At 73.9% G+C, this 53505-nt stretch carries 50 protein-coding genes, 2 tRNA genes and 1 pseudogene; 22 read left to right on the top strand and 31 right to left on the bottom strand.

Going from position 1 to position 53505, the window contains the following annotated elements; all coding sequences use genetic code 11:
• Window positions 1-48: 48 nt before the first annotated feature.
• The 5 genes from rsrA to V6U81_RS15980 all read right to left on the bottom strand — a co-directional run bounded on the left by rsrA (window position 49) and on the right by V6U81_RS15980 (window position 3557).
• Window positions 49-327 carry a mycothiol system anti-sigma-R factor gene (gene rsrA / locus V6U81_RS15960; protein ID WP_334490128.1) on the bottom strand — a complete coding sequence of 93 codons (279 nt, stop codon included), beginning with the start codon at window positions 325-327 and terminating at the stop codon, window positions 49-51.
• Between the two features lies 1 nt (window position 328).
• On the bottom strand, window positions 329-1147 hold the full coding sequence (locus V6U81_RS15965; RefSeq protein ID WP_334490130.1) for a sigma-70 family RNA polymerase sigma factor: 819 nt from the start codon (window positions 1145-1147) through the stop codon (window positions 329-331).
• Between the two features lie 328 nt (window positions 1148-1475).
• Entirely contained in the window at window positions 1476-2090 is a 615-nt protein-coding gene (locus V6U81_RS15970) for an alpha/beta hydrolase family protein (RefSeq protein ID WP_334490133.1), read from the bottom strand.
• Between the two features lie 176 nt (window positions 2091-2266).
• A complete protein-coding gene (locus V6U81_RS15975; protein WP_334490136.1) occupies window positions 2267-2659 on the bottom strand; it encodes a WhiB family transcriptional regulator in 393 nt (130 codons plus the stop codon).
• Between the two features lie 199 nt (window positions 2660-2858).
• Window positions 2859-3557: an SOS response-associated peptidase gene (locus V6U81_RS15980; RefSeq protein ID WP_334490139.1), complete on the bottom strand. Its 699-nt coding sequence runs from the start codon at window positions 3555-3557 to the stop codon at window positions 2859-2861.
• A 102-nt stretch (window positions 3558-3659) separates the two neighbouring features.
• Here V6U81_RS15980 and aroA point away from each other — a divergent pair, with 102 nt between their 5' ends.
• The 4 genes and pseudogenes from aroA (at window position 3660) to V6U81_RS16000 (ending at window position 7876) form a co-directional block, all read left to right on the top strand.
• Entirely contained in the window at window positions 3660-4961 is a 1302-nt protein-coding gene (aroA, locus tag V6U81_RS15985; protein ID WP_334490142.1) for a 3-phosphoshikimate 1-carboxyvinyltransferase, read from the top strand.
• A gap of 121 nt (window positions 4962-5082) precedes the next feature.
• A complete protein-coding gene (rsgA, locus tag V6U81_RS15990; RefSeq protein ID WP_334490145.1) occupies window positions 5083-6066 on the top strand; it encodes a ribosome small subunit-dependent GTPase A in 984 nt (327 codons plus the stop codon).
• Between the two features lie 26 nt (window positions 6067-6092).
• Window positions 6093-6911 (top strand): histidinol-phosphatase, encoded by an 819-nt coding sequence (hisN, locus tag V6U81_RS15995; RefSeq protein WP_334490148.1) that lies wholly within the window; start codon window positions 6093-6095, stop codon window positions 6909-6911.
• Between the two features lie 60 nt (window positions 6912-6971).
• Window positions 6972-7876: pseudogene (locus V6U81_RS16000) on the top strand (hypothetical protein).
• Here V6U81_RS16000 and V6U81_RS16005 read toward each other — a convergent pair.
• Window positions 7831-9033: a glycosyltransferase gene (locus V6U81_RS16005; protein ID WP_334490151.1), complete on the bottom strand. Its 1203-nt coding sequence runs from the start codon at window positions 9031-9033 to the stop codon at window positions 7831-7833. The pseudogene V6U81_RS16000 and the gene V6U81_RS16005 overlap by 46 nt on opposite strands.
• Window positions 9034-9264: 231 nt before the next feature.
• Here V6U81_RS16005 and V6U81_RS16010 point away from each other — a divergent pair, with 231 nt between their 5' ends.
• The 3 genes from V6U81_RS16010 (at window position 9265) to V6U81_RS16020 (ending at window position 11709) form a co-directional block, all read left to right on the top strand.
• Window positions 9265-10266 (top strand): SDR family oxidoreductase, encoded by a 1002-nt coding sequence (locus tag V6U81_RS16010; RefSeq protein WP_334490154.1) that lies wholly within the window; start codon window positions 9265-9267, stop codon window positions 10264-10266.
• 56 nt (window positions 10267-10322) lie between these two features.
• Entirely contained in the window at window positions 10323-11063 is a 741-nt protein-coding gene (locus tag V6U81_RS16015) for an ATP-binding protein (protein ID WP_334490157.1), read from the top strand.
• 73 nt (window positions 11064-11136) lie between these two features.
• Window positions 11137-11709: a DUF5709 domain-containing protein gene (locus V6U81_RS16020; RefSeq protein ID WP_334490159.1), complete on the top strand. Its 573-nt coding sequence runs from the start codon at window positions 11137-11139 to the stop codon at window positions 11707-11709.
• Window positions 11710-11722: 13 nt separating this feature from the next.
• On the opposite strand, the gene V6U81_RS16025 is transcribed toward V6U81_RS16020, so the two are convergent.
• Both V6U81_RS16025 and macS read right to left on the bottom strand, forming a co-directional pair.
• Complete coding sequence (locus V6U81_RS16025) at window positions 11723-12391, bottom strand: response regulator (protein ID WP_334490161.1); 669 nt, start codon at window positions 12389-12391, stop codon at window positions 11723-11725.
• Window positions 12388-13539, bottom strand: coding sequence for a MacS family sensor histidine kinase (gene macS, locus V6U81_RS16030; protein ID WP_334490164.1), 1152 nt, complete (start codon window positions 13537-13539; stop codon window positions 12388-12390). Before macS ends, V6U81_RS16025 begins: the two co-directional genes overlap by 4 nt.
• Before the next feature lie 121 nt (window positions 13540-13660).
• Between macS and V6U81_RS16035 the strand changes: the two genes are divergently transcribed.
• Window positions 13661-14095 (top strand): ATP-binding protein, encoded by a 435-nt coding sequence (locus tag V6U81_RS16035; RefSeq protein WP_334490167.1) that lies wholly within the window; start codon window positions 13661-13663, stop codon window positions 14093-14095.
• Window positions 14096-14104: 9 nt separating this feature from the next.
• Here V6U81_RS16035 and V6U81_RS16040 read toward each other — a convergent pair whose 3' ends face one another.
• Window positions 14105-15043 carry a ribose-phosphate diphosphokinase gene (locus V6U81_RS16040; RefSeq protein ID WP_334490171.1) on the bottom strand — a complete coding sequence of 313 codons (939 nt, stop codon included), beginning with the start codon at window positions 15041-15043 and terminating at the stop codon, window positions 14105-14107.
• 64 nt (window positions 15044-15107) lie between these two features.
• Here V6U81_RS16040 and glpK point away from each other — a divergent pair, with 64 nt between their 5' ends.
• Window positions 15108-16592: a glycerol kinase GlpK gene (glpK, locus tag V6U81_RS16045; RefSeq protein ID WP_334490174.1), complete on the top strand. Its 1485-nt coding sequence runs from the start codon at window positions 15108-15110 to the stop codon at window positions 16590-16592.
• On the opposite strand, the gene V6U81_RS16050 is transcribed toward glpK, so the two are convergent.
• Window positions 16593-17426 carry a phosphoribosylaminoimidazolesuccinocarboxamide synthase gene (locus V6U81_RS16050; protein ID WP_334490177.1) on the bottom strand — a complete coding sequence of 278 codons (834 nt, stop codon included), beginning with the start codon at window positions 17424-17426 and terminating at the stop codon, window positions 16593-16595.
• 125 nt (window positions 17427-17551) lie between these two features.
• Between V6U81_RS16050 and V6U81_RS16055 the strand changes: the two genes are divergently transcribed.
• Window positions 17552-18925, top strand: coding sequence for an ABC transporter substrate-binding protein (locus V6U81_RS16055; RefSeq protein WP_334490179.1), 1374 nt, complete (start codon window positions 17552-17554; stop codon window positions 18923-18925).
• 63 nt (window positions 18926-18988) lie between these two features.
• On the opposite strand, the gene V6U81_RS16060 is transcribed toward V6U81_RS16055, so the two are convergent.
• From V6U81_RS16060 to V6U81_RS16090, 7 genes are all read right to left on the bottom strand, one after another.
• Window positions 18989-19234 carry a hypothetical protein gene (locus V6U81_RS16060; RefSeq protein WP_334490182.1) on the bottom strand — a complete coding sequence of 82 codons (246 nt, stop codon included), beginning with the start codon at window positions 19232-19234 and terminating at the stop codon, window positions 18989-18991.
• A 127-nt stretch (window positions 19235-19361) separates the two neighbouring features.
• Window positions 19362-19435: transfer RNA gene (locus tag V6U81_RS16065), tRNA-Met, on the bottom strand.
• A 225-nt stretch (window positions 19436-19660) separates the two neighbouring features.
• Window positions 19661-19734, bottom strand: a tRNA-Met gene (locus tag V6U81_RS16070).
• A gap of 59 nt (window positions 19735-19793) precedes the next feature.
• Window positions 19794-20738: a hypothetical protein gene (locus V6U81_RS16075; protein ID WP_334490184.1), complete on the bottom strand. Its 945-nt coding sequence runs from the start codon at window positions 20736-20738 to the stop codon at window positions 19794-19796.
• Complete coding sequence (locus tag V6U81_RS16080; RefSeq protein WP_334490186.1) at window positions 20728-21237, bottom strand: SigE family RNA polymerase sigma factor; 510 nt, start codon at window positions 21235-21237, stop codon at window positions 20728-20730. The genes V6U81_RS16075 and V6U81_RS16080 overlap by 11 nt, the downstream gene beginning before the upstream one ends.
• Before the next feature lie 147 nt (window positions 21238-21384).
• Window positions 21385-24366, bottom strand: coding sequence for a UPF0182 family membrane protein (locus V6U81_RS16085; protein ID WP_334490188.1), 2982 nt, complete (start codon window positions 24364-24366; stop codon window positions 21385-21387).
• Window positions 24367-24490: 124 nt separating this feature from the next.
• The gene (locus V6U81_RS16090) at window positions 24491-25504 is read right to left on the bottom strand and encodes a YlbL family protein (protein ID WP_334490190.1); all 1014 of its coding nucleotides are present in this window, start codon (window positions 25502-25504) and stop codon (window positions 24491-24493) included.
• Window positions 25505-25617: 113 nt separating this feature from the next.
• On the opposite strand from V6U81_RS16090, the gene V6U81_RS16095 reads away from it, so the two are divergent.
• Complete coding sequence (locus V6U81_RS16095) at window positions 25618-26910, top strand: zinc-dependent metalloprotease (RefSeq protein ID WP_334490194.1); 1293 nt, start codon at window positions 25618-25620, stop codon at window positions 26908-26910.
• Window positions 26911-27239: 329 nt separating this feature from the next.
• Here the strand turns inward: V6U81_RS16095 and V6U81_RS16100 are convergent, their stop codons facing one another.
• Together V6U81_RS16100 and V6U81_RS16105 are read right to left on the bottom strand one after the other, a co-directional pair.
• Window positions 27240-27842: a hypothetical protein gene (locus V6U81_RS16100; RefSeq protein ID WP_334490196.1), complete on the bottom strand. Its 603-nt coding sequence runs from the start codon at window positions 27840-27842 to the stop codon at window positions 27240-27242.
• Between the two features lie 246 nt (window positions 27843-28088).
• Window positions 28089-28634, bottom strand: coding sequence for a M48 metallopeptidase family protein (locus V6U81_RS16105; protein WP_334490198.1), 546 nt, complete (start codon window positions 28632-28634; stop codon window positions 28089-28091).
• Window positions 28635-29144: 510 nt separating this feature from the next.
• On the opposite strand from V6U81_RS16105, the gene V6U81_RS16110 reads away from it, so the two are divergent.
• From V6U81_RS16110 to V6U81_RS16120, 3 genes are all read left to right on the top strand, one after another.
• On the top strand, window positions 29145-29315 hold the full coding sequence (locus tag V6U81_RS16110) for a DUF5679 domain-containing protein (protein ID WP_208869694.1): 171 nt from the start codon (window positions 29145-29147) through the stop codon (window positions 29313-29315).
• 206 nt (window positions 29316-29521) lie between these two features.
• Window positions 29522-30589, top strand: coding sequence for a hypothetical protein (locus V6U81_RS16115; protein WP_334490206.1), 1068 nt, complete (start codon window positions 29522-29524; stop codon window positions 30587-30589).
• A 69-nt stretch (window positions 30590-30658) separates the two neighbouring features.
• Entirely contained in the window at window positions 30659-31990 is a 1332-nt protein-coding gene (locus V6U81_RS16120; RefSeq protein WP_334490209.1) for an ABC1 kinase family protein, read from the top strand.
• Between the two features lie 304 nt (window positions 31991-32294).
• On the opposite strand, the gene V6U81_RS16125 is transcribed toward V6U81_RS16120, so the two are convergent.
• From V6U81_RS16125 to V6U81_RS16135, 3 genes are all read right to left on the bottom strand, one after another.
• Entirely contained in the window at window positions 32295-32660 is a 366-nt protein-coding gene (locus tag V6U81_RS16125) for a WhiB family transcriptional regulator (RefSeq protein ID WP_334490213.1), read from the bottom strand.
• Window positions 32661-32792: 132 nt separating this feature from the next.
• Entirely contained in the window at window positions 32793-33047 is a 255-nt protein-coding gene (locus V6U81_RS16130; protein WP_334490215.1) for a hypothetical protein, read from the bottom strand.
• 125 nt (window positions 33048-33172) lie between these two features.
• Window positions 33173-35338 (bottom strand): ATP-dependent DNA helicase UvrD2, encoded by a 2166-nt coding sequence (locus tag V6U81_RS16135; protein ID WP_334490220.1) that lies wholly within the window; start codon window positions 35336-35338, stop codon window positions 33173-33175.
• A 91-nt stretch (window positions 35339-35429) separates the two neighbouring features.
• Here V6U81_RS16135 and V6U81_RS16140 point away from each other — a divergent pair, with 91 nt between their 5' ends.
• Entirely contained in the window at window positions 35430-35672 is a 243-nt protein-coding gene (locus tag V6U81_RS16140; RefSeq protein ID WP_334490224.1) for a mycoredoxin, read from the top strand.
• Window positions 35673-35762: 90 nt separating this feature from the next.
• Here V6U81_RS16140 and V6U81_RS16145 read toward each other — a convergent pair whose 3' ends face one another.
• On the bottom strand, window positions 35763-37061 hold the full coding sequence (locus V6U81_RS16145; RefSeq protein ID WP_334490226.1) for an MFS transporter: 1299 nt from the start codon (window positions 37059-37061) through the stop codon (window positions 35763-35765).
• A 232-nt stretch (window positions 37062-37293) separates the two neighbouring features.
• Here V6U81_RS16145 and V6U81_RS16150 point away from each other — a divergent pair, with 232 nt between their 5' ends.
• From V6U81_RS16150 to V6U81_RS16160, 3 genes are all read left to right on the top strand, one after another.
• Window positions 37294-38271 carry a helix-turn-helix domain-containing protein gene (locus tag V6U81_RS16150; RefSeq protein ID WP_334490229.1) on the top strand — a complete coding sequence of 326 codons (978 nt, stop codon included), beginning with the start codon at window positions 37294-37296 and terminating at the stop codon, window positions 38269-38271.
• A gap of 79 nt (window positions 38272-38350) precedes the next feature.
• Window positions 38351-38584 (top strand): DUF397 domain-containing protein, encoded by a 234-nt coding sequence (locus V6U81_RS16155; RefSeq protein ID WP_334490231.1) that lies wholly within the window; start codon window positions 38351-38353, stop codon window positions 38582-38584.
• A 216-nt stretch (window positions 38585-38800) separates the two neighbouring features.
• Window positions 38801-39070 (top strand): hypothetical protein, encoded by a 270-nt coding sequence (locus V6U81_RS16160; protein ID WP_334490234.1) that lies wholly within the window; start codon window positions 38801-38803, stop codon window positions 39068-39070.
• 136 nt (window positions 39071-39206) lie between these two features.
• On the opposite strand, the gene nudC is transcribed toward V6U81_RS16160, so the two are convergent.
• Genes nudC through V6U81_RS16175 form a run of 3 tightly spaced genes read right to left on the bottom strand, consistent with a single transcriptional unit; the run spans window position 39207 to window position 42795 of the window.
• Window positions 39207-40154 (bottom strand): NAD(+) diphosphatase, encoded by a 948-nt coding sequence (gene nudC, locus V6U81_RS16165; RefSeq protein ID WP_334490236.1) that lies wholly within the window; start codon window positions 40152-40154, stop codon window positions 39207-39209.
• Window positions 40151-41488 carry a M16 family metallopeptidase gene (locus V6U81_RS16170; protein ID WP_334490240.1) on the bottom strand — a complete coding sequence of 446 codons (1338 nt, stop codon included), beginning with the start codon at window positions 41486-41488 and terminating at the stop codon, window positions 40151-40153. Before V6U81_RS16170 ends, nudC begins: the two co-directional genes overlap by 4 nt.
• Entirely contained in the window at window positions 41485-42795 is a 1311-nt protein-coding gene (locus V6U81_RS16175; RefSeq protein ID WP_334490242.1) for a M16 family metallopeptidase, read from the bottom strand. The genes V6U81_RS16170 and V6U81_RS16175 overlap by 4 nt, the downstream gene beginning before the upstream one ends.
• A gap of 423 nt (window positions 42796-43218) precedes the next feature.
• Here V6U81_RS16175 and V6U81_RS16180 point away from each other — a divergent pair, with 423 nt between their 5' ends.
• From V6U81_RS16180 to V6U81_RS16195, 4 genes are read left to right on the top strand one after another with little or no spacing between them, the layout of a single operon-like run.
• Window positions 43219-44277, top strand: coding sequence for an ABC transporter substrate-binding protein (locus V6U81_RS16180; RefSeq protein ID WP_334490245.1), 1059 nt, complete (start codon window positions 43219-43221; stop codon window positions 44275-44277).
• The gene (locus V6U81_RS16185; RefSeq protein ID WP_334490247.1) at window positions 44274-45053 is read left to right on the top strand and encodes an ABC transporter ATP-binding protein; all 780 of its coding nucleotides are present in this window, start codon (window positions 44274-44276) and stop codon (window positions 45051-45053) included. Before V6U81_RS16180 ends, V6U81_RS16185 begins: the two co-directional genes overlap by 4 nt.
• Entirely contained in the window at window positions 45043-45927 is an 885-nt protein-coding gene (locus V6U81_RS16190; RefSeq protein ID WP_334490250.1) for an ABC transporter permease, read from the top strand. Before V6U81_RS16185 ends, V6U81_RS16190 begins: the two co-directional genes overlap by 11 nt.
• A gap of 2 nt (window positions 45928-45929) precedes the next feature.
• Complete coding sequence (locus V6U81_RS16195) at window positions 45930-46382, top strand: RrF2 family transcriptional regulator (protein WP_334490253.1); 453 nt, start codon at window positions 45930-45932, stop codon at window positions 46380-46382.
• An 8-nt stretch (window positions 46383-46390) separates the two neighbouring features.
• Here the strand turns inward: V6U81_RS16195 and V6U81_RS16200 are convergent, their stop codons facing one another.
• The 5 genes from V6U81_RS16200 to V6U81_RS16220 form a co-directional block, all read right to left on the bottom strand.
• Complete coding sequence (locus tag V6U81_RS16200; protein ID WP_334490257.1) at window positions 46391-46582, bottom strand: hypothetical protein; 192 nt, start codon at window positions 46580-46582, stop codon at window positions 46391-46393.
• Window positions 46583-46857: 275 nt separating this feature from the next.
• Window positions 46858-48171, bottom strand: coding sequence for a DEAD/DEAH box helicase (locus tag V6U81_RS16205; RefSeq protein ID WP_334490260.1), 1314 nt, complete (start codon window positions 48169-48171; stop codon window positions 46858-46860).
• A gap of 221 nt (window positions 48172-48392) precedes the next feature.
• On the bottom strand, window positions 48393-48596 hold the full coding sequence (gene cspE / locus V6U81_RS16210; RefSeq protein WP_007464836.1) for a transcription antiterminator/RNA stability regulator CspE: 204 nt from the start codon (window positions 48594-48596) through the stop codon (window positions 48393-48395).
• 191 nt (window positions 48597-48787) lie between these two features.
• A complete protein-coding gene (locus V6U81_RS16215; RefSeq protein ID WP_334490263.1) occupies window positions 48788-52315 on the bottom strand; it encodes an ATP-dependent helicase in 3528 nt (1175 codons plus the stop codon).
• Between the two features lie 37 nt (window positions 52316-52352).
• Window positions 52353-53505, bottom strand: a 1153-nt coding sequence (locus tag V6U81_RS16220; protein ID WP_334490266.1) for a RecB family exonuclease, incomplete at its 5' end; no start/stop codon positions are given.

Raw genomic sequence — 53505 nt, forward strand, 5'->3', positions numbered from 1 at the left:
GGCGCCGCGGGCGCGATTGCCCGGCCGCCGCCGTCGTGTCGTCGAAGCTCAGTCGGCGAGTTCGCGCTCCTCGAAGACCACCAGCTCGGTGAGGCGTACCCGCAGCCGCTCGCGCAGCTGGTCGGGGGCGGTCTCGTTGCCGCAGCAGCGGGCGACGAGCGCCTTCACCTCCTGCTCGATGCCGTACTCGCGCAGGCAGGGCCCGCACTCGTCCAGGTGGTGGCGGATCAGGCTGCGCCGCTCCTCGGCGCACTCCAGATCCAGGAAGAGGTACATCTCCGCGAGAACCTCGCGGCAGTCCGTCTCGTGCGGCTCTCCACAGCTCATGTCACACCTCCCGGCCGGCAGCGGCGGTCGAGCCCTTCGAGGACTGGGCGGAACTGAAACCGCGTTCTGCGGCGTACCCCTCGAGAAGCTTGCGCAGGTTACGTCGGCCCCGGTGCAGTCGGGACATCACGGTGCCGATCGGCGTGCCCATGATGTCCGCGACCTCCTTGTACGCGAAGCCCTCGACGTCGGTCAGGTAGACCGCCAGGCGGAACTCCTCCGGCAACTGCTGGAGGGCCTCCTTGACGTCGCTGTCCGGCAGCCGGTCCAGCGCCTCGGTCTCCGCCGAGCGCAGGCCGCTGGAGGTGTGCGACTCGGCCTCGGCGAGCTGCCAGTCGGTGATCTCCTCGGTGGGCGCCTGGATGGGCTGGCGCTGCCGCTTCCGGTAGGAGTTGATGTACGTGTTGGTCAGGATCCGGTAGAGCCAGGCCTTCAGGTTCGTGCCCTGCTCGAACTGGTGGAAGGCGGAGTACGCCTTCAGGTACGTCTCCTGGACCAGGTCCTCGGCATCCGCCGGGTTACGCGTCATCCGCAGTCCGGCAGCGTAGAGCTGATCGACGAAGGGCATCGCGTCCCGCTCGAAGCGGGCCCTGCGCTCGTCCGTCTTCTCGGTGGTCAACCGCAGATCCCCTCGCGTCGGATGCTTTCCCGCCGAGGATACGCGGACCAACCGGTCCGCAGATTCACTTTCGCCGGGTGTGCTGGTGCTCACCACGGCCGGACCGTCCATGGTCGCGGGCCAGTCGGGGGCGTCCAGCAGCTGCTTGAGCTGCCGGGCTTCCCGTTCGTCCCGCTCCCGGCTCCGTGTCTCGGTCGGCACCGGTCACTCCCCTCGCCAGTTTTGTCGTCCGCGGGTAGTAACGCCCGGCCGTGGGCCGGACATTCCGCCGGTCGCCCCGTCCCTGGTCCCGGCCCCGGTCGGATACCGGAGCTGGGACCAGGAAGGGCCTGGGAGGACGGTTCCGCCCGCCCGAACCGGGCGGCCGACACCAACCGATGCAACGAGGGGCCATCAACACCGGAAACGGGCCGTACGGCCCGTCGCGCCGCCGCCCCGCGCGCCGCCCCGGGCCACGCCGCCAGGGCCGCGATCAGACCGGCCCGCGGGCATGATCGCGGATCCTGGACGGACGACCGGGCGGACACGGTCAGCGGGCGGCCCAGCCCCGTTCCCGGAGCCAGGCCAGCACGGCGTCGGCGACCCCGGCCGGGTCCCGGCGCAGGTCGTGCTTCTCGCCCGGCCGGACCACCACCCGCACGCCGTCGCCACCGACCGGCACTCCGAACGGATCCCGGTCGCCGTTGACCACCAGCGTGGGCAGCCCGGTGCGCAGTTCGTCCGCCCGGGAGCGTTCCGGCCGGCCCGGCGGGTGCAGCGGGAAGGCCAGCGCGACCACGCCCACGGCTCCCACCGCGCCCGCGGTACGGCAGGCCACCCGCGCGCCGCTGGACCGCCCGCCGACGAGCAACGGCAGCTCGGGGTGACGGGCCCGGAGCACGGCCAGCACCGCCGTCCACGCCTCGTCGAGGTGCCCCGCCGGAGCCGGCGCCCGGCGCCCGGCCACCCGGTACGGCTGGGTCACCCGGGCCACCACCACGCCGGCGCCGCACGCCGCGTCCCGGACCGCGACCAGGTCCGGGGCGTCGACGTCGCCGCCCGCCCCGTGCCCGAGCACGAGCAGGGACGCCGGCCGGCCGGAAGGCAGGTCGGTGGCGACCCGGGCCGGGCCGCGCGGAGTCTCGATCTCGTCGCCGTGCGTCACGGCGCCATTCTGCGCCGCGGCGCCGTCGTCACGTCGAGCGCACCACCGGCACCCAGCCCGCCCGGAGGCAGCACGAAGCACCGCCCGCAGGAGCACGAAGCACCGCTCGAGAAGGCGCGAAGCACCGCCCGCCCGCCTCCGCAGGACGCCGGAGGCGGGCGGTCAGGTCGGACGGATCAGCTCAGCGGTACCAGGGTGAGCAGCCGGTCCCGGACCGGCGGTCCGGCGTCGTCCGCCGCGTCCGGGTCGGGTTGCACCTCGCTGCGCCAGGCGACGAGCATGGCCCGCCGCTCGCGCGGCGTGGTGCCGCCCCAGACGCCGTGGCAGTCACCCACCTCCAGCGCCCAGGCCAGGCACGAGCCCTGGACGTCGCAGCTCCGGCAGAGCGCGACGGCCGCGTCGGCCGGTTCGTTGGGTGCCGGAAAGAAGGTCTCCGGATCAACACTCTGGCAGGTTCCTCTGGTCCGCCAGGCCTCGTCGTGTCGACGTTCGCGCAACGCCCGCAACAGTCGCGGATCTCGTTGTGCGGCGGCCACCTCGTGCGGACGGGGCATACGCGCCCGGGTCATCACACCCACCTCCCCCGTGGGACCGGCAAGATCGACGGGCATCGCTCACACCGCGTGAGGACGCTCCCAGTGCCGGCGCTGTGTTCTATCGCACTCGTGGAGGCGGGGACAAGAGGGTGCCAGAAAGATGACCAAAGGTCCGGGCGACGTTTCGCCCGGAACTCTGGCAATTCGTGCGCGACAATGTCGCGAATGGTGCTCAGAAGAGCGTCATTTCCTCCTCGACGCGCTCGCCGGCCACCGGCACCCGGGCGATCAGGCCGGGGCCGTCGTTGCGGACGTCGCCCACCGCCGGCCCGACCGGCCGCACCTCCAGCCCGGCCAGCCACTCCGCCGGTGGCGGGGCGAGCAGGGCCGACGGGTCGTCGGCCGGGGAGAGCCAGTCGCCCCAGCGTTCCCGGGGCAGCAGCAGCGGCATCCGGTCGTGCACCTCGGCCAGCTCCCCCACCGCCGCGGTGGTCAGCACGCTGAAGGTGAGCAGCGACTCCGCACGCGACCAGATGCCGGCGAACGCCAGCACCGAGCCGTCCCGCGGGGTCATGTAGTACGCCTGCTTGCCGCCGCCCTCCCGGCGCACCCACTCGTACCAGCCGTCGGCCGGGACGAGGCAGCGGCGGCGGGCGAACGGGTCGGCGTACGCCCGGCTGGTGGCCACCGTCTCGGCCCGCGCGTTGATCATGCGAGCGGCGCCGGCCGTCGACCGGGACCAGTGCGGCACCAGGCCCCAGCGCCCCACCGAGAGCGCGCGCCCACCTTCCGGGGCGACCCGGACCAGCGGCACCGGATCGGTGGGCGCGACGTTGTGGTCGGGCCCGAGTCGGCCGTCGGTGTCGTCGTACGACTCGAACAGCGCACTCAGGTCGCCGGCGCTCCGGGTCGTCGCGTACCTCCCGCACATGGCGCACACGCTAGCCCCCCGCGGGCTTCCCGGCTGTCCCGCCAACCGGGAGTACGGCCGACGGGCGGCGCCGAAGACCGGGGGAGTTGGCAGAATGTGACCGTGGGGAATCTGACCGCGACCCGGCCGCCGCAGCCGTGGACCGCACCGACCGCCAGCGACCCGGTGTCGGCGACGCTGCGCCTGCCCGGCTCCAAGTCGATGACCGCGCGGGCCCTGGTGCTGAGCGCCCTGGCCAGCGGCCCCTCGACCCTGCACGGGCCGCTGCGCGCCCGGGACACCGAGCTGATGGCCGGCGGGCTGCGCGCGATGGGCGCGCACGTCTCCGTCTCCGACGACGAGCGCTGGCTGGTCCGCCCGCACGAGCTGGTCGGTCCGGCGCACGTCGACGTCGGCCTGGCCGGCACGGTGATGCGATTCGTGCCGCCGGTCGCCGGCCTCGCCGCGGGGCGGGTCACCTTCGACGGCGACCCGCAGGCCCGGATCCGCCCGCTCGGTCCGCTGATCGGCGCGCTGCGCGCCCTCGGCGTCCGGATCGAGGCCCCGCCGACGGGCAGCCTGCCGCTGGTGGTGCAGGGCGCCGGCCGGGTGACCGGCGGCGAGGTGGTGATCGACGCCTCGGCCTCCAGCCAGCTCGTCTCCGGGCTGCTGCTGGCCGGCGCGCGCTTCGACCGGGGCGTGGTGGTCCGGCACGAGGGGCCGCCGGTACCGTCCGCCCCGCACCTGCGAATGACCGTGCAGATGCTGCGCGCCGCCGGCGCGGCGGTCGACGACAGCGTCCCGGACGTCTGGACGGTCGAGCCCGGCCCGCTGGCCGGCCGGGGCTGGGAGATCGAGCCGGACCTCTCCGGCGCGGTCCCGTTCTTCGCCGCCGCGCTGGTCACCGGCGGCGAGGTGACCCTCCAGGGCTGGCCGCGCAGCAGCGCCCAACCGGTCGAGCAGCTGCGCGCGCTGCTGCAGCGGATGGGCGGGGAGGTCACCCTGACCACCGCCGGGCTGACCGTCCGGGGCACCGGCGTGGTGCACGGCCTGGCCGCCGACCTCTCCGACGTCAGCGAGCTGACGCCCGCGCTGACCGCGCTGGCCATGCTCGCCGACTCGCCGTCCCGTTTCACCGGGATCGCGCACATCCGCGGCCACGAGACCGACCGGATCGCCGCCCTCGCCCGGGAGTTCGCCGGGCTCGGCGCCGACCTCACCGAGTCCGACGACGGCTTGGAGATCCGGCCCCGCCCGCTGCGCGGCGGGACCTTCCGGACGTACGCCGACCACCGGCTCGCGCACGCCGCCGCGGTGGCCGGCCTGGCCGTCCCGGGTATCGAGGTGGACGACGTGGCGTGCACCTCGAAGACCATGCCGGAGTTCCCGGCGCTATGGTCGGCAATGGTGACCGGCAAGAGCTGACGCGAACGAGGGGGCGGTCCTGGCGACCAGACGGCGGGAGTACGACGAGGAAGACGTACGGGTCCGGCCCGGGAAGTCCTCGCGCCCACGCACCCGTACCCGCCCCCGGCACGCCGACGCGGTGGACGGTTTCGTGATCGCCGTCGACCGGGGCCGCTACACCTGCGTCACGCCGGACTCCGGGCCCGAGGAGCCGACGATCACCGCGATGCGGGCCCGCGAGCTGGGGCGCAAGTCGGTGGTGGTCGGCGACCGGGTGGCGCTGGTGGGTGATACCTCCGGCGCCGAGGGGGCGCTGGCCCGGATCGTCCGGATCGCCGAGCGCAGCTCGGTGCTGCGGCGGACCGCCGAGGACGACGCGACCACCGCCGAGGGGCGGCTGGAACGGGTCGTGGTGGCCAACGCCGACCAGCTGGTGATCGTCAGCGCGCTGGCGGACCCGCCGCCGCGGACCGGCTTCATCGACCGCTGCCTGGTGGCCGCGTACGACGCGGGCATCGAGCCGCTGCTCTGCCTCACCAAGGCCGACCTGGCGGGCCCCGACCAGGTGCTCGGCTACTACACCGAGCTGGAACTGCCGTACGTGCTGATCCGCCCAGATTCCGACCTCGACGCGCTGCGCGCGCTGCTCGCCGGCCGGGTGTCGGTCATGGTGGGCCACTCCGGGGTGGGCAAGTCGACGCTGGTCAACCGCCTGGTGCCGGAGGCCGCGCGGGCGGTCGGCGTGGTCAGCGCGATCGGCCGGGGCCGGCACACCTCGACCAGCGCGGTGGCGCTGCGACTGCCGGCGACGCCGGCCGCCGACGGCGACCCCGGCTGGATCATCGACACCCCGGGCATCCGCAGCTTCGGGCTGGCGCACGTGTCGGCCGACAGCCTGCTGCACGGCTTCGCCGACCTGGTCGAGGGCACCGTCGACTGCCCGCCGAACTGCCCGCACACCGCCGACGAGGCGGACTGCGCGCTGGACGCGTGGGTGGCCGCCGGCAAGGCCGACCCGCGCCGGCTGGCGTCGTACCGCCGGTTGCTGTCCTCGCGGGCCGGCGAGGGTGACGGCCGGGCGGAGGTCGAGCGCAATCCGGGCGACCCGCTCGCCGGGTCGTGACGGCACCCTCGCTACCGTTTCCGCCCATGACCGGGTACGCCGACGACATCGCCCTCGCCCACCGGCTCGCCGACGCCGCCGACGCCATCTCGACGGCCCGGTTCCGCGCCCTCGACCTGCGGGTGGAGGCGAAGCCGGACCTGACCCCCGTTTCCGACGCGGACACCGCCGTCGAGCGGGAGATCCGCGCCCTGCTCGCCGAGGCGCGGCCGGACGACGGCCTGCTCGGCGAGGAGTACGGGGAGCAGCCGCCGGCCACGGCCGGGGGCCGGCGCTGGGTGGTGGACCCGATCGACGGGACCAAGAACTTCGTCCGCGGCGTGCCGGTCTGGGCGACCCTGATCGCCCTGCTGGAGGCCGACCGCCCGGTGGTCGGGCTGGTCTCCGCCCCCGCCCTCGGCCGGCGCTGGTGGGGCGCGACCGGCGAGGGGGCGTACGCCGGGCCGGACGCCGCCTCCGGCGAGCCGATCCGGGTGTCCGCGGTGAAGGACCTGGCCGACGCGAGCTTCTGCTACTCCTCGCTCACCGGGTGGGAGGAGGCCGGCCGGCTGGACGCGGTGCTCCAGATCATGCGGGACAGCTGGCGCAGCCGGGCGTACGGCGACTTCTACGGCTACATGCTGCTCGCCGAGGGGGCACTGGACGTGATGGTGGAGCCCGAGTTGTCACTCTGGGACATCGCCGCGCTGGTGCCGATCGTGACCGGCGCCGGGGGCACGTTCACCTCCCTGGACGGCACTCCGGCCCCTGGTGGGACGGCCTCCGGCGAGATCAGCGCGATCGCCACCAACGGCCCGCTGCACGCCGACATCCTGGCCCGGTTGGCTCGGCCGACCGCGCGCTGACCGCCCGGCACCCTCTATCCTCGCCAGGTGGTGTCCTCCGGTTGGTGCTTCCTCGCGGCGATGATCGTCGCGTACGGCTTCGCCAACATGCTGCAGTCGGTGGCCGCGGCGCGGACGACCCTGCACCACACCTTCGATCCGGGGCTGCTGCTGCGGCTGGCCAGCCAACGCACCTACCTGATCGGGCTGCTCTGCCAGGTCACCGGCTTCGTGCTGGCCTTCCTGGCCCGCCGGGACCTGCCGTTGTTCCTGGTCCAGGCCAGCGTGGCCGCCGGGCTGGGGGTGACCGCCGTACTCGGGGTGGTGGTGCTCAAGTGGCGGCTGCCCGCCGCCGAGGTGGGCCTGCTGGTGCTGCTCTTCGGGGGGATCACCGCGCTGGTGCTCTCCGCCCAGCCGGCGCCCTCCAAGGCCCTGGGCACCGCCGGGCTGGTCGCGCTGGGGGTGGCGCTGGTGGGCATCGCGGTGCTCGGCTTCTTCGCGGTACGCCTGCACGGTGCGCCCGGTTCGGTGGCGCTCGGCTCGCTGGCCGGGCTGGCCTTCTCCGCCGCCGCGGTCGCGGCCCGGCCGCTGGCCTCCGCGGCGTCGACCGAGGCGTTCGTCCGCGACCCGCTGCTCTACCTGCTGATCGCGCACTCGCTGGTCGGGCAGCTCCTGCTCGGCCTGGCGATGCAGCGCGGCTCCACCACCGCGGCGGTCGCGGCGATGGACGCGGCCGGGGCGGTGCCCGCCGCGATCGTCGGCCTGCTGCTGCTCAACGACAAGATCTGGCCGGGTCGGGAGTGGCTCGCCGCGACCGGCTTCCTGATCACCCTCGCGGCGGTGATCGGCCTGACCCGGTACGCCGAGCCACAGCACCACCACGCCCGGGCGCGGGCCCGGGAACGGGCGCTGGCCGCCGCCGGGTCGCGCAGGTGAGCGCTCAGGCCGCCTCGACCGGCTTGCGCCGGCGTACCACCCGCTCGTAGAGGCGCTCCAGGGCGCCGGCCGTCCGCTCCCAGGTGTAGCTGCACCGGACCCGGTCCACCGCGGCGTGCCCGTACGCGAACCGCCCGGCGTTGTCGGCGAGCAGCCGGCGCAGCGTCACGCCCAGCGTGCGGACGTCCCCCGGCGGCACCAGCCGACCGGTCACCTCGTCGACCACCGCGTCGGCGATGCCGCCCATCGCGTAGCCGACCACCGGCACGCCGCAGGCCATCGCCTCCAGCGAGACCCGGCCGGCCGAGGAGTAGTGCGGGGTGCAGGCCACCACGTCCGCCGAGCGGTACCAGGTGGCCATCTGGTCGTGCGGCACCGCGCCGACCAGCTTGACCTGGTCGGCGACGCCGGTGCGCTCGGCCAGCTCGCGCAGCCGGCGGGCCTCCGCGTGGGTGGCGAGCTGCTCGGGCGGCGGGCCGCCGGCGATCACCAGCTCGGCGTCGCCCACCAGCCGCATTGCCCGGATCAGGTCCTCCTGCCCGTGGCCGGCCGAGAGACCGCCCACGGAGAGGATCCGGGCCCGCTGGTCGCGCGGGGCCGCCTCGCCGTCGGGGTGGAACTGCTCGGTGTCCACGCCGGCCGGCACCATCGCCACCGAGGTGCGTTGCAGGCCCATCCGGGTCAGCTCGTCGACCTCGTCGTTGCACTGGGCGACGGCGATGTCGACCGCCCGGGTCAGCGCCCGCTCGAGCGGGATCCGCTCCCCCGGGCCGTCGTACTGGCGGCCGAGGTGGCGCAGCTGCTCGACGCCGAGCGAGTGGAAGGTCTGCACGACCGGGATGTCGGTTTCGCGGACCGCGTGCGCGGCGGCGAGCCCGCCGATCCAGTAGTGCCCGTGGACCACCTCGGGCGTCCAGTCCCCGGCCCAGCGGTCGGCCAGCCAGCGGCCGAATTCCGACACGTACGGGACCAGCTCGACGGTCGCGGTGGGCCGGGCCGGGCCGACGGGCACCCGTTCCACCCGGTAGCCGTCGACGTCGACGGTCTCCGGCAGGGTGGGGTCCTCGCGACGTTCGTAGACCCGCACGTCGTGGCCACGTCCGGCGAGTTCGGCGGCGACCCGGGCGATGTGCTCGTGGGTGCCGACGGCCCGGCCGTCGGTGTCCCTCGACGGGCCGGCGTGCGCGCAGACGAGGCCGACGCGCATGGTGCACCTCCATGCGATCTTCGAGGGATGGGTCCTCCGGTCAGAGCGTCCCATTAACCGCGCCCCGGGGAGCCGAAACCTGGCACTTCGGGAGCAGTCGCCGGAGCTGCCGGCACACCCGGCCCGGCAACCGGCGAATTGTGCCGGACGACACGGCCCCACCGGGCCCTCCCCGTCGATTCGCCGGCCCCCGCCCGCATGACCCGCCCCGCCCGGGGGTACCGCTCAGGAATGCCGCTGACCCGCACTCTTGCCGATGCCACCGTGGTGATCACCGGGGCCTCCAGCGGCATCGGCACCGCCACGGCGTACGCCCTCGCCCGTCGGGGCGCCACCGTCGTGCTCGCCGCCCGCAGTGCCGACGCCCTGGCCGAGGTCGCGCGGCACTGCCAGGACCTGGGCGGCCGGGCGTTGGCGGTACCCACCGACGTCACCGACCCGGCGGCCGTGGACCGGTTGGCCGCCCGCGCGGCGGCCGAGTTCGAGCACGTCGACGCCTGGGTCAACAACGCCGCGGTGAGCGCCGTGGGGCTCTTCGACGAGATCCCGGTGGCCGAGTTCCGCCGGGTGGTCGAGGTGAACCTGCTCGGCGCGGCCTACGGCACCCGGGCCGCACTGCCGTGGCTGGCCGCGGCCGGCGGCGGGGTGCTGGTGAACAACGCGTCCGTGCTGGCCGAGGTGGCCATGCCGTACCAGTCGGCGTACAACGCGACCAAGCACGGCATCCGCGGCCTGGCCGACACGGTCCGCCAGGAGCTGCGGGTGACCGGCCGGGGCAACATCTCCATCTGCACGGTGCTGCCCGCCACCATCGACACCCCGTTCTTCCGGCACGCCGGCAACCACAGCGGCCGGGAGCTGGTCCCGCCGCCGCCGGTCTACCCGCCGGAGGTGGTGGCCGAGACGATCGTCCGGCTGCTACGCCGGCCGCGCCGGGAGGCGTACGCCGGTGGGGCGGCCCGGCTGCTCGGCCTCCAGTGGCGGCTAGCGCCGGCGCTGGCGGAGCGGGCGCTCGGCTGGTACGCCCACCGGACCCAGTTCGGGCCGACCGGCGCGGCCGGGAGCAGCGGGAACGTCTTCCGCGCGGACGCCGAGGCGGAGCGGGACGGCGGCTGGCAGGGCCGACGCCGGCAACTGGTCCGGATGACCGCCGCCTTCGGGTTGGCGGCCGCCGGCACCGCGGTGGGCACGGTGGCCGCGATCAACCGACGATCACGGACGGACCGTCGATGAGCCCCGCAGAACGGCCGGATGCGCGCTCCCGCTCCGCCATGCACAATGGGACGATCATGCCGACGGACGCCCGATGCCTGGTGGAGGCGGACCAATCCTCCGCTGTCGTCCGGCTGAGCGGGGTCATCGAACCCACCGCCGTCGACCGGGTGCGCGACGCGCTGCTCGCCCGGCTCTGCGAACGGCCCGGCCCGATCGTGGTCGACCTGGCCCGGCTGCGCTCGGTCGGCCCCACGGCTGGCCGGCTGCTGGCCGAGGTGCGGCACGCGGTCGCCGGCTGGCCCGCGGCCGACCTGCTGGTGATCGACCCGGCCGGCACGGTGACCGGGCCGGTGGCGGACGAGCTGTCGATCTGGGCCACCCCCGACCAGGCGACCGCCGCGCTGGCCCGTACGCCGATGGCGGCGGTGCTCACCGCGGACCTGACGCCGACGGTCGCCGCGGCCCGGCAGGCCCGGGAGATGGTGCTCGACGGCTGCGCCCGCTGGGGGATGCCGGAGCTGGCCGAGCCGGGGTGCATCGCGGTGACCGAGATGGTCAACAACGTGGTGGCGCACGCGCTGACCCCGATGACGCTGCGGCTCGCCCCCCGGGACAGCTCCCTGCACATCGCGGTCCGCGACCACTCGCCGCGCCAGCCGTCGTACGCCGGGCTGGCCCCGCTCCACTCGGCCGGCGGCCGTGGCCTGCTGCTGATCGACACGGTGGCCCGCCGCTGGGGCAGCACGCCGGTGCCGGGCGGCAAGGTGGTGTGGTGTGTGCTGCACGTCGAGGACGAGGCTGCCTGCCAGGGCTGACTCATCCCGTTTCGTCCCGATCGCGCATCGGGTCGCCGGTTACCCCGGCCATGGCAGTGGGTAGTGATCAGCCATGCGCGACGACGAGTACCCGACCCCCCTGTCCGACCCCGAGTCCCTCGGCCTGCCCGACACCGCCGACGACGACTCGACCGCCAAGGACGACGTGCTGACCGGGCGCGAGGCGGACGGCCCGGACCCGGCCCAGCTGCCCGGCGACCGTACGCCGGTGGCCGTGGACCACTTCGGCACCACGGCCGACGAGCAGCTCCACGGCGAGTCGCTGGACTACAAGCTCGACCGTGAGCAGTACGAGCGGGCCGCCGACGATCCGCTGGCCGGCCCGGTCGACCCGGACATCGCCGCCGAGGCGGAGACCGAGCAGGCCGCCGCGCAGGCGCAGCTCGACGCCGACGTGATGAACCCGGGCCCCACCTCCGACCCGCACTCCCCGGTCTCGATCTACGACCACGGCCAGCTCGGCACGGTCGCCGACAGCCAGGTGGGCCGCCTCGTCGAGCCGGACGAGGGCGCGCACACCGACCAGGAGACCGACAACATCGCGTACGACGCGGGCGCGGCCGGGGGCGGCGCGACCGCCGAGGAGCTGGCGATGCACGAGACCCGGCCGCCGGAGTCGCACTGACCCGCCCGGCCGCTCAGCCGTCCAGCCCACGCTCGATCGCGTAGCGGGTCAGCTCGACCCGGTTGTGCAGTTGGAGCTTGCCCAGAGTGTTCTGCACGTGGTTCTGCACGGTGCGGTGGGACAGCCCGAGCCGCTCGGCGATCTGCTTGTAGGACAGCCCCTTCGCCACCAGGCGCAGCACCTCGGTCTCCCGATCGGTGAGCCGGGGTGCCGCGGCGTTCCGGGCGGTGTCCGGTCCGGCGGCGGCCAACCGCCGGTACTCGCCGAGCAGCAGCCCGGCCAGGCCGGGGGTGAAGACCGGTTCCCCGGCGGCGGTGCGCCGGACCGCGTCCAGGAACTCCGCCGGGGCGGCCGACTTCAGCAGGTAGCCGGTGGCGCCGGCCTTCACCGCGTCCAGGACGCTCTGCTGCTCGCCGCTGGCCGACAACATCAGTACCCGCACCTCGGGCAGCGCGGCGCGCAGGCCGTGGATCACCTCCACCCCGGAGACGTCCGGCAGCTGGAGATCGAGCACCACCACGTCGGGCCGGGCCGCGGCGGCCACCCGGACCGCCTGCCGCCCCTCGCCGCTCGTGGCGACCACGTGGTGGCCGGCCTCGGTGAGGTCCCGGGCCACCCCCTCGCGCCACATCGGGTGGTCGTCCACGACCATCACCCGGATCACCGCGTCCTCCTCGTTCATCCGTCGGCCTCCCGCCCACCGGCCCGGGGCCGGGGCACGACCAGTTCGATCTCGGTGCCCTCGCCGGGGGCGGAGACGATCCGCGCCGCGCCGCCCAGCTCGGCCAGCCGACCCCGGATGGACTGGGAGACGCCCAGCCGGCCCTGCCGGGCGGCCTCGGCCAGCCGACCCTCGGGGATGCCGGGCCCGTCGTCGCGGACCGACACGGTCACCGTCTCCCCCTCGTCCTCGACCAGCACCCAGGCCCGCCCGCCCGCGTGCCGGTCCACATTGTCCAGCGCCGCCGCGACGGCCGCGGCCAGCTCCCGGGCCGTCGCCGCGGGCAGCGGGACGGGGGTGGCCGGCGCGGCGACCTGCACGGCCGCCGACGCGTGCCGGCCGAGCAGGGTACGCAGGTCCAGCGCGCCGGTCGTGGTCGCGGGCCCGGTCGCCGGATCCACGCCGGCGATCAGCGCCCGCAGCGCCGCCTCCTGCTCGCCGGCCAGCCGGGCCAGTTCGCCGGCCTCCCCGTCGAGGTGGGCGCCGCGCCGCTGCACCAGCGCCAGCACCTGGAGCACCGAGTCGTGGATGCCTCGCGCGAGCCGTTCCCGCTCCCGGGTCGCCGCCTCCAGCTCGACCGCGCGCTGCAACCGTTCCTCGGCGGTCACCGCCAGCCGCGCGACGTGTCCGACGATCACCCCGGCGAGCAGCAGCAGGATCAGCCCGGTCAGCGACGAGGTGCTGATCCGTCCCCGGCTGGCGACGTCCGCCGCGCCGAGGAGCAGTGCGGCCACCGCGCCCCGGCGCCGGCCGCCGGAGACCGCCCAGGCCAGCACCGGTCCGCCCTCCCAGACCACGGCCAGGGTGGGCGTGCCGGTGGTGAGCGCCGCGCGGCCGACCACCCAGGGGGTGACGGCGAAGACCGCCAGCACGACACCGAGGTCGGCCAGGAGCAGCGGCCAGCCCCGGTGGGCCGGGCGGGCGTAACCGAACGCGGTCACCGCGGACCAGGCCAGCATCGCCAGCAGGACGGCGACGGCCGCGAAGGGGTGGGCGTACCGGGGGAAGTCGCGGACCACCAGCAGGCAGACGTACGCCAGCGAGGCGAACCGGAAGACGGCGACGGACCGCCAGAGCGGCACCTCGAACCCACCGGGCGACGACGGCATGGCCGCCACGATGCCACAGTCACCCCACGGGCCGGCCGGCTCGGCCGGTGCGTCCCCGAGAACCCTGACGTACGGTGGAAATGGCGCGCACATCTCCGGGAACCGCTGTCGGGACAGGCCCATGACGAACGCAGAACGACCCGCACGGCGTACGGTGGTGCCCATCGAACCTTCCCTCATCATCGCCGAGGCCTTCGATCAGGCACAGGTGACCGAGCTACGGCACTCGGTCATCTCCTGCGCGCACTCGGCGGGCCTGGGTGGCCAGCGGCTGGACGACTTCGTGCTCGCGGTCAACGAGCTGATCACCAACGCGGTGCGGCACGGCGGTGGGCAGGGCTGGCTGCGGCTCTGGCGGCAGCGCAGCGAGCTGGTCTGCGAGGTCTCCGATCACGGCCACGGGATCAGCAGCCAGCGGTTGAGCGACCGCCGGCGACCGGCCCCGGACACCGCCGGCGGCTGGGGGCTCTGGCTGGCCCGCGAGCTCAGCGACGCGATGGAGGTCGAGACCGGCTCCGCCGGCACCACGGTCCGGATTCGCGCCGTCTTCGGCTGACTCGGCCAATCAGCCGAAGAGCGCGCTGACCGACTCGCCGTTGTGGATCCGGCGCATCGCCTCGGCCAGCGCGGGCGCCACCGAGAGCACCTCCAGCTTCGGCACCCGCTTCTCGGCCGGGATCGGCACCGTGTTGGTGCAGACGATCTCCAGCACCCCCGCTTCGGCGCTGAGCCGCCGCAGCGCGTCGCTGGAGAAGAGCCCGTGCGTGCAGGCCAGCCGGATGGACCGGACGTCCCGCTCGCGCAGGTGGGCCATCAGCTCGACCACCGTGCTGCCCTTCGCGATCTCGTCGTCGAGGACGATCACATCCCGACCGGCGACGTCGCCGATGACCGTGCTGATCTCCACCCGGTCGTCGCTGAACCGCTGCTTCGCCCCGGCCGCGACGGGGGTGCCGAGCATCCGGGCGAACGCGGCGGCCTCCTTGGCGTTGCCCAGGTCCGGCGAGACCACCACCGTGTTGGCGAGATCGTGGCCCTTGAAATGGGCGGCCAGCTCGCGCAGCGCGTGCAGGTGGTCCACCGGAACGCTGAAGAAGCCGTGCACCTGCGGCGAGTGCAGCGTCATGGCCAGCACCCGGTGGGCTCCGGCCGAGGTGAGCAGGTCGGCGACGAGCCGGCCGCCGATGGAGATCCGTGGCGCGTCCTTCTTGTCCGACCGGGCGTACGCGTAGTGCGGCAGCACCACGGTGATCCGGCCGGCCGACGCGCCCCGGGCGGCGTCGATCATGAGCAGTAGCTCGACCAGGTTCTCCTGCACCGGCGGCACGAGCGGCTGGATCAGGAAGACGTCCCGTTCCCGGCAGTTCGCCTGGAGCTGCACCTCGAGGCAGTCGTTGGCGAACCGGGAGACCCGGACCGGGTGGAGCGGGACGCCCAGGTGGGCGCAGATCTCGGCGGCGAGTTCGGGATGGGCGGTACCACTGAACACGGCGATGTCACGCACGGTCTGAGATCGTACGGCCGCGCAGCGGTTCTCGGGCCGCGCCCCGGCCGGGTACGGTGCCGCAATGACCGGAGAGTACGTCGCCGCCATCGATCAGGGCACCACCTCGTCCCGGTGCCTCGTCTTCGACCGCGCCGGGGAGATCGTCTCCGTGGCGCAACGCGAGCACCGGCAGATCTTCCCCCAGCCCGGCTGGGTGGAGCACGACGCCGAGGAGATCTGGGACAACGTCGAGCAGGTGGTCCGCGACGCGCTGGCCGACGCCGGCATCGGGCCGCAGTCGCTCGCCGCGGTCGGCATCACCAACCAGCGGGAGACCACCGTGGTCTGGGACCGGGCCACCGGCCGGCCGGTGGCCCACGCGATCGTCTGGCAGGACACCCGCACCGGGCCGCTGCTGCGCGAGCTGGACGAGCGGTACGGCGAGGAAAAGCTGCGCCACCGCACCGGGCTGACCCTGGCCACCTACTTCGCCGGACCGAAGCTGCGCTGGCTGCTCGACCACGTCGAGGGGCTGCGCGAGCGCGCCGAGCGGGGCGAGGTGCTCTTCGGCACCATGGACAGCTGGCTGATCTGGAAGCTCACCGGACGGCACGTCACCGACGTGACCAACGCCAGCCGGACCATGCTGATGGACCTGGAGACCCTCGACTGGGATCCGGAGCTGCTGGACGCGCTGGGTGTGCCGGCGGCGATGCTGCCGGAGATCTGCTCGTCGGCGGAGGTCTACGGCACCGCCGAGGGGGTGCTCGCCAGGGTGCCGGTGGCCAGCGCCCTCGGCGACCAGCAGGCCGCCCTGTTCGGGCAGACCTGCTTCCGGCCGGGTGAGGCGAAGTGCACCTACGGCACCGGCAGCTTCCTGCTGCTCAACACCGGCGGGAGCCCGGTCGCCTCCCGGCACGGCCTGTTGACCACGGTCGCCTACCGGATCGACGGGCACCCGGCCGTGTACGCGCTGGAGGGGGCGATCGCGGTCACCGGCTCGCTGGTGCAGTGGCTGCGGGACAACCTGGGGCTGATCGCCAGCGCGGCGGAGGTGGAGGAACTGGCCGGCACGGTCGAGGACAACGGCGGCTGCTACGTCGTACCGGCGTTCTCCGGGCTCTTCGCCCCGCACTGGCGCAGCGACGCACGGGGGGTGATCGCCGGGCTGACCGGCTACATCACCAAGGGACACCTGGCCCGGGCGGTGCTGGAGGCCTCGGCCTGGCAGACCCGCGAGGTGGTCGACGCGATGAACGCCGACTCGGACGTGGCGCTGCGCCGACTGCGGGTGGACGGCGGGATGACCGCCAACGAGCTGCTGATGCAGTTCCTCGCCGACGTGCTGGACGTGCCGGTGGTCCGCTCCCGGATCACCGAGACCACCTGCCTCGGCGCGGCGTACGCCGCCGGCCTGGCGGTCGGCTTCTGGCCGGACCTGGACACCCTGCGGGAGCAGTGGCGCTCCGACGCCCAGTGGGAGTCGCGGATGGACCCCGCGCACCGGGAGCGGGAGCTGCGGCAGTGGCGCAAGGCGGTGCGGCGGACCCTGGACTGGGTGGAGTGATCACTCCCAGCGGTTGCCGGTGAGCCGCTCGTAGACCTCGACGTAACGGGCCCGGGTCGCCTCGACCACCTCGGCCGGCACCTCCGGCGCCGGGGCCTGCTTGTCCCAGCCGCTGCCGGTCGCCCAGTCCCGGACGTACTGCTTGTCGTAGGAGAACTGGGCGCGGCCCGGCTGGTACGACTCGGCCGGCCAGTACCGGGACGAGTCGGAGGTGAGCACCTCGTCGCCGAGGACCAGGCTGCCGTCCGGCGCCCAGCCCAGCTCGATCTTGGTGTCGGCGACCAGGATGCCCCGGTCGGCGGCGAGTTCGGCGCCGCGCCGGTAGACGTCGAGGGTGATCTGCCGCAGCCGCTCGGCGGTCTCGGCGCCGACCTTGTCCACCACCTCGGCGTAGGTGATCGGCTCGTCGTGCTCGCCCACCGGCGCCTTGCTGGACGGGGTGAAGATCGGCTCGGGCAGGATGGCTGCCTCGACCAGGCCGCGCGGCAGCGGCACGCCGGAGACCGCGCCGGTGCGCTGGTACTCGGCGAGCCCCCCACCGGTCAGGTAGCCCCGGGCGACGCACTCGATCGGCACCATGTCGAGCCGGCGGCACCGGATGGCCCGCCCGGCGAACTCGGCCGGCACGTCGGTGGCCGAGATGACGTGGTTGGGCACCAGGTCGGCGAGCTGATCGAACCACCACAGCGACAGGGCGGTGAGCAGCCGGCCCCTGTCCGGGACGGGCGTCGGCAGCACCACGTCGTAGACGGAGATGCGGTCCGAGGCGACGAGGATGAGGTCGTCCCCGTCGGCGTACACGTCCCGGACCTTGCCCGAGTGCAGAAGTTCCACGCGGCCTAGTACACCACGCGGCGTGGGGACGCCCGGCGCGACCACCGGGCGTCCCGCCGTCGGCCGGCGCCGCGGTCCGGGGCGCCCTGGTCCGGCGGGCGTTGACACCCGGGCGGAACTCCTGCGTGAATGGTTCGGCCGTCGCCCACCATGTCACCTGGAGCACCATTTTGCCCGTCGCCCGCATTCCGCTGCCCCGGCCCGCCGACCCGGCCCGGCGACGGCTGCTCGGCGCGCTGCTCGGGGCGCCGGTGCTCGCCGCCGGTGGGCTCACCGGTTGCAGCGAGGAGCAGGTGGCGCCGGCGCTGGAGGGGCCGATCGAGCTCTCCGTCTTCTGGTGGGGCGGCACCCGACGGGCGCAGGCCACCGAGCGGGCCCTGCGGCTCTACTCCGCGCGCAATCCCCGGGTCAGCTTCCGGGTCACCTGGCAGGCGCAGGCCGGCTACTACGACCGGCTGGCCACCCAGGCGGCCGGCGGCAACGTGCCGGACCTGTTCCAGATCGACGACACCGTGCTCGCCGAGTACGCCCAGCGGGGCATCGCGCTCGACCTCAGCGGCTACGTCGCCGACCGTCGGCTCGACGTGACCGGCCTGCCGCCCGGGCTGGCCGACTACGGCAAGCTGGACGGCCGCACCTACGGCATCGCCGCGGCGCAGACCCACGCCGCCGTGGTCTACAACAAGGACCTGCTGCGCCGGCTCGACGTGCCCGAGCCGACCACCGGGATGTCCTGGAACGACTACCTCGACTGGGCCGCCCGGGTGACCCGGGCCAGCGGCGGCCGGGTCGCCGGCACCATGGACCCCTCCGGCGACCAGCGGGCCCTCTGGCTCTGGCTGCGCGGCAAGGGCGGCAAGTTCTACCAGGGGCGGCAGCTCGGCTTCGGTTCCGGCGCGCTGCTCGAATGGTTCGAGACCTGGCAGCGGGCCCGGACCGACCGGGCCACCCCGGCGGCGGCGCTGGTCGACCGCGCCGACGGCAGCGACCCGACCCGCCAGCTGGTGGTCACCGGGCACACCGCCGCCTCGTTCGCCTGGTCGCACCAGCTTCCCGACCTGCAGCGGTACACCGACGACGAGCTGGCCCTCGTGGCCCTCCCCGGCCCGCCCGCGGCGCAGTGGGACCGGGCCGCGATGTACTGGGCCGGTTTCCACGGCAGCCGCCACCCGGGCGTGGTGGCCGACGTGATCAACTTCCTGACCACCAACACCGAGGCCGGACGGATCCTCGGCACCGAGCGGGGCCTACCCGCCAGCCTCCCGGTACGACGGGCCGTCACCCAGACCCTCGACGACCCGATCCTCCGCCGCGTCGCCGCCCTCGGCGAGGCGCTCGCCGACCAGGTCGGCCCCGCGCCCGCGCCACCCCCGAAGGGGCACGCCCAGGTGCGTACCCTGCTCGCCGCGTCGGCGCGCAACATCCGCTCCGGCCGCGCCGGGGCACGGGCCACCACGTCGCTGTTCATGGCCCAGGCCCAGGCGGCGCTGGCCCGCTGAGGCCACCGGGGCGACCCGGGACCGTGGCGTGCCGCCCGACGGCGCCGGGCGGCACGACGCGGGTCAGCGCGGTGGCCTGTTGCGACGGTTACGCAACAGCACCACCACCAGCAGGACGATGGCACCCACCACCACGAGGCAGCAGAGCAGGCCGACGCCCCCACCACCGCGGGACCGCCGCCGGGCGGCCTCCACCACCAGTTCGCCCGAACCCGTGGACGCCCACGCCGCCACCGGTACGAACACCGAGAGAACGACCGCACCGAGGACCGCGCTCAGCCGGCCCCACCACTTGTTCCAAGAAGACATGGCCCCATCCTCGCCGAGCGGGGCAACCCAGGCACGGTGGATGCGACACCATCGCCGGATGGGAGGGCGGGGCGGGACCGGACACGGCGAAGGCCCCGGAGCGAACTCCGGGGCCTTCGTCGAGAAGTAGCGGGGACAGGATTTGAACCTGCGACCTCTGGGTTATGAGCCCAGCGAGCTACCGAGCTGCTCCACCCCGCGTCGACTTCATAAGACTAGCGCATCCCGGCAGCGGAGATCAGCCGGGTCACCCGATTCGCCGAAAGACCAGGTCAACGCCGTGCCACGCGCCAACAGGGCCGGCTCCGGCCCGCTGGCGCCGGCACCGGACGGGCGCCCGGCGGGGCAGGTGCCCGGCGCGGGCGGGCACCTGGCCGAGACAGAAAACGGCCCCGAGGATCAGATCCTCGGGGCCGTTTCCGTTCGTAGCGGGGACAGGATTTGAACCTGCGACCTCTGGGTTATGAGCCCAGCGAGCTACCGAGCTGCTCCACCCCGCGTCGGCCCGCTAACCGTAGCGCACCGACCGCCGGGGCCGCAAAACGGGGCTCCGGCCCCGTCACTCCCACCAGTTGCGGACCGCGTCCACCGCCCGGCGGCTGTCCGCGTCGACCTGGCTCCGCGGGCTGGACGTCCCCTCCCAGCCCTGCTCCCAGAGCACGGTCACCACGTCCCCGATCCGGACCGCCCGGACCAGCCGGACCTCGTCCTCACCGTTTGGCTGGCCGTTGACGTCGAGGAAGGGCCGGCGCAGCTCGAACAGCACCGACTCGTCGCCGTAGCCGGCGCTGTCCAGCAGCCGCTGCCGGGACGTCACGCCCGGCGCCCCGGACACCTCCTGCTCGGGGCAGTCCCGCACCGCCTTCCGGAGCGCGGCCAGCGCGTCCACCGCCCGCCCGGGACCGTAGATGGTGATGCTGTGCCGGTAGCTGCCGTCCGGGACGTACCCCTTCGGGGTGTCGGCCAGCTTGAACGCCAGCGTCCGGGCACGCCGCTGGACGACCCCGGACCCGCCGGGCTCCGCACCGCAGAGCGCCGGCAGCACCGGTCCGGAGCGGAACGCCGGCGTCATGCCGGTGCTGTTCGCCACCGCCAGGTCGAAGAAGGCACGGTCGGGGATCGAGGTGGGCGTCCGGGCGCTCGACGACGCCCCCGGCGCCGACATCGAGGTGCCGGGCGCGGTCCGGGAGGTCGACCCGGTCGGCCGCGGCGACCCCGTCGGGGCGGCCGGCGACGGAGCGGTCGCCGGCTGCGCCGGCGACACCGAGGGCGGCGCGGGGGTGTCGGCGGGCGGCCCCACGGGCGTGGTCGCCCCGGCGGTGAGAACGAAATGACTGCCCACGGCCGTGCCGGCGACCAGCACCGCCGCGGCGAGCGCGCCCACCGCGACCCGGGTACGGGCCTGGCGGTCCGCGTGCCGACGGACCTGGTCGGGCGGGATCAGACCGCGCGGGTCCGTGTCGTCGGCCAGCGACCGGTAGAAGCGGTCCAGTTCACGCGACATCGTTCACCTCCAGCTCCTTGGCGGAGACACCCGGCAGCAGCTCGGCGAGGCGCGACCGGCCCCGGGACAGCCAGGACTTCACGGTTCCGGTGGGTACCCCGGTCTCCCGGGCGATCTCCTCCACCGGCATGTCGAACAGGTAGTGCAGGGCCAGCGCCTGCCGCTGGTTGGTCGGCAGCTGCCGCAGCGCGGAGACCAGCAGGACAGTGTCCTCCCCCGGTGGTCGGACGTCCTCCGGCGGCCCGTGCCGGCTCACCGCCGTCCGCCAGCCGCGCAGCCGCCGGAACCGGTCCGCCGCCAGCCGGCTCACCACCAGCCGCAGCCACGCCTCCGGTGCGGGATGTTCGGCCAGCTTCGCCCACTGTCGCCACGCCCGGGCGTACGCCTCCTGCACGAGATCCTGGGCCTCGCCGTGGTCGCCCGCCACCGCGTGGCCGTACCGGAGCGTCCGTGCCGAGGTGCTCCGGTAGAACTCGTCGAAGCTGCGCTCGTCCCTCATGCCCGCATCAGGCCTCCCCCGCTTTCTTAGCGCCTGCACTGGAGACGGTGGACGGAGCTCCCGGGTTGCGGCGTACGGTCGGAAAAGCGACGGAGCCCGCGACCCGGACGGGTCGCGGGCTCCCCCGGAGAGCGGCTCGGTGGGCGGTCAGCCGCCGGGCGAAGGGCTGCCGCCGGGTGCCGTACCCGACGAACCGGCCTGTTGGGCCTGCTGGAACGCGGTCATCGCCTCGTCCAGGGCCTTCAGCGCGCGGCCGTACCGCTCGAAGTCGCCGGACGTCTGCGCGGCCTTGACCTCGGCGATCGCCGACTGCACCCGCTCGGCGGCGGCGGACAGCTCACCGCCGGGCGGCGGCGGGGTGGCCGTCGCGGACGGAGTAGGCGTCGGCGTCGCCCCGCCCTGCGGCGGCGGTGGGTTCGCCCCGCCCGGCGGAGGCGGCGGGGTGGTCCCCTGGCCCGCCCTCTTGCCCTGCTCGACGAGCTGCTTGATGCCGTCGGTCAGGTTGTTGGCCAGCACCACGTAGGAGCCGCCGTCGCCGTACGAGAGGAGCACCCGCTGAAGGAGCGGGTATGCGTCCTGGTTGTTGCTCTTCACGTAGACGGGCTCGACGTAGAGCATCCCGTTGCCGAACGGCAGCGAGAGCAGGTTGCCGTACTGCAACTGGGCCTGACCGCCCACCGAGAGCACGTTGAGGCGCTCCCGGATGTCGCCGTTGTTGGTCATCTGCTGGTGCACCTGGACCGGCCCGGAGACCCGGGTCTGGTCGGGCAGCTCCAGGACCTCCAGCTTCGGCCGGCCGTCGACGTACGACCCGGAGATCAGCGCGGCCAGGTTCTGCCGGCCGTTCGGGGTGACCGCCGCGGTGAGCTGGAAGCGCGCCGTTTCCTGCCCGGGGAACTGGGTGAACAGGTAGTACGGCGGCTGCTTCTGCCCGCTGTCCGGCGCGTCCGGCACGTTCGGGACCTGCCAGAAGTCCTGGCCGGAGTAGAAGTCGCCGGGATCGGTCACGTGGAACTTGGTGAGCAGGTTGCGCTGCACCTTGAACATGTCGGCCGGGTAGCGGAAGTGCTCCGCCAGCTCCGCCGGGATGGCGGTCTTCGGCAGCACCAGGTCGCCGCCGAACGCCTTGTTCCACGCCTTGAGCACCGGGTCGTTGTCGTCGAACTCGTAGAGCCGCACGGTGCCGTCGTACGCGTCGACGGTGGCCTTCACCGAGTTGCGCATGTAGTTGACGTTCTCCCGGGCCAGCTGGAAGGTGCCCCGGTTGGTCAGCTCGTCGGTGGTCTCCTGCTGGAGGTTGATCCGCTCGGCGTACGGGTAGGTCGCGGCCGTGGTGTAGCCGTCGACGATCCACTGGATCCGCCCGCCCACCACCGCCGGGTACGGGTCGCCGTCGAGGGTGAGGAACGGCGCGACCTTCTCCACCCGGTCCCGGGGGTTGCGCACGTACAGCAGCTTGGAGTTGTCGTTGACCGCCCCGGAGAGCAGGAAGTTCGACTCCTGCTCCTTGATCGAGTAGAGCAGCCGGCGGGCGAACGAGCCGATCTCGACGCCGCCCTCGCCGGTGTACGTGTAGTACTGCTCGCCACCGGTGGTCGGGGTGGGCCGGTCGAACTCGGCGTTCTTGTCCTTGGCGGTCTGGCCGACGATCGCGTAGTCGTCGGCCTCCATCCGCTCGCCGTAGTAGATCCGCGGCTGGCTGGCCGGGATCTGCTCGGCCTGGGAGGAGCACGCCTCCTGCGCCTTCTCGCCGAGGAAGCCGGAGACGAAGTACGGCTGGCCGCCGCAGACCACCTGGTTGGCCGGGGCGCCCACGAGGCCGTACCCGTGGGTGTAGACCGTGTGCCGGTTGATCCAGTTGTTGTTGGGCAGCTCGCCGTAGTTGATCTCACGGACACCGACCACGTAGTCGGAGGTCTTGTTCGCCACCGCGTACCGGTCGATGTCCAGCTTCGGGCCGAAGTCGTAGAAGCCGCGGACCTGCTGGAGCTGGGTGTACGTCTCGGAGACGAGCTGCGGGTCGAGCAGCCGGGCGTTCGGCACCACCGAGGTGTCGGTGGCCAGGCTCGCCGGCGGGGTGAGGTTGCTGGCCGCGTACCCGGTGGTCTTCGTGCCGCCCAGGCTGAACGCGGCCCGGGTCGCCTCGATGCTCCGGTTGATGTACGGCGCCTCCTTGTCCCGCGCGCTCGGCTTGACCTCGAAGGTCTGCACCGCCCACGGGTAGATGCCGCCGATGGCGACGGCGGAGACGCCGAGCAGGGCCAGCGCGATGCCCGGCCAGACCAGGTTCCGCATCACCGCGTTGGAGAACACGATGATCGCGATGGCCACCACGATCGAGATGTAGGCCAGGATCTCCTTGGCCGGCAGCAGCGCGTTGACGTCGGCGTAGCCGGCGCCGTACAGCTTCGCCCCCTCGTTGTACTCCAGCAGCATCGCCCGCCGGTCCAGCACGTACGCGATGGCCTTGAGCAGGACGAAGACCGCGACGAGCGTGCTCAGGTGGGCCCGCGCGGCGTTGGTCATCCGGTCGCCGACGCCCTGGAGCCGCACGCCGCCGAAGACGTAGTGCACCGCCAGGGCGCCGAGCAGGGCGAGCACCACCGCGGTGAAGCCGACCCCGAGCAGGTAGCGCCAGAAGGGCAGCTGGAAGACGTAGAAGCCGACGTCGATGCCGAACTCCGGGTCCTTCACGCCGAAGTCGCCGCCGTTGCGGAAGAGCAGCCACTGGTTCCACCGGCTCTGCGCGGAGAGCCCGGCGAAGAGGCCGAGGACCGCGGCGGTCAGGCCGATCCAGGTGCCGATCCGGGGGCTGATCAGCATCCGGTACCGCTCGAGGGTGGCCTGTTCCAGCGAGTGCGGCCGCAACGCCGGCCGCAGCCGGTACGCCAGCCACAGGTTCAGCCCGACGAATGCGGCCATGCCGAGGCCGACGGCGAGGAAGAGCGTCAGCCGGGTGAGCAGCACCCCGGTGAAGACCTGGGTGTAGCGGACCTCGGAGAACCAGAGCCAGTCCGTCCACGCCTGTACACCCCAGCCGAGCAGGGTGAAGAGCACGAACACCCCGACCAGGACCCCGATGGTGACGCGTCCGCGCCGACTCATCCTCGGCAGGGGGCTGCTACGCATGACCACTGTTGGCTCCGCACGCTCGATGTGATCGGCTCCGGACAGGCACTCAGAGTACGGGGTCTTCCTGAACGTGTCGGGCCAAGGTCATGCCGCCTGCGCGGAGCCGGCCGGAAGGGCCCGGTCAGCACCGGGTCGGCTGTCCCCCGGCGCGCAACGTCTCCAGCGCGGTCAGCGCCTCGTCCAGCGAGCCGACCTTCAACAACGGCAGGTCGGGCTGCGGGTTGCGGACCGCCTCGGCGCAGTTGTCCGCCGGAACCAGGAAGACCTTGGCGCCGGCCTTCTTCGCTCCGACGAGCTTCTGGGCGATGCCGCCGATCGGGCCGACCCGGCCCTCGTCGTCGATGGTGCCGGTGCCGGCGATGACCTTCCCGCCGGTCAGGTCGGCCGGTTCGAGCTTGTCGACGATGCCGAGGGCGAACATCAGCCCGGCGCTCGGGCCGCCGATGTTGTTCAGGTCGATCCGGAGGGTGAAGGGGTGCGGCTGCCGCTGCTCGGGCACCAGCCCGATCCGCGGCCGGCCGTCCTGCTCGCGGCTGGTGACCGTGGCGGTGCCGGGCACGCCGTCGCGGGTGTAGCCGATCTTCAGCGCGGTGCCGGCCGGCTTGCCCCGGACCAGCTCGACCAGCTTGGTCGCGGTGGTCACCTTCGTCCCGTCGACGTCGGTGATCACGTCACCCGCCTTGAGCAACCCGTTGGCCGGGCCGTCGGTGGCCACCTCCTTCGCCACCACCTGCACCGGGTACCCCAGTTCCACGAGCGCGGCGGTCTCGGCGCTGGTCTGCGAGTTCTCGAAGTCCTCGGCGTTGCGCTTCTCCACCTCCTCCTGGCTCTCCCCGGGCGGGTAGACCAGCTCGCGCGGCACCACCGCCTCGTCCTTCGAGAACCAGCCGGCCAGTGCCGCCCGCAGCTTGACCGTCGGCTGCACGCCGACCGTGGTCATCCGCAGCTGACCGGCGGAGGTGGACGTCGACCGGCCGGTGACCTGGATGACCTCCTTGCCGTCCGAGGTGCCCAGGGTGTTGACCGTCGGCCCGGGGCCGAGCACCACGTACGGGATGGGCGCGCCGAGCACGCCGATGCTCAGCAGGGTGGTGAGCAGAGCACCGAGGAGGACGGTCACGCCGCGACGTCTCATGCGGCAGAGCGTACCGATCGGGGCCCGGCGCACCGGCGGGCCGACGCCGACTTCGCCCTCAGCGCAACGCCGACGGCGGCGACCTGGGGTGCGGCGCGCGTACCGTAGACCCCGTGCCTGATATTCCGTTCGGTTTCGCGCTTCCGGGTGGGCAACCACCAGACCCCAACGATCCCGCGCAGATGCAGCAGTTCATGTCGCAGTTGCAGCACCTGCTCTCCGCGCCGGGCAGCGGGCCGGTGAACTGGGACCTGGCCCGGCAGGTGGCCGCCAGTCAGCTCGCCGCCACCGGCGACCCGATGGCGTCGCCCTACGAGCGGCACGCCGTCGAGGAGGCGCTGCGCCTGGCCGACCTCTGGCTGGAGCCGGCGTCGGCCTGGCCCACCGGCATTCGCACCTCGGTGGCCTGGAACCGCAACGAGTGGATCTACAAGACGCTGGACGTCTGGCGCAAGCTCTGCGACCCGGTGGCCAGCCGCATGGTCAACGCGATGGGTGACCTGGTGCCGCCGGAGGCGCGCGCCCAGCTCGGCCCGATGCAGTCGATGGTCGCCACCCTGGGCGGGGCGCTCTTCGGCGGCCAGCTTGGCCAGGCGCTCGGTCAGCTCGCCGCGGAGGTGCTCTCCGCCGGCGACATCGGCCTGCCGCTGGGGCCGGCCGGCACGGCCGCGCTCATCCCGGCCAACATCCGGGTGTACGGCGAGGGCCTGGAGCTGCCCGAGGACGAGGTCCGTCTCTACGTGGCCCTGCGCGAGGCGGCCCACCAGCGGCTCTTCGAGCACGTCCCGTGGCTGCGCGGGCACGTGCTGACCGCGGTGGAGAACTACGCCTCGGGCATCCGGGTCAACCGGGAGGCGATCGAGGAGGCGATGGGCCGGGTCGACCCGACCGACCCGGAGTCGATGCAGGCGATCGCCCTGGAGGGCATCTTCACGCCGGAGGACACCCCGGCGCAGAAGGCCTCACTGGCCCGACTCGAGACGGTGCTGGCGCTGGTCGAGGGCTGGGTCTGCCACGTGGTCGACAACGCCGCCGCCGACCGGCTGCCCAACGTGGTACGCCTCGGCGAGGCGTTCCGGCGTCGCCGGGCGGCCGGCGGCCCCGCTGAGCAGACCTTCGCCGCCCTGGTCGGCCTGGAGCTGCGGCCCCGCCGGCTGCGCGAGGCGTCCGCGCTCTGGGCGGCACTCACCGAGCACCGGGGCATCGCCGGCCGGGACGCGATCTGGGGCCACCCGGACCTGCTCCCCTCGGACGAGGACTTCGCCGACCCGGTGGCGTTCGCCACCGCCCGCGCCGACCTGGACGACGAGCTGGCCAACTTCGACTTCACCGCCCCGGGCGGCCCGGAGGAGCAGGCGCCGGGCGGCGACGCCCAGCCCGGCCCGGACGACCCCGACAAGTCCTGACGTACCCCACCCCGGCCGGGCCCGCGCAGCACCCGCGGCCCGGCCGGCGGTCTGCCCACCCCCCGCTCCGCCAGCCCTACCCGCAGCAGCAGCCATCGCGGCGCCCGTCCCCGTCCCCGTCCCCGTCCCCGTCCCCGTCCCCGTCCCCGTCCCCGTCCCCGTCCCCGTCCCCGTCGCCGTCCCCGTCCCCGTCGATCTTGCAGTTTCGGCCCCGACACAGGGCGCAAAAGCCGCAAAAGAGGGGCCGGAAGTGCAAGATCGCGCGGGGTTGCGCGCCTGCTGGGGTCCCCCGGGCGCCGGGTCGGAGGGCTGGTCGGGGTGGGCGGCGGTCAGTGGGGGTGGGGGGAGAGTAGGGCGCGGGTGGCCTCCCAGCCCTCGACGGCCGGGTTGAGGGCGGCCAGGTCGGCCGGCCCGCGCAGCCGCCGCCAGGGAGCCGTCACCGCGACGTCGCCCGGTTCCGGGGCCGCGCGGCGGACGTCCGCGGGCAGCCCGGCGTCCAGGTCGACCGGCGGCAGCCAGGCGGGCGCCGGGAGCCGGACGGCCACCCCCAGCAGCCCGGGGCCGGCGCCCTCGACCGGCGCGACCGCGACGGGCCGGGTGGTGAGCGGCCGGAGCAGCTTGCCGAGGGTGAGCCCGGGCAGGTCCGGGGCGTCGGCGGCGACGACCGCCGCCTGGTCGTGACCGGTCAGGGCGGCCAGCACGGCGTTGACGGTCGGCTCGGCCACCTCGTGGACGGCGGTTCCCGGCCAGACCACCGCGTCGGCGAGCCACCGGTCGGCCGGGGTCACCGCCACCGCCGTCTCCACCTCGCTGAGTGTGGCGAGCAGGTCGACCACGTCCTCGGCCAACGCCGTCCGCCAGCGCACGGGGTCGATGCCCGGCGGCGACCAGGCCACCGGGCCGAGCAACGCCACCACCACACGTCGAGCCACGCCCCCGACCCTAGTGCGCCGCCCCGCCCACCGGCGCGGCCCGCCCCGCGCGACGCGCCGCCCGGCGGAGGGCGGCAGCGCCGCAGGACGCACGGGGCCCGGCCAAGCCGAGGCCGGGCCAGTCGGGGACCGGCTTAGCCGAAGGCTGGCCCAGCCAAGGGCCGGGCCAGCGGAGGACCGGGCCAGCGGAGGACGGGCCAGCGGAGGACCGGGCCAGCCGGGGACCGGGCCAGCCCCAGGGCCGGGTCAGCCGAGGGCCGGCTCAGCGGGGACCGGGACGGCGGAGGCGGCGGCGACGCCCTCCAGGTAGCCGCGGGCCCGCTCGGTCTTCGGGTACCGACCGACCAGCGCCCAGAACCGGGCGTTGTGGCTGGGCACGATGAGGTGGGCCAGCTCGTGCAGCAGGACGTAGTCGAGCACCCAGTCGGGCATGTCCTGGAGGCGGTGCGAGATCCGGATGGTGCGGTCGGCCGGGGTGCAGGAGCCCCAGCGGCCGTTCTGGTTGGTGACCCACCGGACGCTGCTCGGCAGGGCCTCGCGGCCGTGCTCGGCGAGATACAGGTCGATCAGGCGCTGGGCGCGGTCGAGCAGCTCGGTGTCGGAGCGGGCCAGCCGCCCCTCTCGGGCGGCGAGCCGGGCCAGCATGCGGTCGACCCACTCGCTCTCCTCGGCGCGGGAGAACTGGTCCGGGATGAGCACCACGACCCGTTCGCCGTCGCGGTAGGCGGACACCGTGCGTCGCCGGCGCTGACTGCGCCGTACCTCGACGACCGGCTTCCGCTGCGCTGCCATCAGTGGGCCGCGCAGCCGTGCTTTCCTGCCACGAGGGAAAGCTAATGCGTACTGACCAGGGGTCCGCAAGAGTCAACACCCTGACACGCGCCCGGAAAGTGGTGGTTGGTCGTGGGGCGTCCGAAAAAAACTGCGGGTGACCATGCGGGCCAGGCCCGATCACCCTTCGTGGCGATCGGGCGAGCATCCGTTCGCTTACCAGACCACCGTAGGTGATCTCCCGCTCGGACGCCGCTCGACCCCCGCTCGGGGTCGTCTGAACGGCTTCATGCGGCGTGTCCCCGGCAAACTCACTTATCCCGCCTATTTCGGGATGCACACTCTCGACGTCGACTTCCTCACAGTGTCGATGCACAGCTGACATGGAACTGCCCAGAGCTGGGTAGGGTCCGCCAACCAGCGGTCACGTGGGTGGCCGCGGAGAAGGCCCAGCGCCGGCGCCCCGCGTGGCCCGCCGCAGGGAGACCCGCCAGGCTGACGTGCCCGGCGGACGAGACGAGGAGGGCTATCGTGGCCGACCAGGCCCAGACGACCTACAACGGTTACTGCGTGAAGTGCAAGGAGAAGCGGGACTTCGAGGGGCACATCGAGGTCTCGAAGACCGGTATGAACATGGCGAAGGGCAAGTGCCCGGTATGCGGCACAACAGTGAACCGCATCCTGGGCAAGGCGAAGGTCTGACCCGTTCGGACTTCGGGGGAGGGGTGGCCAGACTGGCCACCCCTCCCCCGTTCACGTCCGGGGCGAACCGCCCTGTCGGCTGCGCGACACCGCCGTCGACGGGCTGTGGATAACCCGCGTTTTCCTGTGGAGAACGCGGGACAGCCGACGGCGCACCTGTGGACAACGATCGACGGAGAGCAGGGATTCGGTCACGATTCGTCGTCATGAGCCGTACGCCGTCGCTTCCCGCCGCGCCGCCCCGCCCGACCCTGCTGCCCGGGCTGGCCCGGCTCTGGCGGGACCGGCACACCCTCCAGCTCGGCCTGGAACCGGGCCGCGCCGTCCTGCTGGAGGTGGCCGATCCGCGCGCCGCCCGACTGCTCGACCTGCTCGACGGCAGCCGCAGCGAACGAGGCGTGCTGGCCCAGGCGGCGCGTGCCGAGATCGGCCCGGAGGCCGCCCGCGGCCTGCTCGACACGCTCCGCGCGGCCGGGCTGGTCGTACCTGCACACACGCTGCTTCCGCGCGACCTGGCCGGCCCGGCGCGGGCCCGGCTCGCCGCGGAGGCCGGGGCGCTCGCCCTGACGGCGCCCGCGCTGCCCGGCACTCCGGCCCAGGTGCTGCGCCGGCGGCGGGCCGCCCGGGTGACGGTGACCGGCGCCGGCCGGCTCGGCGCACCCGTCGCCGTCGCGCTGGCTCAGGCCGGGGTGGGACAGGTGGCCCCCGAGCTGACCGGCCCGGTCCGCGCCGCCGACCTGGTCGGCACCGGCCTGGCGGCGGTCGACGTCGGGCGGCCGCTGGCGGCCGCCGTCCGGGCCGCGATCGACCGCGTCGCCCCCGGTACGCGGACCCGCCCGCCCGGGCGGGGCCGGGTGGAGCTGGTGATCCACCTCGGCACGGACCGCCCGGCCGCCCTGCTCGCCGCCGGTCATGCCCAGCGTCGCCAACCGCACCTGCTGCTCGGCCTGCGCGAGGGCGTACCGGTGATCGGGCCGCTGGTCCGGCCGCCGGTCGGGCCCTGCCTGCACTGCCTGGACCTGCACCGGGTCGACCGGGACCCGGCCTGGCCGGCGCTCGCCGCTCAGCTCGCGGCGGATCCGGCCGACCAGGCGTGCGCCACGGCCACCTTGCTGGCCGCCGTCGGCTACGCGGTTGCGGAGGCGCTGGCCCACCTCGACGGCGCCACCCCGGAGACGCTCGGCTGCGCGGTGGAGGTCGGCTCGGCCGGCCGGTTCCGCCGACGGGTCTGGCCCCCGCACTCCTCCTGCGGTTGCTCCGGCGGGCGGCGCTGAGGGGGGAAGCCTGGGTCGAGCCCGGCCTGAGAGCAGCAGCGGCACCCTCGCGTCGGTAACAATGGCCGGGTGACCGACATCCCGCGCCGGGCCGTGTCCCGGACCGCCAAGCTCGCCGCTCTGCCGCTCGGCTTCGCCGGGCGGACCGTCCTCGGCATGGGTAAGCGCGTCACCGGGCTCGCCTCCGACGTGATCTCCGCCGAGATCCAGCAACGCACCGCCGAGCAGCTGTTCAGCGTGCTCGGGCAGCTCAAGGGCGGTGCGATGAAGTTCGGGCAGGCGCTGTCGGTCTTCGAGGCGGCGCTGCCCGACGAGATCGCCGCGCCCTACCGGCAGGCGTTGACCAAGCTCCAGGAGGCCGCACCGCCGCTGCCCGTCGCGTCCGTGCACAAGGTGCTGGCCGAGCAGCTCGGGCCGGACTGGCGGGACCGGTTCGTGGAGTTCAACGACACCCCGGCCGCGGCGGCGAGCATCGGCCAGGTGCACCGGGCGGTCTGGCGCGACCCGGAGACCGGCGAGAGCCGGACGGCGGCCGTCAAGATCCAGTACCCGGGCGCGGGCGAGGCCCTGCTCTCCGACCTCAAGCAGCTTTCCCGGCTCGGCGGGATGTTCCGCGCGATCCAGCCCGGCCTGGACGTCAAGCCGCTCCTGGTGGAGCTGCGGGAGCGGATCACCGAGGAGCTGGACTACGAGCTGGAGGCCGAGTCGCAGCGCGCCTTCGCCGCCGCGTACGCCGACGACCCGGAGATCTTCATCCCGGCGGTGCTCTCCGCCTCGCCCCGGGTGCTGGTCACCGAGTGGATCGAGGGGACGCCGCTGGCCGACATCATCCGGGAGGGCACCGAGGAGCAGCGGGACGCGGCCGGGCGGCTGATGGCCACCCTGCACCTGTCGGCGCCACCCCGGGCCGGGCTGCTGCACGCCGACCCGCACCCGGGCAACTTCCGGTTGCTGCCGGACGGCCGGCTCGGCGTGATCGACTTCGGCGCGGTGGCCCGGATGCCCGAGGGCACCCCCGAGCCGATCGGTCGAATCGCCGGGCTGGCGCTGCGTGGCGACGCGGACGAGGTGGTGGCCGGCCTGCGGGAGGAGGGCTTCGTCAGCCCCACCGAGCCGATCGACGCCCAGGCGGTGCTCGACTTCCTCCGTCCGATGCTGGAACCGATCGCCGCCGAGGAATTCCGCTTCACCCGGGCCTGGCTGCGCTCCGAGGCGGCCCGGCTGGCCAGCCCGAAGTCGCCGACCTACCAGCTCAGCCGTCAGCTCAACCTGCCCCCGTCGTACCTGATGATCCACCGGGTGACGCTGGGGTCGATCGGGGTGCTCTGCCAGTTGGAGGCGAAGGCGCCGTACCGCGGGATCCTGGAACGCTGGCTGCCCGGCTTCGCGCCGGTGGCCTGACCGGCCCGAACAACGCCGCGGGGGCGGTGACCGGATTCCGGTCACCGCCCCCGCGTATCGGTAGGGATCTAGAGAATGCCCAGGTCGCGGGCCGACTGGCCCCGGGACTTCATCGCGACGGTAAGGGCGGAACGGTGCGCCTCAGTGCTCGTGGTGGTACGACCGGCCTGAGGCCGGCGCATTCGAGCCCGGGACAACGCTTCGTGGAGTAGTTGCATCTCAGTTCCGTTCGGAAGAACCAACATGGGTTTCAGCTTTCTCGCGGCCGGTGGACACCGGCGGGGACGGTTGGATCGGGAAGTTGTCAGGCTGCCAGTCGGACCGCGCAGCGCGAGCTGGCCACACCACTGGCCACCAGTCGCGCCTCGGCCTCGACCCGAAGCTCGGCGTCACGGGCGAGGTCCTCCTTGCGCGGACGGCCACGGGGCCGCTTGCGCGGGACGACCGCGCCACGCTCGAAGATCTCGCCGCCCCAGACGCCCCAGGGCTCGGCCCGCTCCACCGCACCGGCGAGGCACTCGACGCGCAGCGGGCAGTCCCCGCAGAGCGACTTGGCCAACTCCAGCTCGGCGGGCTGGTCGGAGAACCACAGGTCGGGGTCGAACTTCCGGCAGGGCAGGTTCGCCTCCACCTCGACGCTCACGTCGAGCGGGGCCAACGCCAGACTCATCGCCCGGTCACCTCTCTCTCACTTCGATCTTGTGGATCGCATTTCCGACGTACTAGGGCGGGACAAAAAACTGAGGCCGCGGATCCCGGTGTACGGGTTCCGCGGCCTCGAGGTGAGCCGGTGGTCTGGTAATCAGACCGGTCTCCCTCGAGGTGGAACGCCGCGGACATCCAGCCGCTTCTTGGCGCCGCCGATGCCCATGCCCGTGAAGCCACTGGTGGCCTCGACTCCGGTCGGCGCGACGGTCAGGTTCAGCTCGGCCTGAACCTGGACCTGGTGCACCTGCGGAACCGACGGTCGCGTGGCAGCAAGGACCACCCGAACAGCCGACAGCGGAGCGCAGGCAGCTGGCATCGCCGCCGGACGCTCATAGGTGAAGATCTCCACGGGTGCCACCTCCCTCACGTTCCTCGTGCCGACTCGGACTTAACCCCTGTGAGCAGCCGAAATGGCGCCGCTCCCTCAGGTGTGTCCTGAGGCTATTCCTCGCCCGGGGGCGAGGGCAAACGAATTTACGACGAGATTTCGAAAGTTTTCTCCGGGCAGATCTCGTCCACCGCCGCGCCACCCACCAGGGCCAGCACCGCGTCCCCGTAGAGGCCGAGCTTGCGGGGGCCGATCCCGGCGATCGCGATCAGCTCCTCGACCCGGCCCGGGCGCCGTTCGGCCAGCGCGGTGAGGGTGGCGTCGGTGAAGACCACGTACGCCGGAACCTTCTGCGCGCCGGCCACCCGGGCCCGCCAGTCGCGCAGCCGCTCGTACAGGGCCTCGTCGATGTCGGACGGGCAGGTCGGGCAGCGGCCGAGCTTGCGGTCCGGGCCGGCGAGCAGGGTCGCGCCGCAGATCCGACAGGAGACCACCTGGGTGGCCGGCCGCCGGGGGGCGGTGCGTTTCGCCGCGCTCGCGCCGGCCCGCTCGCCACCGCCCGAGCGGTCCAACTGAGGCAGGAAGCGCGACGGCCGCCGGGCCCGACCGCCCGGCGAGCGGGCCGAGGCGTACGACAGCCAGAGCCACTCCCGGGCCCGGGTCACCCCGACGTAGAGCAGCCGGCGCTCCTCCTCCACCTGCTCCGGGGTGCGGGCGTACGAGGTGGGCAGCGTGCCCTCGGAGAGCCCGACCAGGAAGACCGCGTCCCACTCCAGGCCCTTGGCCGAGTGCAGCGACGCCAGCGTCACCCCGTCGACCGTGGGCACGTGCTGCTGGGTGGCGCGGCGGGCCAGCTCCTCGTTGAAGTCCGACAGGGTGACCGGGCGCTCCACCGACGCCGCCTCGCCGATCGGGAGGACCTCCGGCGTGGCCGCGTACTCCTCGGCGAGCTGGACCAGCGCGGCGAGCGCTTCCCAGCGCTCCCGGGCGGCGCCCCCGGGCGGCGGGGCGTCCGGCGCCCAGCCGACGGCCGTGAGCGCCTCCCGCACGGCGGTCGGCAGCGGGGTCTCCCCCGGGATCGAGCGGGTGGCGGCGCGGAGCGCGACCATCGCCTGGCGCACCTCGGCCCGCTCGAAGAAGCGCTCCGCGCCCTGCACCACGTACGGCACGCCGGCCTCGGTGAGCGCCTTCTCGTACGCCTCGGACTGTGCGTTGATCCGGAACAGCACGGCGATCTCCTTCGCCGGGGTGCCCCCGTCGATCAGGGTCCGGCAGCGGGCCGCGACGGCGTTCGCCTCGGCCGGCTCGTCGGTGAAGATCCGCAGCTCCGGCTCGGGGCCGGGCGGGCGCTGCCCGTGCAGCTCCAACCGGAGCCGGGCCTCGGCGCCCCGGGCCTGGCTGATCACCGCGTTGGCCAGCCCGACCACCTGCGGGGTGGAGCGGTAGTCGCGGACCAGCCGGACCACCGTCGCGCCCCGGTACCGGCGCGGGAAGTCGACCAGGTACGACGAGGTGGCCCCGGTGAACGAGTAGATGGTCTGGCTGGCGTCGCCGACCACGGTGAGGTCGTCCCGGCCACCGAGCCACGCCTCCAGCAGCCGCTGCTGCAACGGGTTGACGTCCTGGTACTCGTCGACGACGAAGTGCCGGTACTGGCCGCGGACCTGCTCGGCGACGTCCCGGTGCTCCTCGATGCCCCAGACGGCGGCGCGCAGCATGTCCTCGAAGTCGATCACTCCGCTGGACCGCTTGAGCCGCTCGTACGCGGCGAAGACCTCGGCCACCTTGGCCGGGTCGTGCGGCGTCTCGCGCAGCGCCTTGGCCGCGGCGACCACGTACTCCCCCGGCTCGACCAGCGACGACTTGGCCCACTCGATCTCGCCGGCCAGGTCACGGGCGGCGGCCCGGTCGGCCCGCAGGCCCACCTTGGCGGCGGCCAGGGTGACCACCCGGACCTTGCTGTCCAGCAGCTCGGGCATGGCGCGCCCCTCCAGCAGCCGGGGCGCGAAGTAGCGCACCTGGCGCAGCGCGGCGGCGTGGAACGTGCGTGCCTGCACGCCCTGCGCCCCGAGCACGGTGAGACGGGCCCGCATCTCGGCGGCGGCCCGGGCGGTGAAGGTGACCGCCAGCACGTGCCGGGCGGAGATCTCGCCGGTCAGGGCGCGGTGGGCGATCCGGGAGGTCACCGCGCGGGTCTTACCGGTGCCGGCGCCGGCCAGGATGCAGACCGGGCCGGCCGGGGCGGTCACCGCTGACCGCTGCTCCGGATCCAGCCCGGCGAGCACGAGTTCCGCCGCTGAGTGAACCACCACAGCGAGGAATCATCTCAGCTCCGGCTGATGTTGCACGGGTTAGCCTGGCCTGAACCGGGACCCGGCGCAGCGACCCTTGGAGGATCCGACCATGTTGACGATGTATTCCACCCCGTGGTGCGGCTACTGCCACCGGCTGAAGTCGCAGCTGGACCGCGAGGGCATCGGGTACGAGGTGGTCGACATCGAGCAGGACCCGAAGGCCGCGGAGTTCGTGATGAGCGTCAACGGCGGCAACCAGACGGTCCCGACGCTGCGCTTCGACGACGGCAGCGCCCTCACCAACCCGTCGATCACCCAGGTCAAGCAGCACCTGGCCAGCATCCCCCGCTGACCCACCCGCCCCGCACCACCCGAAGAGCGGCCGCCCTCACCAGGGCCGGCCGCTCTTCGCGTCCCGGCCCCCGCTGCGTCGACCGGCGCGTCATCGCCCCCGGGACCGGCGTGTCGCGGCGACAACCTCGTGCTCGACGGCGGGGGCGGGGAGGGGGCGGCGGGGGGACGGGATGGGGGTGGGGAGCGGGGTTCGGGCGGCGGTGGGCAGGGGCGGGGAGAGGCCGCGGCCGCGCCAGAGCCACGCGCCGGCGCCGGTGGTGACCACGCCGACCACGAGGAAGAGCAGCCGGTAGTCCAGTACGCCGACCAGCAGCGCGCCGGTGCCGATGGAGACCGCCTGCGGTCCGCTCACCAGCGCCTCGGACGCCGCGGTGACCCGGCCGAGCAGGGCCGGCGGGGTACGCCGCTGGATGAGGGTGGTCAGCCCGACCATGGTCAGCGGCAGCGACACCCCGGCCAGCAGCAGCGCCAGCACCCCGAGCCGCAGATCCGGCCAGGACAGCGCCAGCGCGGCGGGGCCGAAGAAGGTCACCCCGACGGCGAGCGCCCCCAGTTCACCGGTACGGCGCACCACGGCGGGTGAGAACAGCCCGCCGACCAGACCGCCCACCCCCTGCACGGTGACCAGCACCCCGACGAAGGCGGCGTCGCGGTGCAGCCCCTGGTCGACGTACGCGAAGATCAGCGACTCGCTGAACCCCATCACCAGCGAGCCCAGCCCGTAGCCGAGCAGGGCCCGGCGCAGCGCCGGCTCGCCGGCCAGGTGGCGCAGCCCGGCGCCCAGCTCGGCCGGCCAGCGCAGGGCGGCCGGCAGCGGTTCCTGCTCGCTCACCCGGAGCAGCCCGACCACGGCGGCGGCCATGACGAACCCGGTCATCGCCAGCGTGGCGAGCAGCCAGCCGCCGACCGCAGCGTAGAGCGCCGCGCCGGCGAGCGGGCCGCCCAGGCGCAGCCCCTGCCGGACGGTCTGCAGCGCGCCGTTCGCCTCGGCCAGCAGCTCGCTGGGCACCAACTGCCGGATCAGGCCGCTGAGCGCCGCGCTGAGCGTCAGATACGACAGCCCGTACAGCCCGGCCACCACGTAGATGATCCAGACGTCGGCCCGGCCCGCCACCGCGAAGAGCGGGGTGAGCAGCAGGGCGGTGCCGAGATTCGCGGCCACGAAGAAGGGCCGGCGGGGGTAGCGGTCGACCACCCAGCCGACCAGCGGGGCCAGGGTCATCGGCGCGATGATCGCGAAGATGGTCGCGCCGGCTAGCCCGTCGGAGCCGGTCAGGTCCTTGACCCAGATCGCGAGCGCCAGCAGCAGGATCGACTCGGCGGCCATGCTGGCCAGCAGCGCGACGAAGAGCAGTCGGAAGTCGGGGCGGCGCAGGACGGTGCGCATGGGGTTCCCTCCGGCGGGGGGTGGCGCCCGGTCGGGCGCGGGGGGAGGTGCGGCCGGCCGGGGACCTCGTCGTCCGGGGCAGGCGGCACCTTCCACAGTCCTCTTTTTGTCGCAAGACACGCCCTCGCCGGAACCACCGGCACCGGTCGCGCCGTCCATACTGACCGTGGGGGGCGAATTTCATACAGTTACCGTCGCGTCTCGCGGCGGTCGAGGTGAAACGAGGACACCCGTGCCTCCTGCCGTACCGAGTCCGATCCTGCGCCGACGCAGGCTCGGCACCGAACTGCGCCGCCTGCGAGAGGCGGCGGGTCTCACCGGCGACCAGGTGATCGAGCGGATCGGTTGGGCCTCCGCGTCGAAGCTGTCCCGGCTGGAGAACGGGCGCAGCCGTCCCGACCCGGACGACGTGGCGCTCCTGCTGGAGCTCTACGGCGCCGAGGGCGAGCTGCGCGACGAGCTGCTCGGCATCACCGAGGAGGCCGGCGACATGCGCGCCTGGCGCCGGTCGTACCCGGTGATGACCCAGCAGCAGCTCGGCTGGGCGGAGCTGGAGGCGGGCTGCGCCGAGATCCGCGAGTACAACCCGGTGCTGGTGCCGGGGCTGTTGCAGACCCCCGGGTACGCGCGGCTGCGGATCGTCTCGGCAAACCTGGCCGCCGCCGAGGCCGGCGAGCCGGACGGCGTCGCGGAACCGGAGACCGAGGTGCAGGCCCGGCTGGCCCGGCAGCCGCTGCTGGACCGGGCGGACGGCCCCCGCTACACGGCGGTGCTGGCGGAGGCGGCGCTCGGCCAGCGCGCCGGCCCGCAGGACGTGCTGCACGACCAGCTCGTCCGCCTCTGCGAACTGGCCATGCTCCCCAACGTCACGCTGCACCTGCTGCTGCGGGACACCCGGATCGCCGAGTTCTACCTCCCGCCGACGGCCTTCTCGCTCTACCGGTTCGCCGATCCCCAGGATCCGGAGACGCTGGCGATCGAAGGTGGCTTCATCGACGCCATGTCAACCGAGGTAAACACCGTAAATCGCTATAAAGTGGCGTTCGAGTGGCTACGCTCGGCGGCGCTCTCCGCATCGGACACCCTTACCTGGCTCTTCACGGCGACGGGACGGCTGGCCGACACGGCGATCCCGTCCACCACGGCCGCGGGTCCGGCAGCGGCGCCGGCCCAGCGCCGGCGGCACTCCGGGCGCCTGACGGAACGGTGATCCAGGTCAGATCCTCCGTCGGGACCGGGCAGCCGCCACTCGTCCCCATCGGAGCAGTTCATCCCGTCAGGAGCAGAAGATGAGCGAGATCCGTAACACCGTCCCCGCCCACGAGCTGGCCGACGCCCCGTGGCGCAAGAGCACCCGCAGCCAGACCTCCAACTGCGTCGAGGTGGCGCCGCTGGGCGCCGGCCCGGCCGCGGTCGCGCTGCGGGACAGCAAGGACCCGAGCGGTCCGGTGCTGCTGTTCAACCGGGCCGGCTGGCTCGGTTTCATCGGCGGGGCAAAGAACGGCCAGTTCGATCTGAACTGATCCGGTGACCGTACCGGGGCCGTCGGCAGGATGCCGGCGGCCCCGCGTCGTCTCCGCGACCACAACCGTCCTGACCAGGCATCAACCGATCGGTCGGGTAGCGGACCGATCGTCGCGTTTCACTTGCTGGGATCCCCGACGCGCGTAACATGACGTTTCAGTGACGTGGAAGTTCCACTGCGTACTCGTCCGTCGCGGTTCCATCCGGAGACAGCCATGCGTTTCCTGATCGTTCGTACCGACATCCGTGCCGCCGCCGACAACGACATCCTGACGGCCTGGGCCGGTGGGGGCCGGCTGCGCGACGAGCGGACCACGCCTGAGGCACGCCGCCAGATCGTGCATGCCGAGGACCGCGACGCCGCGCTGTTGCTGGCCCGGGCACTGGCCACCGTGGGCGCCGTCCGCAGCGGCCGGCAGCGAGTCAAGGTGCTCCCGCTGGACGACCCCGGACACCCCGTGCGCTGGGACGACCCCGGCAGCTGACCGCCCGTAGACGTCCGTCGTGGTCGGACCGGCTCCCCCGCCGCGCTCCTTGCCCCGCCCGCCCACGACGGCCCGTGTTCCCGGCCCGTGACCGTCGCGGCAACGACGTCACGGGCCGGGGCCGCGTCCGGTCGGGTCAGCAGTGGCCGTCGAGCCAGCGGTGGATGAGGAAGAGGGCGATCGACGAGGGAGGCGGCAGGATCACCCGGGCCCCGTCGCCGGCGTCGACCGGGCGGCCGGCCAGGACCGCGCCGATCTCACGGCGGGAGAACCACCGGGCGTACGCGATCTCCGTCGGGTCGACCTGGATCGGCTCGCCCGGGTCCGCCTCGGCCAGGAAGCCCAGCATCAGCGAGCCCGGGAAGGGCCAGGCCTGGCTGCCCGCGTACTCGATCCGCTCGACCGCGACCCCGACCTCCTCGCGGACCTCGCGCAGCACGGCGGCCTCCGCCGACTCCCCCGGTTCGACGTAGCCGGCGAGGCAGGAGAAGCGGCGCTCGCCCGGGGTGTGCGGCCAGGTGGCGTTGTTGCCGAGCAGGCACCGCCCCTCCGGGCCGTCCACCCCGTCGTGCACCAGGACGATCATCGCCGGGTCGGTGCGCGGCCAGGCCCGCTGGCCCTCGGCGTCCACCCGCGACCAGCCGCCCTCGTCGACCTCCGTCTGGTGCCCGGTCCGCGGCGACCAGCCGTGCCCGAGGTGCCAGTTGACCAGGGCCAGCGCGGTGGTGAAGATCCCCGCGTCCCGGTCCCCGAGCAGGTGGCCGACCTCCCGCAGGCTGACCGGCCGGGTGCCGGACAGCTCCGGCAGGGGCGCATCCACGGCGAAGACCGGCACCCCGTCCGGCTCCACCCCGAGGAAGAGCGGCGCCGCGTCGCCGGGCGTCCCCACCTCCACCGCGTCCCGCAGCACCAGCACGGGCGGGTTCACGTCGGTACGGACCAGCGCCCGCCCCTCCCGGGTCGAGTCGAGCACCAGCACCCGGGCCCGCCGCCACGCCTGCGCCAGCCACTCCGGGTCGGTACGCCGGTGCGCCGCCCGGTCCAGAGTGGTCCGGGCCAGCGGTGGGGTGGTCTCACCACTCACGCCGACTCCACCCGCACCGGGGTGAGCGCGGCCAGCGGCGCCGCCACCCGCTCGGCGTCGCCGAGCACGACGGTCACCGCGTGCGCCGGGGCGAGGTAGCGGGCGGCCGCCGCGGCGACGTCGTCCACGGTCGCGGCGGCGAGCCGGGCGGCGTGCTCGGCGAGGAAGTCCAGGCGCAGCCCGTTGCCGGCGTACGCGCTGGTCAGCGAGGCCAGGCCGGCCTGGGTGGACATGCCGAGCTGGAGGGTGCCGAGGGCGTACTGGCGGGCCTGCTCCAGCTCGTCCGGCTTCGGCGGCAGCGAGGCCAGCCGCCCCAGCTCGTACGTGGTCTCCAGCAGCGCCGGGCCGGTCACCTCGGTGGCCACCTCGGCGGCGGCGATCAGCACCGACCCGGCGACCGAGTGCTCGATCGCCGAGTACGGCCCGTAGGTGTAGCCCTTGTCCTCGCGGATGTTCTCCGTCCAGCGGGACGAGAAGTAGCCGCCGAAGACCAGGTTGGCCAGTTGCAGTGCGGCGTGGTCCGGGTGGGTGCGGGGCACCGCCGGCAGCGCGATCCGCAGCGACGACTGCACCGAGCCGGGCCGGTCGACCAGGAGCAGCGGGCCCGGCTGGAGGGCCGGCGCGGGCGGCAGGTCGACCGGGTGGCCCTCGCCGGTCCAGGCGGAGAGTGCCGTCTCGGCGCCGTCCAGCACCCGCTCCGGCTGGAAGTCGCCGACCAGCACCAGCACCGCCTCGGCCGGGCGTACCCGCTCGGCGTGCAGTTTCCGCAGCGCCGGCGGACGGATCGCCCGCACCTGGTCCGGCTCCGGGGTCTGCACGGCGTACGGGTGCCTGCCGTAGATCCGCTTGAGCAGCGCGGTACGGGCGAGGTGGGCGGGCTGGCTCTGGGCGACCTGGATCCGGTCGACCAGCCGGTCCCGCTCGGTGTCCACCCAGTCGGTCGGGTAGGTGGCGCCGGTCAGCACGTCGGCGAGGATCTCCAGCATCCGGTCCAGCCCGGTGACCAGGCTCGCCCCGGAGAGCATCAGCCGGTCCGGATCGACCCCGGCGGAGAGCCCGCCGCCGACCCGCTGGAGCTCGGCGGCGATCTGCGTGGCGGTGTGCGTCTCCGTGCCGGAGAGCACGGTCTGCGCGAGCATCGCGCCGCGGGCCAGGTGGGCCCGGCCGAACGGCATCCAGAGCCGCAGCTCGACCAGGGGGACGGCGGGCCGGCGTACCGCGATCACGGTGAGCCCGTTGGCCAGCGTCCGCTCGGCCTGCTTGGGCAGCTTGAGCCGGCGGTTGGGGCCGAGCGGCGGCAGCGCGCGCGGCGCGGCGGGCAGGGTGGTCGTCATCGGGCACCTCCGGCGATGACCTCGATGGCGGCGCGGCGCTCCGGCCGCAGGGTGGCCGCGGCGGCCCGGACCTGTTCGTCGGTGACCTCGCCGACCAGCCGGGGCAGCTCGTTGAGCAGGCCCGGTTCGCCGCGCTGCTGTTCGAGCACCGCCATCTGCAGCGCGCGGCCGAGCACCGCGTCGGTGTCGCGCAGCAGGTGGGTGGCCATCCGGGCCTGGGTACGGGCCAGCTCGCCGTCGGTCAGCCCGTCGGTGGCGAGCCGGTCCAGTTCCTCGTCGATGGTGCGCAGCACCTTGTCCACGTCGCCGCCGGGCGGCAGGTGGGCCTGGAGCAGCAGCGCGGTGGGGTCGCGCACGTCGAACGGGTCCCCCATGAAGCCGAGGTAGCCGCCGAGGGCGGTGACGCTGCGGTCCCGCTGGACCAGCCGCTCGACCAGCCGGGACGCGTCCCCGTCGGTGAGCACCTCGGCCAGCACCACGTACGGCAGGTAGTTGGCGAAGTCGCCGATCGGATCGGGCACCCGCCAGGCCCCGGCCACCGCGGGCAGCGGCGCCAGCTTGTCGGTGTACGACGTGCGCCGCTCGACGGTGAGGTCGGGCTCGGTGAAGTCGGGGCGGTCGGGGGCGGGCCGGGCCGGCACGTCGCCGAAGTGCCGCTCGATCAGCTCGGTCGCCTCGGCCACGTCGACGTCCCCGCTGACCGCGAGGACGGCGTTGCCGCTGGCGTAGTAGCGGCGGAAGAAGTCGGCGGCGTCGGCGACGGTGGCGGACTCCAGGTCGTCGAAGGAGCCGTAGCCGTCGTGCGCGTTGGGGAAGGTGTCGAACATGACCGGCGGCAGGGTCAGCCAGGGGAACCCGCCGTACGGCCGGTTGAGCACGTTGACCCGGATCTCCTCCTTGACCACGTCGACCTGGTTGCGCAGGTTCTCCTCGGTCAGCCGGGGGCCGCGCATCCGGTCGGCCTCGAGGAAGAGCGCGCGTTCCAGCGCGTTGCTCGGCAGGGTCTCGAAGTAGTCGGTGTAGTCCAGGTGGGTGGAGCCGTTGAAAGTGCCCCCGGCGCCCTGGACGTGCCGGAAGTGGGCCAGCTTCTCCAGGTTCTCCGAGCCCTGGAACATCAGGTGCTCGAAGAGGTGGGCGAAGCCGGTGCGCCCCTCGGGCTCGGAGCGGATGCCGACGTCGTAGACCACCGCCACCCCGATCACCGGGGCGCTGCGGTCGGGGGTGAGCACCACCCGCAGGCCGTTGTCGAGGGTGAATCGTTCGACGGGATATTTCGTGGCGGGAATTCGAGCTCTGCGCGTCGGCACGAGATCGACCCTAGTGCGGGGTCCACCAACATGCACCGGGGTTGCCGGGGATGTCGTGGATCCTCGCCGAGTAGGCGAGCGACTCCCCACCGGGTGGTGGGGCGGGCCTCCGCAGGCCAACTGATCCTCGGACCGCCCGATGTTGCGACAGGCGGCGCGGGTCACGTCGGGACCGGCCGGCACCGGGTAGGTGGCGGCCAACTCGACGGTGCGTGATCACCTCAGGCAGCACGACGGCTGCCGTCTCGGTGATGGATCCGCCGCCCGGCGACTGACCGACGCCGACATCCCCCACTCAACAGGTGGGATTTGCCGACATTGTCGGCACCTGTCGTCCCGGATCGTGGACCGGTCTTGACGCCGCCCGGCGCCTGGCCCACTCTTCCTACCAACTAAGTAGGATTACTGCGGATTGGATGGACGATGAGACGGCTCCCCCTGCGTCGGTTGGTCTCCCTCACCACCCTCGCCGTCATCGGCGTGGCGACGATGGGGACCACCGCGGCGTGCGGTGACGACAGCGAGGCCGACGCCTCCGGCCCGGTCACCCTCCGGCTCGGCTACTTCCCCAACATCACCCACGCCCCGGCCGTCGTCGGCGTCGAGAAGGGCATCTTCGCCCAGAAGCTCGGCAGCGACGTCAAGCTCGACACCAAGACCTTCAACGCCGGCCCGGCCGCCATCGAGGCGATCTTCTCCGGTGCGCTGGACGCCACCTACATCGGTCCGAACCCGACCGTGAACGCCTTCTCCAAGTCCAAGGGCGAGGCCGTCCGGGTGATCTCCGGCGCCGCCTCCGGCGGCGTGGCGCTCGTCGTCAAGCCCGGCATCACCTCGGCGGAGCAGCTGCGCGGCAAGAAGATCGCCACCCCGCAGCTGGGCAACACCCAGGACGTGGCACTGCGCTACTGGCTCAAGGAGAAGGGCCTCAGGACCACCAAGGAGGGCGGCGGCGACGTCAAGGTCGTCCCCCAGGAGAACGCCCAGACGGTGGAGACCTTCAGCAGCGGCGCGATCGACGGCGCCTGGGTGCCCGAGCCGTTCGTCTCCCGCCTGGTCAACGCCGGCGGCAAGGTGCTCGTCGACGAGCGCGACCTCTGGCCGGACAAGAAGTTCGTGATCACCAACCTGATCGTCAGCACCAAGTTCCTCAAGGCCCACCCCGACGTGGTGAAGAAGCTGGTCGAGGGGCAGGTCGCGGCGAACGAGTTCGTCAACACCAAGCCGGACGAGGCCCAGCAGGCCGTCTCCGACCACATCGGCAAGATCACCGGCAAGCCGCTGGACGTCAAGCTGATCAAGCAGGCCTGGCCGACGCTGGAGTTCACCAACGACCCCATCGCCTCCTCGCTCAAGACCGGTCTCGACCACGCGGTCGCGGTCGAGCTGACCCAGCCGACCAGCCTCGACGGCCTCTACGACCTGAAGTACCTGAACGAGGTGCTCAAGGCCACCGGCGAGGCCGAGGTCAGCCAGCCGTGACGTCGACCACGACGACCCCGCGCAGCGCGACCGGCCAGGTCGCGCTGCGCGGCGTGACCAAGGTGTACGGACGCGGCGAGAACGCCGTCCTCGCCCTGGACGGGGTCTCCCTGGACGTGGCGCCCGGCGAGTTCGTCTGCCTGGTCGGCGCCTCGGGCTGCGGCAAGAGCACCCTGCTCAACCTGGTCGCCGGCCTGGACCGGCCCAGCGGCGGGCAGATCGACGTCGGCGAGGCGGTGAACCCCGGGCTGATGTTCCAGGAGTCGGCCCTCTTCCCCTGGCTCACCGTCGAGGGCAACGTCGAGGTGCCGCTGAAGCTGCGCGGGCTGCCCCGGGCCGCGCGCCGGGAGCGGGTCGCCGAACTGCTGCGTACGGTGCACCTGGCCGACTTTGGCCGCAAGCGCCCGCACGAGCTCTCCGGCGGCATGCGGCAGCGGGTCGCGCTGGCCCGCACCCTCGCCCTGGACACCCCGGTGCTGCTGATGGACGAACCCTTCGGCGCGCTGGACGCGATGACCCGGGACATCCTCCACGACGAGCTGGAACGCATCTGGTCCGAGCGGAAGCTCACCGTGCTCTTCGTGACCCACAACGTCCGGGAGGCGGCCCGGCTCGCCGACCGGATCATCCTGCTCTCCAGCCGGCCCGGCCGGATCATCTACTCCACCGAGGTCGACGTGCCCCGGCCGCGGCGCATCGACTCCCCGGAGATCGCCGCGATCGCCGCCGAGGTGACCGACCGGCTCCGTACGGAGGTGGGCCGCCATGGCCAGTGACACCCTCGCCACCACCCCGCGCAGCGACGCGGAGATCTCCGGCCTGGACGCGCTGGAGATCGCCGGACGGGAGAAGGCGGCCACCCGGGCCAACCGGATCTGGGCCTCCACCTGGCCGAAGGTCGCCGCGCTCGCCATCGCGATCGGGCTCTGGCAGCTGGTGGTGTGGTCCGGCTGGAAGCCGCCGTACTCGCTGCCCGGGCCGGTCACCGTCGGCGAGGAGCTGCTCCGCCAGCTCCGCGGCCCCCAGCTCTGGGACGGCCTGGCCACCACACTGCGCCGGGCGGCCGTCGGCTACGTCTTCTCGGTGGCCGTCGGCCTGCTGGTCGGCCTCGCGGTGGCCCGGTCCCGGGTGCTCCGCGCCGCCATCGGCTCGATGATCACGGCCCTGCAGACCATGCCGTCGATCGCCTGGTTCCCGCTGGCGATCCTGCTGTTCGAGCTGAGCGAGAAGGCCATCTTCTTCGTGGTGGTGCTCGGCGCCGCGCCGTCCATCGCCAACGGGGTGATCACCGGCGTCGACTACGTGCCGCCGCTGCTGGTCCGGGCCGGCCGCAACCTCGGCGCCCGGGGCCTCAACCTGTACCGGTACGTCATCGCGCCGGCCGCGCTGCCGGCCATCGTGGCCGGGCTGAAGCAGGGCTGGGCGTTCTCCTGGCGCAGCCTGATGGCGGGTGAGCTGATCGTGGTCGGCATCTCGCAGACCTCGCTGGGCGCGCAGCTGACCTACTCGCGGGAGCTCTCCGACGCGCCGTGGCTGCTCTCCACGATGATCGTCATCCTGGTGGTCGGCCTGCTGGTGGACGCGGCGTTCGGCGCGGCGGACAAGGCGATCCGGCGCCGCTGGGGTGTCCTCGACCAGGCCGGCAACTGACCGTGTACGTCTCCGCGCGCAGCGACTACGCCCTGCGGGCCATGCTCGCCGTCGCCGCCGCCTCGACCGGCGGTGCCGGCGGGTACGGCGGCGACGGCGCGGGTCTGGTCAAGGCGGCGGCCCTGGCCGAGGCGCAGGGCATGCCGCTGAGCTTCCTCCAGGGCATCCTGCTCGATCTGCGCCGGGCCGGGCTGCTGCACAGCCATCGCGGCACCGAGGGCGGGTACGCGCTCACCCGGCCGGCCGCCGAGATCAGCGTCGGCGACGTGCTGCGTGCGGTCGGCGGATCGCTGACCAGCGTGCGCGGCCTGCCGGCTCAGGACGCCGGCTACCACGGCGTGGCCAGCGGCCTGCAGGACGTCTGGCTCGCGGTGGACGGCGCGATCGCCCTGGTGGTGGACCGGACCACGCTCGCCGAACTGCTGGTCCGGGAGAGCGGCACGGCCACCGCCTGACAGGATGCTCAGCCGGTGGAGACGGTGTCGGCGGCGACCGCCGGCGCGTGCAGCTCCACCAGCCCGGCGGGTGCCGCCGCGTCCGGTACGGGGTGCCACGGCGCGAAGGCCGCGACCATGGCGAGCGCCAGTCCCGCGCCCGCCACCGCGAACACCACCAGCAGCTCGCGCAGCGCCCCCGAGCCGGCGTCGCCCGCCATGGTCACCCCTCCCGTGCCCGGCCACCAGGGCCGGGTTCTTCCCCCGGGGCAAGCCTCGACCAGGCGGGGGCGCGGGACAGTCGCCGATCGGACGCAATCGAGCCGGCAAGCCGACTCGACCCCGACCATGATCACCCGACGTGTCGGCCCGACTCCGCAGCGCCGGAAAACCGCCGTACCGCCGCGGGAACTGGGCCAGAAAAACACACCGACCCGGAGCCACGAGCGGCTCCGGGTCGGTGCGGTGAGATATCGCGTGGGTTTCCAGCGACCGGTCAGGCGATACGCGGGCGGCGCGGCCGCCGGGACCGGCCCGAGGCGCGGTGCGCCGAGCGCCCGCCCTCGCCACCGGTGCCGTTGCCGGTCCGGGCACGGGTGGCCGGCGCCGGCTGCGGGGCGACGATGGTGACCGCCACACCGGACGGCTCCCGGGCGCCGGTCACCCGGGCCAGCGCCTCGTCGCCGAGACGCACCTGGGTCGACTGCGGCTTGATGCCGGCCACGCTCATCAGCCGGGAGACGTCCCGGCGCTGCTCGGGCAGGACCAGGGTGACCACGGCACCGGACTCCCCCGCCCGGGCGGTCCGGCCGCCCCGGTGCAGGTAGTCCTTCGCCTCGGCCGGCGGGTCCACGTTGACGACCATGTCGAGACCGTCGACGTGGATGCCCCGGGCCGCCACGTCGGTCGCCACCAGTGCGGTGATCTGGCCGGTGCGGAACTGCTCGAGGATCCGGGTGCGCTGCGGCTGCGACTTGCCACCGTGCAGGGCCGCGGCGCGTACCCCCTTGGAGAGCAACATGCGGGCCAGCCGGTCGGCGCGGTGCTTGGTCCCCATGAACAGGATGGTGCGGCCCTCGCGGGCGGCGATCTGGGTGAGCGCGGTGGGCTTGTCGGCCGCGTCGACGTGCAGCACGTGGTGGGTCATCGCGGTCACCGTGGCGGTGCCCGGGTCCACCGAGTGCGAGACCGGGTTGGTCAGGAAGCGGCGGACCAGCCGGTCCACGCCGCCGTCCAGGGTGGCGGAGAAGAGCATCCGCTGACCGTCCGGGGCGACCTGCTCCAGCAGCTTGGTGACCTGCGGCAGGAAGCCCATGTCGGCCATCTGGTCGGCCTCGTCGAGCACGGTGACGGCGACCTCGCCGAGCCGGGCGTCACCCCGGTTGATCAGGTCGTTCAGCCGGCCCGGGGTGGCCACCACCACTTCGGCGCCGGCCCGCAGCGCGTCCGCCTGCCGCTGCAACGACAGACCGCCGACGACGGTGACGCAGCGCAGCCCGAGGGCCCGGGCGTACGGGGCCAGCGCGGTGGTGACCTGCTGGGCCAGCTCACGGGTCGGCACCAGCACCAGCGCGAGCGGCCGGCCGGGGCGGGCCCGGCGGCCGGCGGTACGGGAGAGCAGCGGGAGCCCGAAGGCGAGCGTCTTGCCGGAGCCGGTACGGCCCCGGCCGAGCACGTCGCGGCCGGCCAGGGAATCCGGCAGGGTGGCCGACTGGATCGGGAACGGCTCGGTGATGCCCTGCGTGGAGAGCTCGGCGACCAGGGCCGGAGCCAGACCGGTCGCGGCGAAGCTGGGAATGGTCATGGTCATGCGGAATGCCTTCCTCGACGCGGCACGTGTCGAGGGAGGGCGCCGGGAAGCGGCGCTGTCACCGGCGGACTCGTCCGCCAGGACTCACAAGCACGAACCGATGGGGTACAGGCCGGTCCGCCGCAGCACGCCGCGTCCCGCCGGAGCGGGGGGCGGCGCGGCGGACCGGTCCCGTCACCGCACCCGGAGGGCGCGGAGGGTGTTACGGGTCGATCCGAAGATCAGAGCGGGCGGATGTTCTCCGCCTGCGGGCCCTTCTGGCCCTGGGTCACCTCGAACTCGACCCGCTGGTTCTCGTCCAGGCTCCGGTAGCCGGAGGACTGGATCGCCGAGAAGTGGGCGAAGACGTCAGCGCCGCCGCCGTCCGGGGTGATGAAGCCGAAGCCCTTGTCAGCGTTGAACCACTTGACGGTGCCAATAGCCATTTGTTTCGTCTCCTTGACGGAACGTCGAACCCGCACTTGTTGCGGGCTCGAAGAGGAGCGTGCCGCAGTGCACGGCACACCTGTCGCTGCTGGTCGCCCCGCCCGGAGAACTCCGGACACAACAAAGAGCGCCTGGGGCCACAATCCGCCAGGCGCACACAGAGTCTCTGGAAACCAAAACTGCAACGAGGTCAACGTATCACGGATTTCCCGCCGTGCCACCCCCCCACGGCAATTTCCGTGGTCGGGACCTCCGGTACGCCGGCGATCAACGCGGTCAGCCCGTCGGCGTCCAGCAGATCCGCCGGCCGGACCGTGGCGCCCTCCCGGACGTAGTGGAACGCCGCGCCGACCCGCTCCACCGGCACCCCAGCCAGCTCGGCCCAGGCCAGCCGGTAGACCGCCAGCTGCACCGCGGACGCCTCGGCCTCCCGCCCGGCGGGGCGCCGGCCGGTCTTCCAGTCGACCACGTCGTACCGGCCGCCGGAGCGGGCGAAGACGGCGTCCATCCGGCCCCGGACCACCACGCCGGCGATCACTGTGGCGAACGGCACCTCGACCTCCGCCGGCACCCGGTCGGCCCACTCACTGGCCAGGAAGCGCTCCTGCAACTCGGCCAGCGCCTCGTCCGGCGCGGCGTCCGCGTCGGCCGCGCCGGGCAGCTCGTCCACGTCCAGCAGCCGGTCCGCGCCGAAGCGCTGCTCCAGCCAGGTGTGGAAGGCGGTACCCCGGCGGGCGTACGGGCTGGGCTCGGCCGGCATCGGCCGGCGCAGCGCCCGGGCCAGCGCCTCCGGGTCCCGGCGCAGCGCCACCAGCTGGGTCACCGACAGGTGCCCGGGCAGCGCCACCTCCATCGCCTCGGCCTGCCGGAGCAGCTCGGCCCGCTCGGCGAGGAGCAGGTCCGCCTCCCGCCGCCAACGGGCCACCTCGGGATCCTCGCCCGGCACCTCCCCGGCAGCCTCCGGATCAACCGGCTCGCGCCGGGCCGTCTCCGGGTCGTCCAGCAGCCCGCGCCGGGCCGTCTCCGGGTCGTCCAGCGGCCCGCGCCGGGCGGCCTCCGGGTCGTCCAGCGGCCCGCGCCGGGCCGCGTCGGGGTCGGCGAGGAAGCGGCGGACCAGTCCGGCCGCCTCGGCCAGCGCCGGCCGGCGGCCACCGAGCGGGTCCGCCGGCCACTCGGCCCGCAGCACCGTCTCGGTGGTCGGGTTCACCGCGTCCCCGGCCGGCTCGGGCGCCCACGCGTCGACCAGGTGCCCGTCCGCGCCGTCGAGGCAGGCGTCGTGCACCTCCCGGAGCAGGACCGAGGGCCCCCGGAATCGCTTGGTCCCCTCCCCCCACCAGTAGCCGGAGCAGAGCAGCAGCCGCCGCGGCCGGGTCACCGCCACGTACGCCAGCCGGCGCTCCTCCCGCTCGTCGTGCGCCCGCCAGGCGTCGGTGAAGTCCTCCACCGCGCGGGCCACCCCGCGCTGGTCCTCCGTCGCGTCCAGGGCCAGCTCGGGCAGGCCGTCGGCGTCCCCGCGCAGCGGGAACGGCAGCACCCCGAGCCCGCCCAGCCAGTGGTCGGAGTTGCGCACCGGCCCCGGCCAGACGCCCCGGGTCAGCCCGGCGACCGCCACCACGTCCCATTCCAGGCCCTTGGCGGCGTGCGCGGTGAGCACCTGCACGGCGCCCTCCACCACGTCCACCTCGCCCGGGGCGAGCCCGCGCTCCTCGTCCTCGGCGGCGGCCAGGTAGGCCAGGAAGCCGGCCAGGGTCGCGCCGGGCGTCTCGCCGCTGAACCGGGCCGCCACGTCACCGAGGGCGTCCAGGTGGCCGCGGGCCAGCCCGGCGTCGCCGGCGCCGTCCCGGCCGGCCCGCACGGCCACCTCCACGTCCAGGCCGATGGTCCGCTCGATGTCGGCGATCAGCTCCGGCAGCGTCTGGTCCATCCGGTAGCGCAGCAGCGCCAGTTCCATCCCGTACGAGCGCAGCCGGGCGTACCCCTCGGCCGAGTACGCCTGCGCCGGCCCGAGGTCGGCCAGCGCCTCCACCAGCGTCGCCTCGTCCAGGGCGTCCACCACGATCTCCGGCCCGTCGTCGCCGGTGAGCTGCCGGCGCGACCGGGCGATGGCCCGCGCCCGGCGGTGCAGCGCCACCAGGTCACGCGGCCCGATCCGCCAGCGCGCCCCGGTGAGCAGCCGCAGCAGCGCCGCCCCGTCGGTCGGGTCGGCGAGCACCCGCAGGGTGCAGACCACGTCGCGTACCTCGGGGGTGTCGAGCAGGCCGCCCAGGCCGACCACCTCGACCGGCAGGCCCCGGGCGCGCAGCGCCGCCTCGATCGCCGGGATCTGGCTGCGTAGCCGGACCAGCACGGCGGTGGTGGGGCGCCTGGGCACCGGGATGTGCTCGGGCAACGAACCGGGCATCCGGGCGGCGCCCCGCCAGGCGGCCAGCACGCTGTCCGCGATCCAGTCGGCCTCGTCGGCGTACGTCTCGAGCAGCGCGCAGTGCACCGTGCCGGCGGCCCGGCCGCGCGGGCTGCGGTGCGCGATGGGTTCCCGGACGCTCATCGCGGCGTGCAGCTCCGGCACCCGGGCCCCGGCGGCCCGCAGCGGCACCGACAGCGCGTTGGCCACGGCGAGGATCTCCGGCCGGTTGCGCCAGCTCGTGGTGAGGCTGAGCACCTCGGCCGGCGTGCCGTCGGGGCGGGCGAACTCGGTGGGGAAGCGTTCCAGGGTGCCGGCGCTGGCCCCGCGCCAGCCGTAGATGGACTGGCAGGGGTCACCGACCGCGGTGACCGGGTGCCCGCCGCCGAAGAGCGCGTTGAGCAGCACCACCTGAGCGTGGCTGGTGTCCTGGTACTCGTCGAGCAGCACCACCCGGAACCGGTCCCGCTCGATCGCGCCGACGGCCGGGTGCTCGCGGGCCACCCGGGCGGCCCGGGCGAGCTGGTCGGCGAAATCCATCGCCTCGAAGTCGTCCTTGCGCCGGCCGTACGCCCGGACCAGCGGAAGCAGCTTCAGCCGGGTCTGTTGGAGTCGCAATGCCTTCCGCACGTCGGCGTAGACCCGGCCGGGGCGGGACTGCATCTCGGCGAAGAACCGCCCGGTCCAGCCGGAGAGGTCGTCCGGGTCGACGAGGTGCTCGTCCAGCTCCCCGGCGAGGGCGAGCACCGCGTCGGTGATGGTGCTGGGCATCCGGTCGACGTCGGACATGTCGCCGTCGTAGTTGCGGACCAGCAGGTCGACCAGCTGCCAGCGGGACGCCTCGGTGAGCAGCCGGGTCGTGGGCTCGTACCCGGCGCGCAGCCCGTGCTCGGTGACGATCCGACCGGCGTACGAGTGGTAGGTGGCGACGGTCGGCTCACCGGCCAGCGGGTTGTCCAGCGGGTCCCGCCCGCGCCGGCCCAACCTCCGGACGAGCTGGTCGAGCCGGGTACGCACCCGGTGCCCCAGCTCGCCGGCCGCCTTGCGGGTGAAGGTGAGACCGAGGATCTGCTCCGGTCGGACGTACGAGTTGGCGACCAGCCAGACCACCCGGGCGGCCATCGTCTCGGTCTTGCCGGAACCGGCGCCCGCGACCACCAGCAGCGGCTCGACGGGTGCGGCGATGATCGCCGCCTGTTCCGGCGTCGGCGCGGGCAGCCGCAGCAGCCGGGCCAGCTCGACCGGGGTGTAGCGGGGCCCGGCGTCGGCGGCCCGGGGCGCCGGGGCGGCGGTGCTGAACAGGGTCGGCTGGGTCACTGCACCCTCTCGCTTCGCGGGTACGCGGCCGGCGGGCTCACGGCTGCTCCGGGCGACGGACGGCCGGCGGCTCGACGACCTGCCGGCCCTGGCCGGAGACGGGGCAGCTGGTGCGCACCGGGCAGACCCGGCACTTCGAGTTGGCGACCGCGGCGAAGGTGGCGGCGGCCATCGTATCGGCGGTACGCCGGACCAGGTCGGTGGCCCAGCCCGCCTCGGGGCCCTCCCCCGCGGCCGCCTGGGCCTGCTCCCGGGCGTCCTTCGCCCCGGTGCCGAGCTGGACCAGCGCCGCCCCGCCCGAGGCGTCGCCGTACTCCGCGAACGCCCCCGCCTCGACCGCCGCCTGGTACGCCCCGAGCTGCGGATGCTCGGCCACCTCCCGCTCGCTGACGGCGGTGGACTTGCCGGTCTTCAGGTCGATCACCACGAGCCGGCCGTCGGCGTCGACCTCCAGCCGGTCCACCCGGCCGGTCAGCTCGACCGGGCGCCGCGGGTCGTCGAGCCGGACCGCGAACTCGTGCTCGATGGCGAGCAGCCGGCGCGGGTTGCCGGCGAGCCAGCGCAGCAGCTTGTCCACCATGGCCTCGGCGCGTTCCCGCTCCGGGCCGACCATCCAGCGGGCGGCCAGCTCGATCGCGTCGAACCGGGCCGCGACGTACTCCAGCAGGGCGCTCCGGTCGGCGCTGGCGTCCTCGGCGAGCATCGCGGCGGCGTGCACCAGGTTGCCGACGCCCTGCGCGGCGCTCGCCGGGCCGCTGCCGCCGTGCCGTTCCAGCAGCCAGCGCAGGCTGCACCGGAGCGCGCTCTCCATCGCCGACGGGGTGACCCGGACCGGCTCCCCCTCGTCGACCAGCGGCCGGTCGTCGGAGAGGCCGCGCAGCCCCCACCAGTCGTCCGGGTGGGCGCCGGGGATGCCGGCGGCGGCGAGGCGGGCCAGCTCGGCCGCCGCCGCGCGCCGCCGGGCGGCCGGCGCCGCCGGGTCGGTGACCGCGGTACGCAGCTCCGCCACCAGCGCGGAGAGGGTGAGCGCCCGGGGCGGCCGGCCGACGGGCAGTTCCCGTGGCCGGTCGGGTTCGTCGTCGTCCGGCCCGGCGGCGTCGCCGGGCTGGACCTGGTCGGTCCCGGCGTCGCCGGCCCCGTGGGCGGGGGCGGCGTCCAGTCCCACCGCCGCCGGCCCAGACCGCGCTGGC

The organism is Micromonospora lacuserhaii (assembly GCF_036902735.1).
In the GTDB taxonomy this organism is placed as follows: Bacteria; Actinomycetota; Actinomycetes; order Mycobacteriales; family Micromonosporaceae; genus Micromonospora.

Excerpts from the sequence above, each read along its gene's own strand:
- rsrA (WP_334490128.1), bottom strand. The coding sequence starts at position 327 with ATGAGCTGTGGAGAGCCGCACGAGACGGACTGCCGCGAGGTTCTCGCG.
- V6U81_RS15975 (WP_334490136.1), bottom strand. The coding sequence starts at position 2,659 with ATGACCCGGGCGCGTATGCCCCGTCCGCACGAGGTGGCCGCCGCACAA.
- V6U81_RS15980 (WP_334490139.1), bottom strand. The coding sequence starts at position 3,557 with ATGTGCGGGAGGTACGCGACGACCCGGAGCGCCGGCGACCTGAGTGCG.
- hisN (WP_334490148.1), top strand. The coding sequence starts at position 6,093 with ATGACCGGGTACGCCGACGACATCGCCCTCGCCCACCGGCTCGCCGAC.
- V6U81_RS16005 (WP_334490151.1), bottom strand. The coding sequence starts at position 9,033 with ATGCGCGTCGGCCTCGTCTGCGCGCACGCCGGCCCGTCGAGGGACACC.
- V6U81_RS16010 (WP_334490154.1), top strand. The coding sequence starts at position 9,265 with ATGCCGCTGACCCGCACTCTTGCCGATGCCACCGTGGTGATCACCGGG.
- V6U81_RS16015 (WP_334490157.1), top strand. The coding sequence starts at position 10,323 with ATGCCGACGGACGCCCGATGCCTGGTGGAGGCGGACCAATCCTCCGCT.
- V6U81_RS16020 (WP_334490159.1), top strand. The coding sequence starts at position 11,137 with ATGCGCGACGACGAGTACCCGACCCCCCTGTCCGACCCCGAGTCCCTC.
- V6U81_RS16025 (WP_334490161.1), bottom strand. The coding sequence starts at position 12,391 with ATGAACGAGGAGGACGCGGTGATCCGGGTGATGGTCGTGGACGACCAC.
- macS (WP_334490164.1), bottom strand. The coding sequence starts at position 13,539 with ATGCCGTCGTCGCCCGGTGGGTTCGAGGTGCCGCTCTGGCGGTCCGTC.
- V6U81_RS16035 (WP_334490167.1), top strand. The coding sequence starts at position 13,661 with ATGACGAACGCAGAACGACCCGCACGGCGTACGGTGGTGCCCATCGAA.
- glpK (WP_334490174.1), top strand. The coding sequence starts at position 15,108 with ATGACCGGAGAGTACGTCGCCGCCATCGATCAGGGCACCACCTCGTCC.
- V6U81_RS16060 (WP_334490182.1), bottom strand. The coding sequence starts at position 19,234 with ATGTCTTCTTGGAACAAGTGGTGGGGCCGGCTGAGCGCGGTCCTCGGT.
- V6U81_RS16075 (WP_334490184.1), bottom strand. The coding sequence starts at position 20,738 with ATGTCGCGTGAACTGGACCGCTTCTACCGGTCGCTGGCCGACGACACG.
- V6U81_RS16080 (WP_334490186.1), bottom strand. The coding sequence starts at position 21,237 with ATGAGGGACGAGCGCAGCTTCGACGAGTTCTACCGGAGCACCTCGGCA.
- V6U81_RS16085 (WP_334490188.1), bottom strand. The coding sequence starts at position 24,366 with ATGCGTAGCAGCCCCCTGCCGAGGATGAGTCGGCGCGGACGCGTCACC.
- V6U81_RS16090 (WP_334490190.1), bottom strand. The coding sequence starts at position 25,504 with ATGAGACGTCGCGGCGTGACCGTCCTCCTCGGTGCTCTGCTCACCACC.
- V6U81_RS16105 (WP_334490198.1), bottom strand. The coding sequence starts at position 28,634 with ATGGCAGCGCAGCGGAAGCCGGTCGTCGAGGTACGGCGCAGTCAGCGC.
- V6U81_RS16115 (WP_334490206.1), top strand. The coding sequence starts at position 29,522 with ATGAGCCGTACGCCGTCGCTTCCCGCCGCGCCGCCCCGCCCGACCCTG.
- V6U81_RS16125 (WP_334490213.1), bottom strand. The coding sequence starts at position 32,660 with ATGAGTCTGGCGTTGGCCCCGCTCGACGTGAGCGTCGAGGTGGAGGCG.
- V6U81_RS16140 (WP_334490224.1), top strand. The coding sequence starts at position 35,430 with ATGTTGACGATGTATTCCACCCCGTGGTGCGGCTACTGCCACCGGCTG.
- V6U81_RS16145 (WP_334490226.1), bottom strand. The coding sequence starts at position 37,061 with ATGCGCACCGTCCTGCGCCGCCCCGACTTCCGACTGCTCTTCGTCGCG.
- V6U81_RS16155 (WP_334490231.1), top strand. The coding sequence starts at position 38,351 with ATGAGCGAGATCCGTAACACCGTCCCCGCCCACGAGCTGGCCGACGCC.
- V6U81_RS16160 (WP_334490234.1), top strand. The coding sequence starts at position 38,801 with ATGCGTTTCCTGATCGTTCGTACCGACATCCGTGCCGCCGCCGACAAC.
- V6U81_RS16170 (WP_334490240.1), bottom strand. The coding sequence starts at position 41,488 with ATGACGACCACCCTGCCCGCCGCGCCGCGCGCGCTGCCGCCGCTCGGC.
- V6U81_RS16180 (WP_334490245.1), top strand. The coding sequence starts at position 43,219 with ATGAGACGGCTCCCCCTGCGTCGGTTGGTCTCCCTCACCACCCTCGCC.
- V6U81_RS16190 (WP_334490250.1), top strand. The coding sequence starts at position 45,043 with ATGGCCAGTGACACCCTCGCCACCACCCCGCGCAGCGACGCGGAGATC.
- V6U81_RS16200 (WP_334490257.1), bottom strand. The coding sequence starts at position 46,582 with ATGGCGGGCGACGCCGGCTCGGGGGCGCTGCGCGAGCTGCTGGTGGTG.
- V6U81_RS16205 (WP_334490260.1), bottom strand. The coding sequence starts at position 48,171 with ATGACCATGACCATTCCCAGCTTCGCCGCGACCGGTCTGGCTCCGGCC.
- cspE (WP_007464836.1), bottom strand. The coding sequence starts at position 48,596 with ATGGCTATTGGCACCGTCAAGTGGTTCAACGCTGACAAGGGCTTCGGC.